Origin of the sequence: Vibrio sp. ZOR0018, assembly GCF_963865925.1 — a bacterium.
GTDB classification, from domain to species: Bacteria; Pseudomonadota; Gammaproteobacteria; order Enterobacterales; family Vibrionaceae; genus Vibrio; species Vibrio anguillarum.
In genome coordinates, this window is record NZ_CAWMCN010000086.1 from 57672 (window position 1) to 101812 (window position 44141).

Sequence of the window (44141 nt, forward strand, 5' to 3'; positions counted from 1 at the left end):
GCGCTGATGACAACTCAATCTTCGCTTTTTCTGCGGCTTCTTTTAGACGCTGCATCGCAAGTGGATCAGTTTTTAGGTTGATGCCTTGCTCTTTTTTAAACTCATCAACGAGATAGTTGATCATGCGGTTATCAAAGTCTTCACCACCAAGGTGTGTGTCACCGTTAGTTGCTAGAACTTCGAATGTTTTCTCGCCTTCAACTTCATCGATCTCGATGATTGAAATATCAAATGTACCACCACCAAGGTCGTATACCGCGATAACGCGATCGCCACCTTGTTTGTCCAAACCATAAGCAAGTGCAGCCGCTGTTGGTTCGTTGATGATACGTTTCACTTCAAGGCCTGCAATACGACCTGCATCTTTCGTTGCTTGACGTTGTGCATCGTTAAAGTATGCAGGAACCGTAATAACGGCACCAGTAACTGGCTCACCAAGAAAATCTTCAGCTGTTTTCTTCATTTTCTTCAGAACTTCAGCTGAAACTTGAGGAGCGGCCATTTTTTGGCCTCTTGCTTCAACCCAAGCATCGCCATTATCAGCCTTCACGATTTTGTAAGGCATGATTTCAATATCACGTTGAACTTCTTCGTCTTCAAAACGACGACCGATCAAACGCTTAATTGCAAATAGCGTATTGGTTGGGTTTGTTACCGCTTGACGTTTTGCAGGCTGACCTACTAGCGTCTCACCATCTGTATATGCAATTACCGATGCAGTTGTACGTTCACCTTCAGCGTTTTCAATAACGCGAGGTTTGTCGCCATCTAAAACAGCAACACAAGAGTTAGTAGTACCTAAGTCAATACCAATGATTTTACCCATCAGGCTATCTCCAAATAAATTCTATTTTTGTTTTATGCTACCCCCTATGTGGGGGAGGGAGAACAGGGTTTCAACCCTTACTCACAAACTAAACAAGGATGTTCGTTTCTCGTATGCCCAATAAATAAGGTCACTCAGCACCTTTTCAAGGGCAAAATTGAAAAAAGTTATGATATTTCGACTAAACAGCGTAAATAACGACTTTTTCAATCCCGAAATCACTTAATGAAGGTTTCTATCTCGACATTAATCGATTTCGACATAAAAAAGAGAGGCGACGTACACCTCTCTTTGGCACTGAATAAATTAACGCCAATAAAGCATTTGGCTTATTTCGCAACTCTTTACTTTGATACCATGACCATCGCAGGGCGAATCACTCGGCCATTCAACTCATAGCCCTTTTGCATCACAAACATCACAGTGTTAGGTTCATGATCTGGGCTCTCTTGAATTGACATTGCTTGGTGCAATTCTGGGTTGAATGTTTCGCCTTCAGGATTAATCTCTTTCAGGCCAAACTTTTCAACTACGCCAATGAAAGTTTTGTGCGTCAGTTCCACACCTTCCACCAGCGGTTTCACTACTTCGTTCTCAGCGTCAGCAGCTTGAATCGTGCGCTCTAGGTTGTCTAACACTGGCAACAACTCTTCAGCAAAACGGCTCAACGCATATTTACGCGCTTTATCGATCTCTTGCTCTGAACGGCGGCGCATATTTTCAACTTCCGCTTTCGCTCTTAGCACCGAGTCTTTTTGCTCTTGAATTTTTGCTTCGCTCGACAGTAGCGCCGCTTCTAATTGCGCAATTTGGGACTCTTTCTCATCGACTTCAACTTGTTCGTTCCAATCGATATCCGCGTCAGTACCAACGACTTCAGCTTCTTGACCCACTACTTCTTGCTGTAGTTCTTCTTCTTTGATTTTGTTTTCTTCGTTGTTCATGATATCTCCAGAATCCAACTATTTTGCGCTTAACCTCCACAGTTCAAAAAGTTAAGCACACAAAAATTCGCACAAAGGCATAACTTGCCCTTATTATGGGGATGAACAATCCTGATTCAAGCCTAATTAGTTTGGAAAATTTATGAAAAAACCATTTGAAGTGATCGCTATCATTGGAAAACCAAGAGATCAACAAGCCATTCAAACACATAAAGAGCTTTATCAATGGCTAACTTCAATGGGATATCCGGTCTTTATTGATGATCGTCTCAGCGAAATATTGGAAGGTGTACCTGCGGAACATTTCGCTAGCTTGCTTGAAATCGGCAAAAAAGCAGACCTTGCGGTTGTGGTTGGGGGCGATGGCAATATGCTCGGTGCCGCACGCGTATTATCACGCTTCGACATTTCCGTGATTGGGGTGAATCGTGGCAATTTAGGATTTTTGACCGATCTCAACCCAGAAGATTTTCAACCAAGGCTACTTGCAGTACTCAATGGCGAATATTTAGAAGAACAACGCTTCTTACTGGAAACAGAAATTCATCGCCACGGGCAAGTCAAAAGCCATAATGCAGCGCTTAATGAAGCCGTATTACACCCCGGAAAAATTGCACATATGATTGAATTTGAAGTCTATATAGATAATAGCTTCGCTTTTTCTCAACGCTCCGATGGCCTTATCGTTTCTACCCCAACGGGCTCTACCGCTTATTCACTTTCTGGCGGCGGGCCGATTTTATCCCCCAGTTTAAACGCCATTACACTGGTCCCCATGTTCCCGCATACCCTTTCAAGCCGCCCCCTAGTTGTGGATGGCAACCGCCAGATAAAACTGCTGGTTTCGCCTGATAATCGCGGAACACAGGAAGTTAGCTGCGATGGACAAGTATCCCTACCGGTTTCCCCCGGTGATGAAGTGCATATTTACCAAAGCCCAAATATTCTAAAGCTCATTCATCCTAAAGATTACAGCTACTATCACGTGTTAAGAAAGAAACTGGGTTGGTCGAGTAAATTGTTTTAAACCAACCTCTTCACCTTCTATTGACTGTCGACCTCGATTAATAATATCGAGATCTTTTTATCGGGAATCTTTAATATTTAATGGTTTTTTAAATTTCTATTTATTTTCCATTATAAATTTACTCATCCTATAGCTGATTATTTGTGAGCCATGATTTATTCCATATTCAAGTTAAGGACTTCGATCACAATTATTATTTCCATCAATTTACTTACTAATCAACTTGGTTAAGAATCGTTCCATCAGTCAACCAGCTATAACTCACCACGGATTTAGATATGAGTAAAAATCTAAAAATTCAAGATAAGTTATGGTCAAGCTCCCTAGCTTGGTACACGCACGACTATCAAATCTCAATTTTACCATCTTTTGCACACGCCTAGCCTGCTTGGTTGTTTCTGCATTCTTTCGAATCCATTAAACAATCAGCATCAACACTAAATCTATTTATATCGCTTTTCGATGCTTGCATTCATCTTTATTAATTTAAAGTTGTTGCTTGGTTATTCTCAAATAGATTTATTTCACTCGAATTTTATCGCTAATTATTTGGCGCGATATTTTGCACTCTAAATATATAAAGGGTGTTGACTAATATCGCCTGACGAAATTTAAATTATTCAAAGGTATTATCATGGAAAACTTTAAACACTTACCAGAACCCTTCCGCATTCGTGTTGTTGAACCAGTAAAACGTACAACACGTGAATATCGCGAAGAGGCCATCCTTAAAGCGGGTATGAACCCATTCCTTATCGATAGTGACGATGTATTTATTGACCTTCTCACTGACAGCGGCACAGGCTCTATTACTCAAAGAATGCAAGCAGCAATGCTAATGGGTGACGAAGCTTACAGTGGCAGCCGCAGCTACTATGCGCTGGCGAATGCGGTGAAAGATATCTTCGGTTATGAGTTAACTATCCCAACTCACCAAGGCCGTGGTGCAGAGCAAATCTATATTCCTGTTCTAATTAAAAAGCGTGAGCAAGAAAAAGGCCTCGATCGTTCAAAAATGGTGGCGCTGTCTAACTACTTCTTCGACACCACTCAAGGTCACACTCAGGTTAACTGCTGTGTGGCGAAAAACGTCTATACCGAAGATGCGTTCGATACGTCTGTCAATGCAGATTTCAAAGGTAACTTTGACATCGCGAAACTGGAAATGGCGATTGAAGAAGCAGGGCCTGCGAACGTGCCTTACATTGTCAGCACGATTACTTGTAACTCTGCCGGTGGTCAGCCTGTCTCTATCGCTAACTTAAAAGCGGTATACGAGATTGCTCAACGCTACGATATTCCTGTCATCATGGACTCTGCGCGTTTTGCTGAGAATGCTTACTTTATTCAGCAACGCGAACCGGGTTATCAAAATTGGACTATCGAAGAAATCACTCGTGAAACCTATAAATACGCAGATGGTTTAGCCATGTCTGCTAAGAAAGATGCAATGGTTCAAATGGGTGGTCTATTGTGTTTCAAAGATGAATCGATGATGGACACTTACACAGAGTGCCGCACGCTTTGTGTGATTCAAGAAGGTTTCCCTACTTATGGTGGTCTTGAAGGTGGTGCAATGGAGCGTCTTGCTGTCGGCCTATACGATGGCATGCGTCAAGACTGGCTAGAGTACCGTATCGGCCAGGTTCAGTACCTTGTTGATGGCCTAGAAGCTATTGGGGTTGTGTGTCAGCAGGCTGGCGGCCACGCAGCATTCGTTGATGCAGGTAAACTATTACCTCATATCCCTTCGCATCAATTCCCGGCTCATGCTTTGGCCTGTGAACTCTACAAAGTAGCCGGTATTCGCGCGGTGGAAATCGGTTCGTTACTATTAGGCCGTGATCCTGCAACGGGTAAACAACACCCTTGTCCTGCTGAGTTGTTACGCCTAACCATTCCTCGTGCTACTTACACTCAAACGCACATGGACTTTGTTATCGAAGCATTTGGGAAAGTAAAAGAGAATGCCCACAACGTGAAGGGACTCGATTTCACCTACGAGCCACAAGTACTACGCCACTTCACAGCCCGTCTAAAGGAAGTTGAATAATAACTAACTAAAGCGCGCCTAATTGGCGTGCTATTTCCTTCTAAATCGAGCAAAACAAAATCTATAAATTTAGCGTTTTTTTGTGAACTTCGTCAAACTATTTAATGAACATTTAATGATCAATTCAAAACTAATTAACCTCATCGAATGAAGTAAAATTCACTAGAAAGCCAGAGCTATCAAGCAACATAAATCACTTCCTGTCGCATGCACTAAACTCAGAGCAGTTTACAATACTCATAGTTTTCTGACAGGCATCTTTACTGTATAAAAAAACAGTTTATACTGTTCACTTATACAGTGTTATTTGATTATATAGGTACAGAAATGCTGGCTCATTTAAGTGTGAATAATTTTGCTATTGTTAAATCATTGCAGTTAGAGCTTTCCAAAGGAATGACTACCATTACTGGCGAAACCGGTGCGGGTAAATCCATTGCAATTGACGCGCTCAGTTTATGCCTTGGTGGCCGTGCGGAAGCAGGAATGGTCAGGCAGGGTGAAGAAAAAACCGAAGTCAGCGCCGCCTTTATTTTGGACAATAACCTCAACGCCACGCGCTGGTTGGAAGACAATGACTTGTTCGACCAAAAAGAGTGTATTTTACGCCGAATCATCACCAAAGATGGCCGCTCTCGTGCCTTCATCAATGGCAGCCCTGTGCCTCTTTCGCAACTCAAAGCTCTAGGTCAATTACTGATCAACATCCACGGTCAACACGCCCATCATCAACTGATGAAAAATGAGTATCAAATGAGCATGCTGGACCAATACGCAGGTCACGTGAATCTTGTCAAAGAGACACGCTTAGCCTACCAAATGTGGCGTCAAGCAGATAACCAGCTCAATCAACTCAAAGAAAATAGTCAACAAAACCAAGCTCAAGTTCAACTGCTGGAATATCAAATCAAAGAGCTCAATGAATTGGCGATTGGTGAAGAAGAGTTCACCGAACTCGAACAAGAGCACAGACGTTTAGCCAACAGTGGCGAGCTTGCTACCACTTGCCAGCAAGCCATTGAACTTATTTATGAGGGGCAAGAAGTCAATGCGCTAAGTTTGCTGCAGTCAGCCAACCACGCCTTGCTTGAACTGGCCGAGTTAGATGAAAAACTTGCCACCTTACCCAACATGGTGGCTGAAGCCATCATCCAACTCGAAGAAGCCAACAGTGAATTGCGAAACTATCTGGACAGTATCGATGTCGATCCTGAACGTATGGCTTATGTAGAAGAACGTTACTCTAAAGTGATGTCCATATCGCGCAAGCACTACATCGCTCCTGAAACGCTTTACCACCACCACCAAGATCTGCTCAAACAAATAGCGCAACTTGACTGCTCTGAAGATAAATTACAAGAACTGGAAAGTAACGTTGCCAAACAGTATCAGCAGTTTGCAACCTGTGCCGACAAACTGCATAAGTCTCGTAGCCGTTACGCGAAAGAGCTAGATAAATTAATCACCAATAGCATGCACGAACTGAGCATGGAAAAAGCCAAGTTCTGCATCGAAGTTAATCATGAAACAACGCATCCATCACCACTGGGTTTTGACACCGTAACTTTCTTAGTCTCAACCAACCCAGGTCAACCGCTGCAGCCTATCGCTAAAGTCGCGTCAGGCGGAGAGCTGTCACGGATATCTCTAGCAATCCAAGTGATCACCGCTCAAAAAGTAGACACTCCTAGCCTTATTTTTGATGAGGTCGATGTTGGTATCAGTGGCCCGACAGCAGCGGTAGTCGGAAAAATGTTAAGAACATTAGGTGAATCAACCCAAGTACTGTGTGTGACTCACTTACCACAAGTGGCAGGCTGCGGGCACCAACAACTGTTTGTCAGCAAGCAAGCCAAAGCAGGAAAGACAGAAACACAAATGAAACGATTAGATAGTGAACAACGCATCGCTGAACTTGCTCGTCTTTTAGGGGGTAGCCAAATCACCGAATCTACCCTTGCTAATGCGAAAGAACTGCTGATCGCCGCCTAAGCTGACATTTTTCTTTTTAGGTTTGCAACCAAACTCAAAATTTGCAGTCTCAACTAGCTCGTAGCTCAGTCTATTTTTTACTTCTGCTGCGAGCTTGTTTATTATCAGTCCAGTTTTACGACCTATTGGCAAAGAATTTTGAATATGCAGTTAAAAAAGTGGTTAATCGCAGTCCCTTTAGCAATGACAATGCTGACTGGATGCTCTTTATTAGAAAAACTCGTTTATCGTATTGATATTAACCAAGGCAACTACGTTGAACAACAAGCCGTCGATCAACTCAAGTTCGGTATGAGCAAAGAACAGGTTAGGTTTGTCATGGGGTCGCCGATGCTTATTGAAAACGGTTATCCCGATACTTGGTATTACATTTATCACCACACGGAAGGCCACAAAGAATCGATACAGAAAAACCTGATTGCGACATTTAATACCGCAGGTGCTTTGATGGAAATCAGTGGCGACTACCCTCCTAGCGAACGGTTTTTTGAAGGCGTAAACTGAACGAAAACACGTTCAAACAAATGATACCCAAAGTGCACCTCACAATGAGTGACACTAACGGACAGGGCTCATAATGAGCCCTTTATCTTGCACCCACGTTTACTGTTGCGCTTTTGCCTGCTCGGCTCTCTTGCGACGGATCTCTTTAGGATCGGCCAATAACGGACGATAAATTTCAATGCGATCACGGTCTCTGACCGTCGAATCTAGCTTAACGTTACGACTAAAAATCCCGACCTTATTTTTTGATAAATCAATCTCTGGGTAGAGCTCAAGCACACCGGACTGTTGAATTATCGTTTCGACGGTTGAGTTTTTGTCTACCACCAAATTCAGTACTCTTTGCTCATGAGGCAATGCATAGACAACCTCAACATGGATCATCTCAGATTCAATACTCATTACTGATACACCTGTTTCGCTCGTTTGGTAAATGCGTTAACCATATTACTAGTCAATTCATTGAATATCTTGCCAAAAGCCAATTCCACCATTTTGCTCGAAAATTCAAACTCCAGTTTAAGTTCAACCTTGCAGGCCTGTTCATCAAGTGCAGTAAAATACCAACCGCCTTTTAAAGCCTTAAAAGGACCATCGACCAAATTCATCAAAATAGCTTCACTGGCCACCAACACATTCGACGTTGTGAACGTCTTACTTATCCCTGCCTTTGAAACATCCACCGAAGCCACCATCGACAAATCGGAAGATTCAATAACGCGAGAACCAGAACAACCTGGCAAAAATTCAGGATAACGAGCAACGTCATTCACGAGATTAAACATTTGTTCTGCACTAAAAGACACTAAAGCAGAACGACTGACTTGCTTCATATTCTCTCCTCATCACCACCGAAAGAGTCTGGTGTGTAACAATTTTACTTTTATTCTTATCCTACGCAAATAAAAGGATTTCCTAAGCTCGAACCAAGCCGTATAATGCCGCCATTATGGTAAAGAAAAAATCAAACTCAAAAGCAGGTAGCAATACCATTGCTGTAAATAAAAAAGCTCGCCACGAATACTTTATCGAAGATGAAGTAGAAGCAGGCATGGAGCTCCAAGGCTGGGAAGTCAAATCTCTTCGTCAAGGCAAAGCTAATATCGCAGAAAGCTACGTTTTCATGCGAGACGGAGAAGCCTTTGTTTCCGGAATGACAATAACGCCACTGCAGCAAGCATCCACTCACGTGGTTGCCAACCCAACTCGCGTGCGCAAGCTGTTAATCAGCCGCCGTGAACTGGATAACCTTTATGGACGCATCAACCGTGAAGGCATGACACTTATCGCACTATCACTGTATTGGTCTCGCTCTTGGGTGAAAATCAAAATTGGTGTAGCGAAAGGTAAAAAACTGCATGACAAACGTGATGATTTAAAAGAAAAAGATTGGGCAAGAGAGAAAGCACGCGTAATGAAGAGCTCATTGCGTTAATCTTGACCACTTAGACGCAGAAAGCTAGACAGACAAAGGTTTTCTGGTAGTATGCGTCAACACACTTGGGGCTGATTCTGGATTCGACGGGAATTTTGCAGTCTGAGGTGCATGCCGTGGGGCGGTTTGCCACGTTAAAAGCCGCAAAAAAATAGTCGCAAACGACGAAAACTACGCACTAGCAGCTTAATAACCTGCCAAGAGCCTTTCTGCCCTAGCTTCCGCTCGTAAGACGGGGAACAACAGAGAGTCAAAACCAAACAAGCTCGTGCCGCGTCTCCCGCCTGAGAGACAAAGCATTAAAACTAATTCAGGATAGCCATTAGATAGCGTGTCGGTTCGCAGTTTGATGGTGAAATTAAAGATCGAATAAGCATGTAGTACCAATGATGAATGATTTTCGGACGCGGGTTCAAATCCCGCCAGCTCCACCAATCACTAGTAACGGGACGTCTCAGGACGTCCCGTTTTCTTTTCTAAACCCTTGTCCTATCTAGCCTTAAGTGGTTCAGGGCGTCTCATCGAGATTCACTTAATCTCAGTCATTTAGTAACATTCTGCGTAACACTAACCAATAACAACACAAATTGGTGTTACATCAGAAAGGAAATATTAAAATGGCTAAGCAAATCAAGCCCTTATCACCAACTCAAGTAACCAAAGCTAAGCCCTTAGAGAAAGAGTATTCGCTTGCCGATGGCAACGGTCTGTACTTACGTATAAAGCCGAATGGCGCAAAACTTTGGATTTTCAACTACATCCATCCAACTACTAAAAAACGTAAGAACATCAGTCTTGGTGCATTTCCTGACATCACTCTCGCGTCCGCGAGAGAAAAAACAAGAGAGATGCGCCAGCAAGTCGCTGAAGGCATTGATCCAAAAACCCACAGAGATAACCAACTCATCACCGCACAGATAGCTCAGTCATCAACTCTTAAATCTGTTGCCGAAGAATGGTTTGAAGTAAAAAAGCATGACGTTTCCGAAGACTATGCCAGCGATATCTGGCGCTCTCTGGAGCTACATATCTTTCCTAACCTCGGTAACATGCCGATAAGTGAATTAACTGCCCCAATAGTGATTCAAGTCTTACGGCCTGTGGAAGCAAAGGGCGCATTAGAGACAGTGAAACGAGTATGTCAGCGAATAAATGAAGTGATGAACTACGCGGTGAATTGCGGAAAGATTCAGTCCAACCCACTATTCGGGATAAAGCATGCATTTAAAAAGTCGAAAGCTGATCACATGAGTACTATCAGCCCAGACGAACTTCATACTCTTATGCAAGCGATGTCGTTAGCCAATATCAAGCTTGCCACCCGCTGCGCTTTTGAATTCCAACTCCACACCCTGACCCGTCCTGTTGAATGTGCCGCTGCTGAATGGAGTGAAATTGATTTCGAAAACAAACTTTGGGTCATTAGCAAAGATAAAATGAAAATGAAGCGCGACCACAAAATCCCTCTTTCAGACGCTTCGATTCAACTTTTAAACTTTATGAAGCCCATCTCCTACGGACAACGCTATGTCTTCCCCAGTTCAAAGTCAGTAGACCAGCACATGAACAGTCAGAGCGTCAACGCAGCTCTAAAACGTGCAGGAATGAAAGGAAAGCTAGTAAGTCACGGTATGCGTTCCATTGGCAGTACAGCGCTCAACGAACAGGGCTTCAACAAAGATGCTATTGAGCTGTGTTTAGCACACGTAGACAAGAACACGATTCGTGACATCTACAACAATGCTGAATATCTAGAAGAGCGACGAAAGATCATGGATTGGTGGAGCAATTTCATACTTGATGCTTCTAAAAACGCCAACACTATAGCAAAATCCGAAACTTAAGTGACAAGAGTCACACTTTTAATGAGATGTGGGTGATTTTGTATTGACGATGAGAATCATCCACATTATTTTAAATCGCGTCTAAATATTTAATTTTTACATAGGAAACAGACATTTAAAGTCCGCTCCGCGGCAACAGCCTTATGCTCGTTAAACTTCGGTTTAACTATTTTTTATTGTTTTAGCACTAACTTAATTTTCTGAGTCTTTTTTTAAGACTTCTTTATTTTATTACATACACAACACCTTCCCTTATATTGCGAGGGTTAGGCTGTTACCAACATAAAGGTTTCAGTCCTAGGTTACTATTGCTTTGCTGAAGTTAAATTTCAGTGGATCAGTGTAGGTATTAGAATATGAAGGCGGTGCTAGACATGAATTAACATAGGTTATCGTTATGTCTGTAAATACAACTCCTCTTCTAAAAATCGTACGTAAATCTGACGTTCTACAACGCGTACCCTTCTCAAGAGCGACTCTCCACCGCAAAATTAACGATGGAACATTCCCACCTTCAATTCCCCTTGGTGCAAACTCTGTTGGTTTCTTGTCTCATGAGGTCGATGCCATTATCGCAGCCATGGCACTAGGCAAAGATCTACAGCAAACTGTTTCTCATCTTGTTGAGCAAAGACAGTCTCTTTTCGACAACAGCCTCTATGCACTAGCCGCATAACTAAAAACTCTCACTAAGCACAAACAAATCAATTGTTTACTGCATGCTTTAGCATGCTGGTAAAAGTGCAGAATTTTTTAGTTATATATATTATCTAGAAATTTTGCACTTTTACGTTCAAGCAGGAATTAGAATAAATGAACGTCATCGCGCAATCTCAAGCTACAGAACATACTCTACTTCAAACCTCAAAAGCTAAATCGGTTTTCATTATGCTCGACCCGTGCCTTCAGCATCGCTCGAATGATCATCGAGTCGTTGCTCTACGCAACGACAGAAGCAATGCGATGGATGTCGTCCGATATTATCTAGATGCTGGCTATACGATTACATTAGTCGCCGATTCAAAGCTGTTCCCGACTCAAACGGCTAGATTAATGAAAAGCAACTACTGTGGAAGTCGTGTTCCAATGTTAGATAGCGCGACAGGGGTTTACTACAGTCTGGAGAACTTTAGAAGCACTGTGACTTATCTAACCCTTTGCAACTCTCTATCACCGTGCAAAGAGACATCGCAGTGGCTTTCCAGACAATTGATTCGTACTGTTCCGCTTACAAACAGCACAACCGAGGCATGTGTTAACACCTTTCTGTCAGATTTACAGGGCGTTCAGAGTATTGAGTTATTGAGAGCTGCACTTGATGAGCAACTCGAACAGAATCGCAATAGAGTGCGAAAATTCATGTCTCCAACTCTTCAAACTAAGACTATCACCGTTGATTCATTGCGCTCTCCTCTGTGCTCACAGCTTATCAACGACAGCAAAACTCTTGCAGTAAGAGCGGCAACAGGCACAGGGAAGACCAAGCATCTATTTGGTCCATTAGCGAAAGCGGCTCGTAGCAAAAGCAAGAAGATCGTTTACCTGTCTTATCTGACCGCCCTGGTCGAACAATACTGTAATGACAATCTCGCAGTCAGCTACAACCAAGATTTATGCGAGCTAGAACAGGCGGATGCAATGGGGGTTGTTGTAAACAGCATTTGGAAATCTCATATTCGCTCTGTGCTTAATCAGGCGGATATTCTTATCATTGATGAGTTCGAAAAAGTACTGACGACTGTCGTATGTTCTGAACCAAGTAAACAATTACCAAAACAACAAGTTTTTGAAAGCTTGTCAGAAGCCATTCGTAATGTCCCACAATTGATTGTGGGTGATGCTGATCTTTCAGATGTCAGCTTGAGTTACATCAAAGAGTTAAGAAGCGAAGTGACACTATTGGATTGTAAAGAAAATCCGTACTCTTCAATCAAAGCTGTGATCACAGATAAAAACCAATACCTCTCCAACGTTTATCTCAAAGAGCGGCTTACTAAGAATGATAAAGTGTTCCTGTTTGATTCTCTCGTCACACTTCGTCAGGTTACCCAATCACTAGGCTATAAAGATTCTAATAAGCTAGATAGTGAAGATGAAGCACTAAAAGACGGTATCTTAATTATTCACGCTCACAATAAAGACATGCCTGCTCAAAAAGCCTTTTTAGAGAATCCAAACGAAGAGATTAAGAAGTATAAAGCAATCATGGCATCTCCTTGCTTAAGTTCAGGCTTTTCAATTACTACGCACTTTACTAACAAGGTTATGGTTTTCTGCGATAAGACATTAACACCTTTAGAGCTGATTAATTTCGCACGTCGATTTCGTACAGCAAAACAAATTTGGTTTGCCGTTGATGCATACAAAGATTTCATTACGCCACATGCCAAAGAGACGACGTACAAACCAACAATCCATGTCCAGCCAACTGACAAGTTGAACATTGCATTCAACAACGTTAAAAAGCGCTTTTTCGCTCCTTTAGCCTTGAATTTACATTTAACGTTGGAAGAACTCGGTTTTATGACTACATCGGCCCCATCCTCTTTTACAGCACAACTGTTTGCTCAAAAGAGTGCTACTCTTGCAGCCAAAGCGTACAAAGAGTTAGAAGTGCAAGCGATTGTATCCTCACCTGATTTAACTCAAGAACAAGCTTCCTGGTTATGGGCTAAAGACAGAAGGACATCTTCTGATAGCGCTTCTTTAACTAAGTTTCAGATCAAACGGGATTACGGAGTGAAAAAGGTTACAGAAGATGACGTTAACTTCCACTTCAAGTTCTTAGCTAATCGAAGTGTGTTTGATTCATTCCCGTTCGTGAATCGCTCTAGTGACAAAGTGGAAATCGAAGACAAGCACCATTCTGCCGCGATGTTCATCTATGACAATATTTTGAGAAAGTATGGGTTTTCTGTCGATCGTGACGCTTTTTGGATTCACAAAGACGATGTTCTCCAGATTGTAAAAGCCTGCTATTTGAAGCAAGAGTTATTAAACTGGGCTTTTAAAGATCGCTTACACATTAGCAAGCCTCTTCATCAAGAGGCAAAGCCAAACAAGGCAACGTCATACCTGAAAAAACTCTTGAACTCATTGGGCTTCGAAGTTGGAACATTCCGCAGCAGTAGCAAAAAAGCAAAAGTAGAGTTGCATAAAAACGCTCGTAATTATGCTTACTTTAAGACAGCCCCATCCGAAACTACCAAGTCCGCAGCCTAACAGCCAACACCGCCCTGCTACCACGACACTAATAAGGTAGCAGGGAATATCCCCTATCAAATCATAACCTTACTACAGCGCTCAATTACTGAATCTAAAGCCTCTCAATCAACGCTTGTTGCGTTATAATGCCCACAATTTTGTTCTTCGCTCAAACCAAGATTCTGAGCGAGCCGTGAACGTTTAAGAGATTCTTATGACAACCAATACCGCAGTAGAAAAAATCAGCCTTGAAGAGCTAAAGACATGGCTTTGGGGCAGCGCAAACATCATGCGTGGCACCGTAGATAGCTCAGATTTCAAAAACTATATCTTTGGTCTCCTGTTCTTAAAACGTCTTTCAGACGTATTTGACGAGCGTGTAGAAGCCGTGATGGAAGAGGAAGGTTGCAGCGCTGAAGAAGCAATGGCGCTCATTCAGGAAGATAACCCAGAGCAATTCGTTCCTGTGTATGCACGTTGGAACAAGCTGATCGAAAGAACGGAAAATATTGGTGAGTACATCGATGAAGCCTTTGCTGAAATCGAACATCAAAACCCATCACTAGAAAAAGTGCTTACCGCCATTCAGTTCGGTGATAAAGAGAAGCTCAGCAATGAGCTACTGACTCGCCTACTTCGTCACTTTAACCAACATAAGCTGGGCAATAAAAACCTCTACAAAGCCGATCTACTTGGCGATGCATACGAGTATTTGATTGGCAAATTTGCTGACGATGCTGGTAAGAAAGGTGGCGAGTTCTACACCCCACACGAAGTGGTAGAGCTTATCGTTAAGCTGATTGACCCACAACCAGGCCATGAAATTTACGATTTGACCTGTGGGTGTGGCGGTATGTTGGTTGAGTCAGCTCGTCACATCAAAGAAAACTACGATAATGGCACCATCATGGGTAAGCCTAACTGTAAACTTTACGGTCAGGAGAAGAACCTAGGAACATGGGCAATTGCCAAACTCAACATGTTCTTGCACAACCTAGATGGCGACATTAAGCGTGGCGATACACTGGTAAATCCATTACATAAAGATGGCGAAGGCCTTCAAACGTTCGACCGTGTCATTGCCAACCCTCCATTTTCAATCAAAAACTGGTGGGAACCATTGGAATTGAATGGCGGCAAAATAGTTGGCGATAACGGCAAAGAAAGAAATGTTAAATACAGCACTGACCTTAAAGATCCTTATGGTCGATTTGGCCTTGGCGTTGCACCGAGGACGAAAGCAGATCTAGCCTTTGTTCAGCATATGGTTGCCTCAACGAAAGATGATGGTCGCATCGGCGTTGTCGTCCCTCACGGTGTACTTTTCCGTGAAGGTGATGAGGGTAAAATTCGTAAAGGTATGCTTATCGGCAACGATGAATTTAAAGGCGACTTGATCGAAGGTGTCGTTGGTTTGCCGCCTGCACTTTTCTTCAATACAGGTATTGCGGCTGCGGTATTAATCATTAATAAAGACAAACCTGCGGCACTGAAGAACAAGGTTATTTTCGTTGATGCTTCAGCCGAGTTTGGCGAAGGTAAAGCGATGAACTACCTTCGTGAAAGTGATATTAAACGTATCACGACCGAGTACAGCAAAGCGAAACAAACTTTAGTTGATGCAGGAGAGCAAACGGAAGATAAGCTTTCGGAGCTACTGGACACTGTCACTGTTGATAAGTACCTGCGTGTCGTTGATATCGCTGAAATCAAGCAAAATGACTTCAATCTCAATATCAGTCGTTATATTGATACTTCAGAAGATGAAGAGATCATATGTGTAAGTGAGAGCCTCAGACAACTGGAGAAAATCGATATCCAATTAGAACAATTGGATATAAAACTGAATTCAATGCTAGAGAGCCTTCCTGTTGAGGTTGCAAAATGACATTAACACAATGGAAATCTAAGTCACTAGGCTACATCTTAGAAAAAATTGTGGGCGGTGGCACTCCATCAAAAGCTAACCCCCAATATTGGGACGGAGATATTCCGTGGGCGAGTGTCAAAGACTTATCTTCAACAAAGCTTGATGATACCGCTGACAAAATATCCAAAAAGGGACTGAACAATAGTGCGAGCAACTTAATTCCTGCTGAGACTATCGTTATTCCAACTCGTATGGCTTTAGGTAAAGTAGCAATAACAACTCAGGCGATGGCAATAAACCAAGACCTGAAGGCTCTGTTTCCGAGCAAAGAAGTATGCAAAAGCTATCTTTTTCAGTGGCTGATCTTTCATGCAGAACAAATAGCTAGTTTGGGATCGGGGTCAACGGTTAAAGGAATTCGCCTTGAACAATTAAAAAAAATTCCTTTTAGCTACCCAACTCTTAAGGAAGAACAACAAAAAATAGCGGAAATCCTTTCAACAGTTGATAAAAAAATCGACCTTATCGACCAGAAAATTGCAGAAACCGAAAAGCTGAAAACAGGCTTAATGCAAAAGTTATTTTCAGAAGGTGTCGGTGTTCAGGACGAGAATGGGGAGTGGCACACACATACAGAATTTCATTCAATAAAAAACGTTACTCTACCCGTAGGTTGGAAGTTAGATAACTTAGGTACTCTTCTGGAAAAAATTGTAGGAGGAGGAACGCCCTCTAAGGCCAAGCCCGAATATTGGGGGGGAAGTATACCCTGGGCAAGTGTTAAGGATTTCAAAAAGCCTTGGCTATCATCTGATTGCATAATGGATACGATTACCAATGAAGGCTTAAAAAACAGCTCTGCGAATTTAATCGAACCTGATGTTGTTGTAATCCCAACGAGGATGGCATTAGGTAAAGTTGCAATGACAAAGGGTTCGATCGCAATAAATCAAGATTTGAAAGCGCTTTATCCAAAAAATATTATTGATAATTTATTTTTATTCTATTGGCTACAGCATCAAGCTTCTAAAATTGAAAGCCTTGGTTCAGGTTCTACCGTAGCAGGAATACGCTTAGAGATATTAAAGTCAATAGATTGCTTATACCCTGAATCCATATCAGAGCAAAAGCAAATTTCTCGTATACTCAAATGCACCGACTCAAAAATAGACTTATTAATCGAACAAAAAGTTGCGACCCAAAAACTCAAAAAAGGCTTGATGCAGAAGCTACTTACGGGCGAATGGCGAATTCCTGTTGAGGAAACTGAAGCCGCTTAGCGATTGCTTCATGATGCCTTCAAGCGAAGGCATCTAAAAAGCAAAAAAACGAAATTTAAATGAACAATAAAAAATGAATAACAATAAATAAAGGAATAAGGTATGTCAGGTCAGGATGAATCATCGAATCCAGAGCTAGTTGGGGTAGAACGCCCAGCGATTGAATGGTTAAAAATTCTTGGTTATCAGCATATTAAAGGTCGAGATGTAGAGCAAACACACAAGACCGAGCCTGTTATTCTAGAGTCGGTGTTAACTGACAAACTACACGCCCTTAACCCTTGGCTGGCCGAGGTTCCGAACGGTGCAAACAAAGCGATTAAACAGCTCAAAGACATATGGTTTGAACATAACAGCGACTTAATGCTGGCTAACCATGCGTTCTGGAAGCATGTTCTGTTTCAATCGAACCTGCAACAAAAAGACAAATATGGTCAACCTCGTAGCATCCGCTTCATTAACCAAACGGGTGCCGAGGGTAACTTATTCCATGTGGTTGATCAGTACGTTGGCAAAAATGCTAACGATGAACTTTTTAAACCCGATTTACTGTTATTCATTAATGGCTTACCCCTTGGTTTGATTGAGTGTAAAAACAGCTCAATTAAGCTCAGCAAAGGCATTGCACAAATTGATGGCTACCAAGGCACTTTTACTCAACACTTTGCCTTTAATATGGTTTGTGCTGCCATTAATCGTAGCCAAGCCAAGTATGGCGCTATCTATGCGTCAGAACAGTTCTATCTGACTTACAAATTTGATCCGAAAAAGCCTGACGAGAACATTGTTCTTACCGAATTAGAAAATCAATTAGGCAAGCCCCCTACAGAGCAAGACAAGCTACTGTGGGCATTATTCGAGCCTTCCCGCTTCGTGCGTTTAGTCTGTTTCTACCCTATGTATGAAATTGAAAAAGGCGTTATGATCAAGAAGCTGCCACGTTACCAACAGTGGCGTGCAGTAGAGAAGACGCTACTCCGTCTACAGGGTAAAGACCCACAGCTATTAGGCCAAGAACTTGGCGGCGTAGTTTGGCATACGCAAGGGAGTGGTAAATCACTGACGATGGCGCTACTTGCCCGTTTAATGCGAGCCGAAATTTCTGGTTTCAATAACCCAAGTATTTTGATTCTTACCGACCGCACTGATCTTGACCGTCAGATCCATAATACCTTTACTAATGTCGGCCTTGAATCGATTAAAGCAGATTCCGTCGCTGGGCTAGAAGCCATGCTCAGCAATGACTACGGCACCATTTTCACTTCGACCGTTCAAAAGTTTCAAGAAAGCGATGGTAAGCAGATACAGGCCGCAAAAGAGTCTGAAGATGAGGATTCCATTGCAAACTCTAAAAGTCGTGTCAGACGCGTTTTGAGAAAGGATGGTTCGGGCCAAGAACAGTGTTGGATATTAAAAGAGAACAATGTTCTTCACGGTCAAACCGATGCCAATGGCAACCCTAAAAAAGCCAAATGGGAACTCGTCAGCGAAGAGAAAGTTGATTTTCGAGTTCTGAGTACCAAGCCAAACTTCTTCGTGATGGTTGATGAAGCTCACCGCAGCCAGTATGGGTTCCTTGCTGCATTCATGCGTGCTTCTTTACCTAATGCGAAGTTCATAGCATTTACTGGCACCCCGCTTTTTAAAGACGATAAAGAAACCCTGGGTACATTCGGCGGTAAAGAATACATCGATACTTACCGCCTCGATGAGGCGGTTGCAGATGGCGCAACGCTGCCTATTAAATATCTTGAAGGTATGGCGCAATGGGGTAGCGACGGAAAGCTAAAACAAGCTTTTGAGGATAAATTTGGTAATGAGCCTTTAGCCCGTAAGAAAAAGCTAAAGCAAGAGTTACTCAAAAAACGTCGTGGTGCTATCGGTCGTATTGAGGAGAATGCTCGCCATCTCGTCGAACATTTTCTATCAAGTGTGAAGCCTCGCGGCTTTAAAGCCATGCTGGTATGTGACGGGCGTGATATGGCTGTTCGCTATAAAGACGTACTAAACCAAATCATGCAGGAACGTCAAAACAAAGGTCTGCCGACCTTTGAAAGCCGAGTGGTTATCTCTCTCGGTAGTATGACAGATAAGCGCACAGGTATTAGCGAACAACAAGCTCACTATGCATCAGGCTCAACCTCAAAACTTGAAACTATCGAAGAGCGTATCAAGCGGGAACTCCAACAAGGCCAAACACCGATAGCCGTACCGTCTGAAAAGATCCCAAGCTTGGTGAATGATGAATTTAAGCTACCTTATGGTGATGAATCCGCTAATACCAAAGAAGAAACCAAGTTTAACAACATTGGGTTAATCATCGTTTCTGACATGCTGTTAACTGGCTGGGATGCGCCTATTGTCAGCACTCTATATTTGGATAAACCGCTAAAAGAACATACTTTGCTTCAGGCTATTGCACGTGTAAATCGAACTCGAAAAGGCAAGAAAGCGGGTTATATTGTCGATTATTTCGGTGTGGTTGAGTACCTAGATGAAGCGCTGAAAGTTTATGGTGGTGACGTACAACCCGACCAAGTGTGGACGGACGTCGAAGCGGAGCTACCACGCCTTCAATCTGCTTTGACAAAAGTGTTAGACATTCTTCCGAAAAAGCACAATCCCGTAAAGCAACCTGAACCTTACAAAGAGGATGCCGATCTCTACCTAGACCCAGATACTCGCCTAGATATTGTTGAAGACTTCCTCGTTGCTCTCGCTGGATTCAATAGCCGCTTAGATATCGTGTTACCCGACGAACGCGCATCTAAATATCAGCCTTACTTCAAAGTGCTGAATGAGATAAAACTCCAACTGCGCAACAAAATGCCTGAGAGTGCAGATACGGTTCGCATCACCGCATCTGAATCTGAGCTGCTTAAAAACATGCTCGACGAGCATATAGAAGCAAGTGAAGTTAAGAGCTTGTTAGGCCGTGAAGTTTCAATACTGGATGCTGCGGATATGGATCTACTCCGCAAGCAAAAAAGTGCAGGGAGTGCAGCGTTGGTCATGAAGAACAAACTCAAGCACACCATTAAAACGGGGAAAGGTAAAGATCCCGCCTTCTTTGGCGACTTGGAAGAAGAGCTAGAGAAACTTATCCAAGATGAACGTGAAGGACGTATTGAACAAGCTCTATTCCTGGAACAGCTAGAGCTTTTTGCTCAGCGTGTACGTGATAAAGATGCCAAGCCATCTGAAATGGGCTTGGGTACAGCAACAGAGCGAGCCGTGTTCAACTATCTGGAAAAACAGGTAGAAGAAGCTGAAGCTCTAGCATGGACTAAAGGCATCTTTAGCCACCCTGATATCGCTGAAGTCATGTTGTCACCGATATGGAAAAAGCAGACTGATATTCATAATGAGATCAAAAAAACAATCAGGACTATTCTACGTGGTCTTGGCGGCTGGGATATGACAGTAGCACGTCAGCACTCTGCTGAAATTTTCAGTATTATGCTGAACAACTGATCCTTTCCTTCATCAATGACGAAAGAAACACATGCCAATTTTTCAATACGGTACAACTGAAATCGAGTGGGACTTTAAGCTCGACTCAAAACTCAGTCACCACTACGTTACGGTAGAAAGAGGGAAGACTGTTCTTCTCAGAGGCCCAAGTGCCTCTGAGGACGAGCAACGAGAGCTGATTCGGTATAGAGCAAGGTGGATCAAAGAGCGCCTAGCCGAAGTAAATCAACCGTTAAAAGAAGAAATCGTCACAGGTAGCCGAGCGCCCTACCGTGGTCGTTCTTTCTATTGTGAAGTGATCCCTGCGCCAGAGTTATCGACGGTAGAAGTGAAGTTTAACCAAAGCCGTTTTAAAGTTCTTTCTCCCGAAGGCCACTTCGTCAGCCGTGAGCGATTCAAACCAGCTTTAGAACGTTTCTACAAACAGAAAGCCTTAGAAAAAATTGCTTCTCGCTTAAGCTATTGGCAGCAGGAAACGGGCATGCAAGCCACAACTTTCCACATAAAAAAGTTTGATGCACGTTGGGCTAACTGTACTGAGAACAATGTTCTGGAGTTCCACCCTCGTTGCATGGAGTTTTCCAATAAGGTGATGGATTACATAATCCTTCATGAGCTATGCCATACCGTAGAAAAAAGCCATAGCAAAAACTTTTGGAAACTAGTCGCCAAGTATTGTCCTGACTGGAAAGAACTGCATGAAGAGGTAGAGCGTTCTGGGATGGGGATTTAACCCTAGCGTTCTCTCACAAGAAATAGAAAAGGATTTAAGTCCATGAGTCAAATGGAAAACACTGTAAAAGAAATCATAGATACTGCTTGGTTCGTAGGTGCGACTTACGGCGAGGATGATCAACTGAATAACTTTATTGAGAAAGGCATTTGGAAAAATGGTTATAGCGACAAATATCTAGAGCAAGTTAGGTCTATGAAAAAAGGCGAGAAAATCGTCATTAAATCAGCTTATACACGTAAATATGAACTTCCATTTGATAACCGCGGGCATATGGTTTCGGTAATGGCTATCAAAGCCGTAGGTACAATCACTAATAATTTGAACGATGGCCAAACAGTTCAAGTGGACTGGCTAGAAAAGTTTGATGAACCAAAACAATGGTATTTTTATACCAATAGAACGACTGTATGGCGTATCGACAATACAAGCTGGATGAATAAAGCTCTTCTCGACTTTACGTTCCACGGTATTCAACAAGATTACGGTAAGTTTGCCAATGCTCCATATTGGAAAGAAAGGTTTGGAGACACCCCTAAAAATGATATTCGATTCAAGTGGGCAACATTTTACGAATCGTTTGCAGATAAACTACTTACATATAAAAGCAATCGCCAAGCACTCACTGCTTTCATCATTGAACTAGCCAAAGAATATCAACTTTCTTACATTATCGGCAAAGACCTCGATGACATTTGCCCATTTACCGTAATGGGAATTTTCAATCGTGGTGTAACAGAGCAAAACCGTAAAGCGCTTGCTAGCGCCTTAGCCCAGTTTTTGTCCGTCGATGAACCTATCCCTGAGTCCTTTGAAGCGATTCCTATTCTCAATAACCAGAAATCATGGTTCTTTGCTTATGAAGAAAATAGAGGTAAGCAAGATATCGATAACCTATGGTCTATATTCGAATCCGCATTAACGTATGCCGACTCTCAGAATGAAGACACGCAAAGCTCTTTTTCAGCTCTATATAACCAAGTATCTAGCCAATTGGGCGTTGGTTGGAATTTAACTATGGGGCTGTTTTGGATCAGACCATGGGCTTACCCTACTTTAGATACACAGTCTCGGGACTATCTGACTTCGTTAGGTGTTACATTAAATAAAACTGGAGTTAAAGGTCGCTGTAGTGCCAAAGACTACCTTACTCTCATTAATAATTTGGAAATTCGCTTCGCAGAAGAAAAGTTTCCCGTTCACTCATACCCTGAGTTGTCACTAAAAGCCTGGCAGCAACCATCGAAGAAAAGCATTGAGAAAACGAACTATTCAGATAAACGAGATGGTTGGAAGTCTCTTATACTTGAACGCATTGAGCACCTATGTCGCTCAAATGAATCAGCAGTATTCACTAGAGAACAATTTCACACGGTATATTTAGAAGAACTAAAAAGTCTATTCCCCGACAATAATACACCAGACATGACTATCGACCGTCAAATGCAAATTTTACGAGATGAGTCGATTATTGGCTTCCTACAACGAGGTCAATATGAATGGTATGGATATGAAGATATTGTTGAGGATATTAGCTCTATCAATGAATCAACCGAGTATCTAGAGCCTTACAATGTCACAAACATTATCAAAGACGGGTGCTTTCTTTCGGAAGAAACAGTAACACACTTATTGCAAAGGCTTAGAGATAAGAAGAATCTGATTCTTCAGGGACCTCCTGGAACAGGAAAGACATGGTTAGCCAAGCGTTTAGCATATGCTTTAATCAATGAAAAAAAGGAGTCGAACCTTTGCGCTGTTCAGTTTCATCCCAATCTATCATATGAAGATTTTGTTAGAGGCTGGCGTCCCTCTGGAGACGGTAAACTCACATTGTGTGACGGGCCATTCCTCGAAACGGTTGAAGTAGCTCGTGAAAATCCAAACCAAAAATACGTCGTTGTAATCGAGGAAATAAACAGAGGCAATCCAGCACAAATTTTTGGCGAAATGCTGACCTTACTGGAAGCAGATAAACGAACGCCAACCGAAGGTTTATCCCTAAGCTATAAAAAGAATAATAACGAACGAGTCTATATACCTGAAAACCTGTACGTTATCGGCACAATGAATATTGCTGATCGCTCTTTGGCTCTTGTTGATTTAGCATTAAGACGTCGATTCGCATTTTTCACTTTAGAAACCACCCTCGATGATACGTGGATGAATTGGGTTTCAACTGCTAACAAAGTCCCTATTCCCTTTTTACTTACAGTAAAGCAAAAGCTCGATCATCTAAATACCGTCATTGAAACTGATCAAAGGCTGGGTAAACAGTTTAAAATAGGTCATAGCTATGTTACTCCGTCTTTTAGCAGTGAAATCTCAGACCCTGTTTCTTGGTTTTCTGATGTAGTCAACACAGAGATCTATCCCTTACTCGAAGAATATTGGTTTGATTCCATAGAGACTGCTGAAAATGCTCGATTGACTCTTTTAGAAGGGTTGCAATGAGTAATTGGGAACGAGAAAAAGTTGGCATAGTTCCAGTTAAAAACCTTTGGCTTTTAATGCTATATGCATCTGATTGTCGCTATTTAGCTGAGCATTTAGCTAGTTCAGAATCAACGCAGCATGATGTACTTGAACTCGTTGGTAAAGTATTTTGTGATCTTCTTGAGTCTAGGATGCGAAGAGAGCTATCCAAGTCTTTTATCAATCGAGAAGATGAGCTGAACCGTGTAAGGGGGAGAATAGATGTTCTTCAATCCGAAAGAAAAATGTCACTCTATCGAGGAAAAGTTTTCTGCCATTTCGAAGAAGTGTCAATCGATACTGACAGAAATCGCTACACTCTAACCGCTTTAAAAAAACTCCAAAAGCTAACAAAGAAAAGCGACCTTTTAGTTCGCTCAAGAGAAATAAGTCTGCAATTAAAACAGCAAGGCATTAGCGACATTCAGGTTGTCGGATACAGTCCTACAAGTGAAAGATTTGGTCGCCATGAAAATGAAGATAGAAAAATTATCCAGCTTGCTGAATTGATACATAGCATGATGTTAATTAGTGAGTCGATAGGATCTAAATTATTACCTAAGCCAGAGAAACAAGAACAGTGGGTCAGGAAACTTTTCGAGAAAGCTGTTGCAGGTTTTTATAAGCTAACACTTCCAAATCAAGGCTGGAAAGTTTCATCAAACAAGCAGCTGAAATGGCAAGTTGAACAAACCTCGGCTCTCATACCCTCACTACTTCCGATAATGGAACTGGATATTCAACTTGATAATAACCAGTTAAACCAGCGAATTATCATAGATACAAAATTCACGAACATCGTTACAAAAGGACGCTTTGACAATACAACATTTAACAGTAGATATATTTACCAACTTTATACGTACATCATGAGCCAGAAGAAAGAAGAGGATTTACTCTCGCTAAAGTCATCTGGAATGCTTTTACACCCATCTCTGGGTGACCATTATGATGAAGCAGTCACAATACAAGGCCATCAACTACGATTTTGCACTGTTGACTTAATGGGTAAACCAAATGAAATAACCAAACGTTTAGCAAGCCTAATACTTTAACTTTACAGATACGACTACAATGGAACAGTGAGTTTGTGAGAATCATAGTTCATTAATATCACTTGAAACTAATATGACTGAGCTTCTTTGTTCCAATGCCTCTTCACCGTTGGTAGTGAGAGGTTTGTAGCCATTGCGACTTTCGTCTGGCTAAGCCCTTGAGCTTTGTACTTCTGAACTTTAACTGTTGTTGCAATGGCTTCAGGCCGCCCTACTCTTTTGCCTTCAGCCCTTGCACGAGCTTGCCCTTCCAACGTCCGTTCCCGAATACGGTTTCGCTCAAACTCAGCAAATGCTGAGAACATTTGTAGCATCAATCGCCCCTCCGCTGAGCTTAGATCAGCGGTCGGCAGATCTAGAGATATTGGCGTTACACCTTTTTCTAACAGCATACTGATCGTATGCTGAACATCGATGTTATCTCTTCCCAGTCGATCTAGCTTTAATACAACTAGTTTGTCCCCTGGTTCAAGTTTATGCTCAATCAACATTTTGAACTCACGTCGTTCTGTCGCAGGCACACTCCCCGAAACCGTCTCATGAACAATTCGGTGCTCCTGAATATCGTAGCCAGCATTCCGAATTGCTAAAATCTGATTTGAAACTGTTTGCTCGCTAGTCGATACACGACAATAAGCGAATGTCCGTCCCATACTCTCCACAACACTCTCCTTTTTGGTATCACAACTAGTATCATCAATCAGTTAGGTATCATAAAAATCCAAACCCCACTTTATGACACCACAAACAGCTCACTCCCTTCTGGTGTCAGAAAACGGATGTTTGTTGATACTACAGGGGTGTTTATATCTCGCTAAAGTTGACTAGTTAAGTCAATAATTTTGGCAAACCACCTTTGCCTTAATAAAAATCGAGTAAATAAATTATTACATATAGATAAACATCATTACTCTAAAGTTATTTATATCTAATAAAAAACAAATTCAGTTTAAAAAACCTTGACATTAAAATCCAATTCTAATACAAGGTTGGCCTTTTAAAAAATGAAGTTTAAGATGAAACAAGCTTAAATTATTGAAAAAATTCTTCTGCCACTACTGGCACTTTCAACGCCAGCAATGGCACATTGATTGCCAATCTTGGCAAATTCTCTTGCCACCTGCTTTAATGATGGAATTTTTAAGGCTTTTATCACTTGCCTGAAACAAGCCCACTAGCTTTAACGTTGTGCAAAAAAAGAACAGCGTTAGAACACGTTGAATGTCTCATTTTTTCTTGACTTATAACGATTACAACCATACAAGCCAGGCACTCGACATTCTTTATCTTCTTTAATAAATTGTCTTTTTGAGCGACCTTGGGGAACACTGTTCTTTTCATCTAAATTAATAGAATTTGCTCGACGCAATGCTTCTTCATCGGAAATGTCGTTATAAACGACTTGAAATCTATTCGACTTAGTTTCACGTTCTTCTTTTGTAGATAGATAACTCATTTCACGATTACGTTTAGAATAAACCAAAACTTGAGACATATCGACAACCCTCTTAATATATATAGATAAATTCAATGACTATTATATTTATCAAGTAATATTCTCTTTGTAAAGGAACTTTAACCACTATTTTAGAAATCACATTAACATTTAATTATTAAATATAAATCGTTTGTTTTTTTAATTATTAAATTAGATAAATAGTAATTAACTTCACTTTTCACTAAAAATGAAAAAGATCCGATTATGGCTATTATTGTTACCATCCCCCTAACTAAAAATAATCATATTCACCATCATAATTTCTGAGTTAGGATCCTAACCGAGAATGAACATCGAATTCAGGCTACGATTAGTATTGCTGTTTCTCCTAGCCTCATCGCAACCACGTCAAACACTACAAATTCCAAGTTAGGATCCTAACCAAGAATGAACATCAGAGTCTGGCTACATTTAGTACAGCTATTTTCCCTAGCCTCATAGCAACCACGTCCATCACTACAAATTCCAAGTTAGGATCCTAACCAAGAATGAATATCGGAATCTGGCTGCGCTTAGTACAGCTATTTCCCCTAGTCTCAAAGTAACCATATTCATCCAAAAAATTCCGAGTTAGGATCCTAACTCGGAAAAACAAGTCAGGAATCACTAGGGTATCAGCGACTACCGATGCTTTAGCCTCAATCACAAGTGGACAAAAATATATGTCATACTTACTTTTTGTGACTACTTATGAGTATTGAAGTGAAAATCGAGACTGCATTAGAACGACTGCATAACTTTGACAGGCAAGGTATACACGTTTATCTGAAGAGTGATCTCAGAAGGTTATTTTTTGATGATTCACTTACTGCATTCCAGCAAAGCTTGCTACGTTTAGTCAAAGCGGGAGTACTAGAGAGGGTGTGCAATGGTGTTTATGTATTCTCATACAGCCGTCATAGAGGTGGTTATACTATTGAATATATTGCTAAATGCTTGCGACGGGGAGAGTACAATTACATCTCTCTAGAATCGGCACTCTCAGAATACAGTGTCATTTCACAAGTGATGATTGAGGTTTTATCCAGTTCGAGGAGAAAGGGAATGCTTGCCGACCTATCGCTCTATTTACTGACTTTGAGGTTCTTCTGGGCAAAGAATTGGAGATTACACTGCAAGAAGGCTATCTTGCATGATACCCACCACTCGTTGCTGCGGCGCATGCCGCTTACTTAGCACAGCTTTATGCTGTGCAGACTCGAAAAGGGGTTGCTCTTAATACTTCTCGTCTAGGCCAACTTGATAGTCACCGATGCTCTCTTCCAGTTTTATTTTGAGTGCTTAAGTTACTTCAACTAGCTTATCAGTGTTGGTAGAGATAGCGTGATCAAGCAATTCCAGAAGTCCATTTAGCGTAACCTCACTATCCTTTGATTCGGCTTGCTCGTTATCACTTCTTGTAGCCTTAGCCTCGTTCTTCATATCAGCCTCGCTCATAAAAATGCCTGCCGTAAGCACGGTTGTAGCACAATTACACTCTCGCCAGCCTCTTAGAAGTTCCCTCAGCAAAAAATCTTAATTTTTTACAATAAAAACGATTAATTTCAGATGGTTATAAACCACTAAGATTTAGACACTAAAAGTTAGTGTCTAAATCTTAGTGCCGAAAAATTAAACAACAAGTCCAATAATTACCTTGTACAGAAGTAACCTTCAAATAACTTGAGTAGAAGTGCTTAGCGTTTATCGAACCCTGTTAGATATCGAGGTAAAACCAAGACTAAATCAATTGCTCTTGGATTATTGATTCTGATAAAAAACCAAGTGCCCGATACCCTTTTTCTCGCTTATTGAACATCCTGAGCAGCATTGGAATTTTTGCATCAACATAGTCGATAACTTTCACCTCATCTTTTCCCTTGTAATCACGCTGTATTCGCCCTACATATTGGATTAAAGATCCTTTCCAAGATACTGGCAACGCCAATATCAAAGTATCTAGGCGTGGAAGGTCAAAGCCCTCTCCTACAAAACGTCCTGTAGCAACAACGACTTGTGTGCTATCTAGCTTTGACATAACCTCAGCTTGCTGCTTTTTCTTCATCGAACCCACTAATATTTGGTGTGTGATCCCCGCATCATTAAGCAAACCAGCAATGATATTGGCGTGCTCTCTACGTTCGGTTAATACGATCGGAACTCGGCCTTTAGCGACTTCGTTTTGAATTCCCTCGACAATAGCGGCATTCCGTACAGGGTGAAGCATTAACCAACGATAAATTTCAGAAATATGAGGTTTAGGTTCGTTCGAAGATAAATGTAAAGGCACTTCTAAGTTCAGCTCTCGGCGGTCTAATACCTGAGCAAACTGATTGTTTCGGTCTGACTTTATGGTATGTCTTACTCTACCAGCTTGCATAAATACTATCGGTTGATGCCCATCTCGCCTTTCAAGTGTTGCACTAACCCCAACGACATACTTGGCATGCGCTTCAGATAACACCTGTTCGTATTGAGGAGCAGAAAGGTGATGGCACTCATCCACAATGATTTGACCATATTCTTTCACCAACGAATGCACGCTATTGTCGCTTCTATTTATCAAACTTTGATAAGTCGCGATATCAACTTGTCCTGTGGGTTTCTTCTTGGTTCCTGTATACACGCCGATATCGATACCCTGGGTGAAAGTTTTTAAGCGCTCTTGCCATTGGTCAACAAGCTGCTTGTTATGCACCAAGATAAGGGTATTGACTCCTCGCCTTTGTATTAAACCAATTGCTGTTACCGTTTTGCCAAAGGCAGTAGGAGCATGAAGAACACCGATGTCATGCTGCATTAGCTCATCAATCGCTTTACTTTGCGATGAGCGCAAAGAGCCAACGAATGTCATGCCTACTAGCGCCTGACCAACAAAACGATTATCCGTTACTTGGAGAGCAATACCTAATTCTGAGCAAATAGCCTTTACGTCATCCCAACAGCCCCTTGGCAAGCACAAGTAACCACTGTCTAATTCCGCCAAACATATAAAACGTGCAATTCCGTTGGTAGATAAACGCAGCCCTTGGGCTTTGAAAAACTTAGGATTCGAAAAGGATGCCAATTTCTTAAACTGGGCGGTTAAAGGATTCGGAACTTGGTTTATCGGTAAGTACAATCTGTTAGCAAGAACGATGTCCAGCGTCTTAGGTTTGTCTGGGATGGAAACGCTAGTGTTCACTGTTCGTTCCCAGGGCTTAATTGATACAACATCCTCGGCATCATTTCGATGCTCCACTCTGCTTTCGAGAAGTAATTCTATTTTCTCAATAGATAGTCGTCCCATCGACGCTAGCACCTCCCATTGATCAGAGTATGGTGTAAACGACTGATCAACAAACACCGAGTTTCCGTTTGCACGAGCTTGTTTTTGTAATGGCAAAGCAATCAGATTCCCAATTCCCCCGATAGGTAACACGTCTTGGTTGGGGAATAGGCGGTCATAGGAATCAAATGACAAAGCGCCATGAATTTTCATTGCTTCATCAAGTAAATAGAACCCTAATTGTCGAGCCACTTTTGCATCAGTCGCTTGTGCAAAGAAAATCCATACATGTGCCCCCTGACCTGAACGAGATCGCTCTAATAAGCAGTCGATACCTTTTAGTTTGCACACTTCGACATACGCAAGAGAGGCTTCTTGCCAATCACTTTTGTCAAAATCAACCGCGAGTAGCCAACAGGTGTTGTTCGCTAGCATAGGATACAAACCAACTACTTCTTTGCCAGTAAGGTGAGCATATACAGCATCATCACCTAATGGCTTGAATGCTTGATTGGGGCACTCCAAACACTTTACTTTAGGTTTGCCACATACACCTTGATGCCACTCGTTTTCGCAAGCGATCGCATAACCACTTCTGCCTTGTTGATTCTGCCACCTATGTGCATAGCATTGAGTATTACCTTTAAAATAACTCTGATAGATAGACAGTTTTTGTTGAGGTGACATTTCACATGCAGGTGCCTTGTTAATCGCTTCCTGCGTCAATAGACGCTGCTTCTGCTGTTCAAGTTGAGCCAACTCCTTTTTCAGCTCATGAATCTTTTGTTCAATTAGCTCAAGCTCATCCATATCTAGCCCCGACTATTACATCACTTTCATGCAGTTAATAATCGATTGTATAAAAAACAATACGAAAACAAAGGCACAGTTCATAACCTATCTAACATATTTATAAAGCATTCTTGCCTAAAATCAGTACATACCGTCACTAAATTGAGAGTTATTCACGTTTTGATGATGCTTCAACATGTACCTTTCGGCTTAAGAACCCAAGATCAGACATTCGTGGATGTCGCAGATGTTGTGCGAGGGAAAAATTGCGGCTGTATATGCCCTTCTTGCCACACGCCACTGATTGCGAGACAAGGTGAAGAAAAGCAATGGCACTTTGCTCATGCAAGCCGCAAGGTTGAAGGAACTGATAAAGAGTGTGATTTTTCTTTTTTTGTTTCTGTTCGCATGATGGCGAGACAAGTGATAGAAACTGGTATATCTATTATTCTTCCTGAGTACAGGAGTTCCCTCACAAAACAAGCGAAGGGAAAGTGCTTCAAAGAAGATTTTTTGGTTGCTAAGTCATCCACCATCTTACTTGATAACGTCGATAAAGAAGCTTCATTTGAGAAATGTGTTGTAGACGTAATGGGCCAAGTCGGTGAGTTCACCTTTGTTATTTATTTCACCCACCCAAACCGTCCACTTCCAAGTGAATTGCTCACTCCACATAACAGGCAATGCGGTATACTCGAAATCAAACTGGATGATACACATCACCTATTTACACGTAATAAAGTCTCAGGGATTCGGCAACTAGATAGACTGAAAGATTACCTTCAACACGATGTCGAATCTAAATTATGGGTATTTCACCCACGCTATGCTCAATTGGCTAAAGAAGCGACTGAGCGATTATCCTTAAAAGCATCTCAGTACACTCCGCCCCCTACTCCGAGTCTTCATAATGACCAACACCGCCATCGCAACCACAGGAGTTTCAAGCTTCATCGTACCGACTCATGGCAACCAGCAACGAAAGCTATCCAGCCAGAACCTGTGCCAAGACGTTCAGCTCAGTTTGAGTGCATCATGTGTCAATCCCAGTGGCAAGTTACGCTACCTAGTAAACCAATCTGCCCTAAATGCCATAGCCACCTATACGCTAGCGAGATCTCATCAAGATAAAGGCACATAAACCGTTCATTTTTAATGGACAACAAAAAAAATGAACACCACCTAATACTATTCTTAACTTTTGATTCCCAAGACTTGAACTCGAAACAGAACGTAAGTTGCTATCTTTTCAAACTCATTCGTTATCTCTCCTTACAACTAACGAACACGATTCTTTGTTCAAATTTCAATTTTCACGCTAAGAAATATTCTGTGGATTTACCAATTTTTTCAGATTTTAGTATTCCTGCTGTAGCCATATCGTCAAGTTTTTGCTTCGCGCTGTTGTAGCTAATACCTAGTAAACTCTCGACTTCCCTAGCTGTTACCGTTGGCTTTTTACGGTAACGAGGCTCACCAGACACAAACCCGATGATCTTTCTCTCAACATCTTCTAAACCAGAATATCGTTCTTCTAATTCCTGCATTCGATGTGCCGCTCGTTCATAAACGGAAATAAACTCGTCAATGGCACGACTGATAACTTTTAGCTGATATTTAATGAAGTACGTTAGGTCTAAGTTATCGTGCTCCGTATCTAGATAGCTCACACCATATTGAATTGGAGATTTTTTAAGCAATGCTGATATCGCAATATAGCGGAAGCCTGTATAACCAGATTTAAACATATACCAGTAAAACAAAGCCCTAGCGACTCTCCCGTTACCATCTCGAAACGGGTGAACATAACCGATGACAAAGTGAAGTGTGATTGCTTGAATAACAGGATGAACACCGCTGCCATTAGCATTTAGCCAATTCACGACCCGAGTGAGTAATCTTTCAATGTCATCGTATTTAGGCGGCTGATGAACAACTTCCCCTTCAGCATCAACAACCGCAACATCATCCGTCGCTCTAAATAAGCCTGAGGTATATTTTTCTTGCTCTAGCGTTTTCGTTCCAGCGCTGTGTAAATTTCTGATTAACTCAATGCTGAACGGCTCATCCCTAAGCTCCCACGCAATTTGCATTAAGTCAAAATTTCCAAAAATCATTCGTTCATCGTCAGTACGAGGCTTCCTTTTTTTTCTAATCATTTCTTTCGCAAGGATTGTCGTCGTAGCCGCGCCCTCCAATTGACTACTCGATATCGCTTCATCATCCACAAGGTTATTCGCTAGATGCTCAAAATGCGCCCGTTCACCAATTTGTTCTAGGATACCCAGCATTGCACTATGCGTGGTATGTCGATCAATCTGTGATAACACGCGACCAAACTCGTGCAAGTTATTGAATCTGCAATGCTGTATATAGTCAGGGGAGTTTAATAGTGCTTGAATCACTTGTTCAGGTAAGCCAGGAGGCAATGGCTTGTCTTCTAATGGTGTTAGCTCAATCAAAGTTCTATCTCGGGACAAACGAGTTAGCCACCAACAATATTTGACATCCAAGCCAGACTTTACCCTACGCCTAAACTCGTTAAATGAATGGTAATCATCAGATAATGGGTTAATGTAATCTGTATAGTCGTTAGGATTAAGTCCTTGATTACCAATCTCAAACAAAACGTCACCAATCGTACTAAACGGACACTCTGGTGGTGATAAATACTTACCTGACATTATTTTCATCTCAAAATCCAACAATTATGAGATAAGATTAATTAAAGTTGCGTGATTTTGCTAGTTTTAATCACCCACGCCTGTGATGTTCATCTGTACTTTCGCTTGTACCTATCTTCCTAAAGAAAGCATGAGTCAAGTTAACTAGCATTCACATAGCTAATGAAGAAAAGCAACGATGGGCAGGTTTCGCGATTCAAAAATGAACTGCTTGCCAATTCTGCCTCTTCTCAAGATATACAATTCGAAACCGAGGCTTCGGCTTCTACAAACCCCTATTAGGTGGATAAATTGAAATTTTACGCGGTATCTGATTTGCACTTAGATTTACACGGCATCCATCGAAGCTTTTGGCATAACTTCGATAATGACGCTGTCTTGATTATCGCAGGTGATACTGCCAATGCGCTTAATGGCATTGCGTATGTAAAAAATGTTCTTTGCTCTTGCTTTAAAGCCGTTATCCTCGTTGCAGGAAATCACGAGTGGTACCGCAGTAAAAATAAATCTTACCGTTCTGGCTATCTGCGCAAACAAGATTCAATAAGCTCCACAGACAGTAGATACTCCCCAATAGAAAAGCTCAAGGTGCATAGTGATACAACTAAGAATTTGTTTTTTCTGGATAATGAATCAATCGATTTAGAAGGATGTACCATTTATGGTGGCACTCTTTGGTTTCCTATTCACACATACTCGTCTGCACTGATTGATGCGTACTCAGAACTGATGAATGATACAAAGTACATCAGCCATCAAATGATTGAAGAACAGCACAAAGCATTCATTAACAACTTTCCAGAGAAAGTTGATATAGCAATATCTCACCACCTTCCATGTAAAGAAGCTTTTGCTTTCGAGCAAAATGCCAGCAGCCATTATGCTCCGTATTATCATGCAGGGTTGATTAATGAGTTGATCTCAAGAGCTAGGTATTGGGTGGCAGGGCATCAACATGATGCTGTAGAGAAAGTCATCGCTGACGGTAGGACCACATTTATTTGTAACCCCAAGGGTTCTGTCCGCTTAACCAGTGGATTACTTACTAATAAAGCTTATTACCTATAAGAGCTAGCCAGAAACAAACTTCGGCATCTGAAAGCCCGCTAGGGCTTTCTCACTGTGATCATTGATCTTGTGAAGCAACCAAACAGAAATGATGCATAGATCCATCTCCTCCCCTCACAGCCCCAACACTATCATTCGCATAGAAACTACTCGAAAACACTTTTACGCGCATAAAAATATTAAAACTCTCTTTTTTTAGCGCCAAAAAATGTTACACCTTGCATTTAATTGCGCATTTTTGTGTAATACACACTCAACCAGATAAGCATTTTAACTGAGGTGGCTAGATGAAACGAACACTACTTGAAAACCTACTCACCTGGAAAGACAAGCCGACAAGGAAGCCTTTGCTGATTGACGGTGCTAGACAAACTGGTAAAACATTCTTATTACAGGAACTATTAGGAAGTACATTCGAAAATGTCATAAGAATCGATTTCCTAGAAAGCCCTGAGTTAATTGAAGCTTTTTCAGGATCTCTAAACCCTGATGACATCATCACCAACATTGAACTATTAACAGGAGAAATCTTCGAACCATCGACAGATCTTCTTATTTTAGATGAAATTGGTGAATGTCCAAGAGCGGTCACCTCTCTTAAATACTTTGCAGAAAAGGCTCCCAAAGCTTATGTTTCTGCTAGTGGTTCAAATATCGGATTGCTCACGTCCTTTCCCGTTGGAAAAGTTGAGCAACACAATTTAAGGCCACTGACTTTCAGGGAATTCTTGTGGGCATCTGGAGAAAAAGCACTGCAAAAAGCGTTTGACCAAAAGCTGAATTCTCCAGCAGCTCATACAAAATTAATCGAACTACTGACCGACTATTATTTTGTTGGCGGTATGCCTGAAGCCGTAAACTCATGGTTCGAAAACTCAGAACTCAGTATTATTGAACGCATTGAAGCCGTATCTGAAATTCATAGGAACTTAATTGAGGGCTACATGCGTGATTTCGGAAAGTACTCAGGAAAAGTGGACGCACAGCTAATCGAATCTGTATTTCGAAGCATTCCCGCTCAACTATCTTCGGTATTCGACGACTCAGTTAAACGGTTTAAATTCAAGGGAGTTCACGAACGCAAGTCTCGCTATGCTGAATATGAAAGTGCGATCACATGGCTTCACAAGTGTCGGCTTGCTTTAAAAAATCATCCTATTGAAGGACAGCCTCGTTCTCCTTTAGCTGCTTATCAGAAGGAAAATACGGTTAAACTGTTTCTCTTTGATGTCGGGCTATTGAACCATATGCTCGGCACTGGTTACCGTGAAATCAAACAGCAAGGCTATGAATACAAAGGATATGTCGCCGAAAACTATGTTCAACAGGAAATCGCTGCGCTAGGTATTGAACCAAGCTTCTCTTGGGGAGACGCAAGAGCAGAGATAGAGTTCATTATCGCTGATGACCTAGGTCGAATCATACCTGTTGAAGTAAAAAGCGGTAAGCGAACCCGTGCGAAGTCATTGCAATCCTACATCGAGAAGTGCAAGCCCCACAAGACAATCAAACTTACAGGTACTCAAGGCTCTCCAGCAACAGAGAAAGAGCACATCGTGATGCCGCTTTACTACACAGAATACTTACTTGATCACCTCAGAGATCTAGATAAAAGTTAAGTGAGTAAGAAAATACTCATTAACATCTAAGAATCAATATTATGAGTAATTTTTTACTCATAATATTAATGACTAATTCATAAGCTTTAGAGGATCTGATGAAGCGAGGCTGCTATGAATAAAAGTGCTCCAGAAAAAAGAGAGTCTGTAGAAGAGGTCATAGCTCGTTTAAGGGCCAATCGAGATGCACCTCACGAGATATCAGAGAGACATGTCGTTAATACATCGCCCAAAACTTCAATAAATCAGAGAGTCTCAAAAATCGCCCCCTCCACTCGTCCATCAGAACGCAAAACCGAGGCAAGCAAAACCATCAAACAACTCTTGCTTGGTAAACTTACGCAAGGTCAAGCGTTGAAATATTTACGTATTAATATACTGGGACTCAAACAGGATGTGTTCGCAAAACTCGTTGGTGTTTCAAGAAAAACACTCTCAGATATAGAGAATGATCGAGGCAGCTACAATACAGAGATTCTCAACAAGGTATTCAAACCATTTGGCTTAAAAGTCGGACTGCTCCCCTCTTCTCCCGATACGTTAAAATCGCTATTGATAGATGGTGAGGATGGGTAAAATGCTCAGTATCAGCGCTCTTGCTTTAGATTGAATTGCTATAACAAGCTAGTATTTTTAAATGATTTAGGAATACATGGACGCGGGTTCAGTTCCTTTTGAAGCAGGAAATTGATGATTTTGCCAGGTGGCTCTAAACAATCGCAACTCAATGACTATCGCTCAATAAATAGAAAGCGCGCCAATCTCAACTTAGGACGCCACCCTGATGTTTCTCTTGTACAAATGCGGAGGTCAGTTTACACACCCGCAGTTATGCATTCGTTTGTTGCTGATGGGTAGCGGCTGTAGTGAGTTTATCGGCGCGGAAAAGCTTGTAAGCCATAATGCCAATAACCAACGCTTTGATGATCATCATTTGTGGGTTACCGAAATAGGCAGCCATACCAACAAACCCCGATAAGAACATGAGCAAACGGAACCTTTTCAGGTCAGTCATATACAGTGCCAACAAAATTAACGCGAGATCGCCAAACTGCAAGGCTTCGGCAAGTGTGGGGTTATTGATAAAGCTGCTTACGGCCACATAAGCAATATAAAGAATACCGCTCGCCATCAAAGCCGCAGCAGAATTGATCACCATTTTGCTGGTGTTAGTAAAATCTTTCACATATCGATATGCGTTAATGGCACCAACCGACAGGTTAAGAATGACTTTAGGCCACCAACCCATCAAAATTGACCAAGCAATATCATTCGCAGCCGAAGCAAATGCAGCATAGCGAGTAAACTTCATCGAATTAAAGATGGTGAGTGATATATAGAATGCGACAGATGTCCATCCTAATACTTCGCGTAATATATCAAGCAAAATACGGTCTCTTTTTACATAGAATCATCATCCACAACAATGAAACTATCTGCTACTAATAAGGCCTGTAGTGGTTTATAAACCCACCACCTGGCCGTTTGGCGTAGGATAATATCACGGCATTCGGTATAAATCCTAGAAAAGACTCTTATCAATACACGCTTATTCTCGAAAATATGTTTCTCAATTTTGGAAACAAAACTGCAAACTCAACAAACGCATCACCACTCCCCTTTTGACACATTCAATCATCCCTGAATGAAAATTAACTGACGTACGCTAACTCATTCAGCGAGGAGAACGAACCGCAACCACTTTCGTCTCAATCAACTGGTAGCGAATCCCAGCTTGATCAAACGACTGGCGCAGCGCCGTTAAATTCCGGTGATAGGTCACTTGCCGACCAGATGCCGTCTTCACTTTCATTACCATATTACTCATACACTTATCCTCTACACTTAACCGATTGGTTGCATCAAACTATGCTATTTTGAATATTTATAACCAAACAACTTGGAGTTGCAGGTAGCAAGGAAATCGTTATTGTGCGAACTCTTTGAGTGCTGCCATCGCCTTTTCTGCCTTCTCTTTTTGCACAAAAATATGGTCATGATAATAGCCCGCAATCACATTAGCGCTGATGCCATACGAAGCTAGCTTAGTTGCAAAAGCGGCCGTTAAACCCACCGCCTCTAAACTTGAATGAACCGTCAGCGTAATTAAGCTGAATACCGATTCAAAATCGAGCTGCGCCGCAATGGCCTTTTGCTGCTCAACGACCAAGGTCAGCCCTTCACGCTCTTGAAATGTCGCCACGGGTTCTAAATGCAAATAATCGGCTAATGCCCCTTGCACAGTACAAAACACATAACTTCCGCCCACCAACTCGGGTGACATGGATTGCAGTAAAACCTCTAAATCAGTAATCGCTGTCATATTTTCTTTCTCATTCAAATTGAAGCCGAAGTGCAGAGTAAAGCCCTCTGTGGAATAAGTGAAATTAATAACATTAATGGTTAATTAGTCATTCTTATTGAATAGAACATCACTTGAGTTCTATGGCGATTTTAGGCTAGCTGTCTACGCACGAAAAACTTAAAACAACTCAGTTGATCACACTTGTACTGCAATCAATTGAGCCTTTGGTATTAGATAGTTAGAATAGCGTTCACTTTGAGGAGCGATTATGTCTATCGAGTTCTACAACCAAAATGCCCAACTGTTTTTTGCATCAACCAAAGAAGTAGATACCCATTCGCTGATGGAACACTTTACGCCCCATATTCCAAAAGGGGGCATCATCCTTGATGCTGGTTGTGGTTCTGGCAGAGATGCAAAAAGTTTCATTGAGCAGGGTTATAAAGTGGTGGCATTTGACGCCAGTGAAGAATTAGCAAGCTTAGCATCTCAACTGCTTCAAATTCCGGTCACCGTTTCAACCTTTGCTGATTTTCAAAGTGATCAATCTTTTGATGGTATTTGGGCTTGCGCATCGTTACTGCATGTTGGTGAGTTGGATCTTCCAGATACCTTTACTCATTTAGCTTCTCAGCTAAAACCATTAGCCCCTCTATATTGTTCTTTTAAATATGGGACAGGGGAAGTGGAACGTGATGGCCGTCGATTTACCAACGGTGATGAACAACGTTTAGCACAATGGATCGCTCATGCCCCATTGAATATGGCAAAAATCTGGATAACCAATGATTTAAGAGCGGATCGCCAAAACGAACAGTGGTTGAATGCTATTTTAATAAAAAGTGAAGAGCGATGAGCGCTCATAGAAACAAGGGTCTAGCCACTTTATATAGCGGTCCAAAATTAAGTGCGGGAGGGAAACAAGACCCGCTACTTCCTAAGTTAATCCAAGCCATTAACCACGCTAGTGAAATAGAGATCTCGGTTTCTTTCGTTCAACCTTCCGGATTGGATTTACTATTTGACCCTATTCTTGACGCTCTAAAAAGTGGAGCCTCACTCAAATTACTGACTTCGGACTATCTAGCAATAACCCACCCAGTCGCATTACGACGCCTTATGATATTGGCGGAACGTGGAGCGCAATGCCGTATTTTTACTTGTGAAAGTCAACATAGCTTTCATATGAAATCCTACATTTTTGTTAAAACAGAACAAGGGACCATCAGTGAAGGGTGTGCTTGGGTCGGTTCAAATAACATCAGTAAAACAGCATTACTACAAAGCTATGAGTGGGCTTTACGCCACGATTTTGAGCAACCAGCCACTTCACCCGCAGCGCAAGAATTTGAATATATTCGTGAGCAGTTTTCAGTTATTTTTTCTCATGAACAGAGTATGACTCTCTCCCATCACTGGATAGACGACTACTTACTGCGCTACAAAAAACTGTCAATGCAACGTTCATTAACACTGTTGGATGGAGCCGATGAAGCACCGGAGATACCTACCCCAAACTCAATGCAAGTGTTGGCTTTATCAGCGCTAGACCAGAGCCGTGAGCAAGGCTATGTACGTGGCTTGGTTGTCTTAGCGACTGGAATGGGAAAAACATGGTTAGCCGCTTTTGATGCTCAACAGATGCAAGCAAAACGCGTCTTGTTTGTTGCCCATCGAGAAGAGATTCTGACTCAAGCTGAAAGCACATTTAGTAAATTAATACCTAACGCTAAAACTGGCTTATACAACGGAGCTGAAAAAACAGAGAAAGCTGATTATCTTTTTGCTTCAGTCGCCACTTTAGGTAAAAAAGCGCAGTTAGCGCGCTTCAAAGCCGATGATTTTGACTATATTGTTGTCGATGAATTTCATCACGCGAGTGCACGTAGTTACCGAGATTTACTCGCTTATTTCCAACCAGCGTTTCTTTTAGGCTTAACCGCAACACCCGAGCGCTCTGATCAAGCCGATATATTATCGCTTTGCGACAACAATTTAGTGTTTGAGCGTAACTTGGTGCATGGCATTGATGAGAAAATTTTAGTGCCATTTCATTACTACGGTATTTACGATCAATTCGTCGATTATCAAGAAATCCCTTGGCGCAATGGTAAATTTGACCCCACAGCTTTGGACAGTGCATTTGCAACCAAGCAGCGTGCCGAACATATTTATCAACATTGGTTTGGCAGAAAACAACAGCGCACATTAGCTTTCTGTATTTCTAAACGTCATGCCGATTACATGGCGAAATACTTTTCCAAACAAGGCATTCGCGCTATCGCCGTCTATAGTGACTCTCGAATACGTCGAAACGACGCCCTAAAACAGTTGAATGAAGGAAGTATCGACATTCTTTTTTCTGTCGACCTGTTCAATGAAGGAACCGATCTACCAGCGATTGATACCATTTTGATGATTCGTCCCACCGAATCAAAAATACTCTTTTTACAGCAATTAGGCCGCGGTTTGCGCCAATCTCCGAGTACAGGTAAACAGCAATTAATGGTGTTAGATTTTATCGGTAATCACTCTTCATTTTTAAATCGGCCCGCAACCCTACTCAATGTGGGTTCACTGAAAGAAATAGTCAAAACGACCAACCAAACCACTTCGTTAGCGGCCGGTTGCTATGTCAACTTTGATCCACAACTGCTGCAATTTTGGCAAACCTTAGCAAAACAGATACGTTCAACGGCGGCTGAAGATTACCAAGATCTCAAGCATCAACTCGCACACCGACCAAGTGCCGCCGAATTTTTCCACCATGGCTATGATCTCAGCAAAGTACGCCGCTCGATGAAAAGTTGGTTTAGGTTCGTGGCAGACCAAGAAAGTGACTTAGCACTGACTCAACGACTGACGAAATATGACGAGTTTTTGCTCAAAGCAGTCGAAATCACAGCGATGAGCAAATGCTTTAAAGCCGTTTTACTTGAAGCACTATTAGAGCTTGATGGTTTGAGAAAGCCCCCAACATTGAATGAGCTAGCGATTCAAAGTCATAAAGTGTTATCACGTAGACCTGATTTGATGCGACGAGATCTCACCGAACAAGCCAAGCAATTTAGCGCCACAGGATCCGAATGGCTAAATTACTGGAATCGAAACCCAGTCAAAGCGTTTACAAGCCCAGACTCTTCTGGCCATGCATGGTTTAAGGTGGATAATCATCGCTTTGTACCCACTTTTGCTGTAGACAATGCCGATTTGCCACAGCTTCATGATTTTATTCAAGAACTTGTCGATTTGCGCTTTGCCGAATACATACAGCGAGTCAGTAAGCAAGAAGCACACTCAAACTCGAAGCCAATCCAAACTTCGGCAAAGATCCTTCCGTTGCCAAACCAAGCAGGCGAAAAAGGTACCTATTTGCCCCTCTACCCCGATCTAAAAATTGCTTGCGGTCATTTCAAGCAAGGTAGTCATGATACTCAAGAGCAATATTTAGTCGCCGCTGGTTACGGTAAGCTTGATCCAACAAGACATTTCATTGCCCCCGCTTCAGGTAACTCAATGAATGGAGGTAAAAAACCGATTCAAGATGGTGATTTACTACTACTTGAATGGGTCACACCAAAGAGCGCAGGTTCAATTTCTAATCTGGTCATGGCGATTGAAACTCAAGATGAAACGGGTGATAACCACTACTTGCTACGCGTAGTACGCAAAATAGGACCAAACAATTATCAGCTTGAGGCACAAAACGCTGACTACGCTCCTATGCTCGCAACCGATAGCATGCGTACTTTTGCTCGGCTCAAAGCCATCCTCCGTTAATATTGCATGCTTCCTGACGCTCGATTGGGGAAATAAACATAAAACCAAAATAACCACCAGTTATTTTGTGACAGGCAGCAAATAAAGAGACGATAAATTTGCGCTTAAAATAGCGATTCAAATCACCTTTTCAGCGCATTTACTCCCATAAATCTTCTTCACACATCACATAAAACCGCGCGAATGTTACTGGCCACGGTTTATTTCCATTTGGAAGTGGAAATAGGGCTTATCCACCCTTGCTCCCTTTTACGCTATTTTCTTCTCCAAGCTAAACATTTGGAGAATCCCACGGTGCAAAACTCTCAACCCATTAGCATGGATGATGCACAGATTATAGAGCTTGGCTTGTCGCTCACCGAACGAGCCATTGCCTTGCTTAATTCACACGCTATCTACCCCGATTCGCTACAGAAAAAAATGCTCGAAACACACATCAAAGCGATGGTTTGGCGCTCATTTAGCGGTGAATCGTTACCTGAACTCGATATGGAGATGTTTGATGAAATCTCTCCTATTTGTTTCACCTTGGCCGAGCAAGTGTGTCGTTGGATGGAGAACCTCGCTTATGAAGAAGCGCATCTGCTTTCGGTCCATTTTGAAGTAGCTAAAGAAAACGAATTAAACCCAACAGCAGGAGAAACAACATGTCAGTAATCAAAGTCGTTATTGGTGATCGCATGGGCAAAGGTCAGAAAGTAGGAGCCGGTGCTCAAGCGGCAGGCGCTGAAGTGACCGTTATTCCCGGCATGGCCGCAGACATGAAGTTAGGTGATGTCATGCAACAGCAGCAAGCCGATTTAGGGATCTCTTTTTGCGGCAGCGGCGGCGCAGGTGCTATCACAGCGCAAACAAAATATGGCTATCAATGCCGTTATGGAATGCGCTCTGTTGAGGAAGGGATAACCGCGATCAATGAAGGCTGTGTGGTTTTGGGTTTCGGCTTTATGGATAAAGAAGAGCTGGGCGAAAAACTGGTGAAGGCGTTTGTGGCTAAGCATGGCGTCAAAGCATGAAAGAGCAGTTAACCACTAAGGTAACCGTGAGTGGCAAGGGCGAAACAAAGCAGCAGGCTTTTGCCGCGGCTTTAAGCCAAGTACAACCCACGTTACTTAAGAATAACGCAAAAGTCCTCCTCCGGATTGAGCCGTTAGACGTCAACGTTTTGCAAGCAGAAGAGAAAGTAAAGCGAGAGAAATTCCTTTTCTTCTTTCTTGCAAGAGATCGACGCCAATACAGCGTCAAGCTAGAGGTTACGGTCAGCCTGACCCACATCGATGTGGAACAGGTCGATTTCAAACGTTAACAGGTCACTATAAGGATCCCTGACATGTTTCTTATCATTCTCTTTAAGTCCATCATCATTGGTGGCTTAGTCGGTATCGGCGTTGGAGTAGGCGCGGCAAGGATGTTCCATGCTCCAACTATCCAAGGTATGGGTGCATTTCGTACTCTGGGAGAGTTGAACTCGTGTGAAGGCGACCCTGCCTCTCACTTCTCTTTTGGGCTTGGATTCTTCTTTAATGCTTGGGCCTCAACGGTTGCGGCAGGGGCATTCACTCAAGATGTTGACCACCGCATCATCCCGAACTGGGGCGCGGCGGCGCTGATGATAAAAAACCGCGACCTTGCCACTACCTTGCATGATCCAAAACGAATGGGCATTGCTTGCGCCATTATCGGTGCGATTGTGGTTGCGTTTCTTAACTCAACGGCGGCGGCCGTTCCTGCGGCGCTGCAAGTCACGGCGGTAAAGGTATTAGTACCTGCGGCAAACTTACTGGTGAATACCGTCATGCCGGTTATTTTCTGGCTAGCGGCAATTGAAGCGGGTAAAAAATCGGGCTTTTGGGCCACTATCTTTGGTGGTTTAGCTCAGATGATTATGGGCAACGCCGTTCCTGGTTTGGTGCTGGGTATTTTGATTGGTAAAGGTGTTGAAGAGAGTGGTTGGAACAAAGTAACCCAGATCATGATGGCGGCAATTATTGCACTGTTTGCGTTAAGTGCTTTCTTCCGCGGGTTCGACATGAAATTTATCGAAGCTTTCCATATGCAAGTTCCTTTGTGGCTTGAAAATATCCATCTCATGATCAGTGGTAAATAAGGAGTTGACCATGGACGAAAAAATGAAAAACAACTTTTGGTATGCCGACTGGTCTTTCCCGATTTTCGTGGGATTGCTTTCAGCCGGGGTTTTTGCCGGAACGCACATGTACTACTTATACGGTGTCGGTGCTTTTAACGAAGTGGCGTTTGTTTCCATGCTGCGAGCAGGGATGGATACAGGCGCGTACGGTGCGGTGGCCGCTTTTGGTGCAAGCTTTCTGTTTGCTCGCATCATTGAAGGTTCGCTCGTGGGCATTTTGGATATCGGTGGCGCAGTGCAAACCGGTGTGGGTTTAGGGATTCCAGCTTTACTACTGGGTGCT

At 42.2% G+C, this 44141-nt stretch carries 36 protein-coding genes, 1 other RNA gene and 1 pseudogene (1 of these 38 only partly in view); 27 read left to right on the top strand and 11 right to left on the bottom strand.

Going from position 1 to position 44141, the window contains the following annotated elements:
- Positions 1-826 carry the beginning of a molecular chaperone DnaK gene (gene dnaK, locus AACR75_RS04790; RefSeq protein ID WP_013857431.1) on the bottom strand. The gene continues 1082 nt to the left of window position 1, outside the view, so the window shows 826 of its 1908 coding nt (coding positions 1-826); the start codon lies at positions 824-826; its stop codon lies beyond the left edge, outside the window.
- Between the two features lie 344 nt (positions 827-1170).
- Positions 1171-1770: a nucleotide exchange factor GrpE gene (grpE, locus tag AACR75_RS04795; protein WP_038148829.1), complete on the bottom strand. Its 600-nt coding sequence runs from the start codon at positions 1768-1770 to the stop codon at positions 1171-1173.
- Positions 1771-1912: 142 nt separating this feature from the next.
- Here grpE and nadK point away from each other — a divergent pair, with 142 nt between their 5' ends.
- From nadK to bamE, 4 genes are all read left to right on the top strand, one after another.
- Entirely contained in the window at positions 1913-2797 is an 885-nt protein-coding gene (gene nadK / locus AACR75_RS04800) for an NAD(+) kinase (RefSeq protein WP_013857433.1), read from the top strand.
- Positions 2798-3431: 634 nt separating this feature from the next.
- Complete coding sequence (tnaA, locus tag AACR75_RS04805; RefSeq protein ID WP_017043367.1) at positions 3432-4850, top strand: tryptophanase; 1419 nt, start codon at positions 3432-3434, stop codon at positions 4848-4850.
- A gap of 327 nt (positions 4851-5177) precedes the next feature.
- Positions 5178-6842 carry a DNA repair protein RecN gene (recN, locus tag AACR75_RS04810; RefSeq protein ID WP_047688943.1) on the top strand — a complete coding sequence of 555 codons (1665 nt, stop codon included), beginning with the start codon at positions 5178-5180 and terminating at the stop codon, positions 6840-6842.
- Between the two features lie 144 nt (positions 6843-6986).
- The gene (gene bamE, locus AACR75_RS04815) at positions 6987-7346 is read left to right on the top strand and encodes an outer membrane protein assembly factor BamE (RefSeq protein WP_026027472.1); all 360 of its coding nucleotides are present in this window, start codon (positions 6987-6989) and stop codon (positions 7344-7346) included.
- A 99-nt stretch (positions 7347-7445) separates the two neighbouring features.
- Here the strand turns inward: bamE and AACR75_RS04820 are convergent, their stop codons facing one another.
- Together AACR75_RS04820 and AACR75_RS04825 are read right to left on the bottom strand one after the other, a co-directional pair.
- Positions 7446-7748 carry an RnfH family protein gene (locus AACR75_RS04820; protein ID WP_010319507.1) on the bottom strand — a complete coding sequence of 101 codons (303 nt, stop codon included), beginning with the start codon at positions 7746-7748 and terminating at the stop codon, positions 7446-7448.
- The gene (locus AACR75_RS04825; protein WP_013857438.1) at positions 7748-8179 is read right to left on the bottom strand and encodes an SRPBCC family protein; all 432 of its coding nucleotides are present in this window, start codon (positions 8177-8179) and stop codon (positions 7748-7750) included. The genes AACR75_RS04820 and AACR75_RS04825 overlap by 1 nt, the downstream gene beginning before the upstream one ends.
- A gap of 116 nt (positions 8180-8295) precedes the next feature.
- Between AACR75_RS04825 and smpB the strand changes: the two genes are divergently transcribed.
- From smpB to AACR75_RS04880, 11 genes are all read left to right on the top strand, one after another.
- On the top strand, positions 8296-8781 hold the full coding sequence (smpB, locus tag AACR75_RS04830; protein ID WP_013857439.1) for an SsrA-binding protein SmpB: 486 nt from the start codon (positions 8296-8298) through the stop codon (positions 8779-8781).
- A 67-nt stretch (positions 8782-8848) separates the two neighbouring features.
- Positions 8849-9215, top strand: a transfer-messenger RNA (tmRNA) gene (ssrA, locus tag AACR75_RS04835).
- 183 nt (positions 9216-9398) lie between these two features.
- On the top strand, positions 9399-10625 hold the full coding sequence (locus tag AACR75_RS04840; protein ID WP_025604816.1) for an integrase domain-containing protein: 1227 nt from the start codon (positions 9399-9401) through the stop codon (positions 10623-10625).
- A gap of 397 nt (positions 10626-11022) precedes the next feature.
- Positions 11023-11301 carry a helix-turn-helix transcriptional regulator gene (locus AACR75_RS04845; protein WP_000115789.1) on the top strand — a complete coding sequence of 93 codons (279 nt, stop codon included), beginning with the start codon at positions 11023-11025 and terminating at the stop codon, positions 11299-11301.
- A gap of 137 nt (positions 11302-11438) precedes the next feature.
- Positions 11439-13847 (top strand): hypothetical protein, encoded by a 2409-nt coding sequence (locus AACR75_RS04850; protein ID WP_231564179.1) that lies wholly within the window; start codon positions 11439-11441, stop codon positions 13845-13847.
- Between the two features lie 196 nt (positions 13848-14043).
- A complete protein-coding gene (locus AACR75_RS04855; RefSeq protein ID WP_047688946.1) occupies positions 14044-15717 on the top strand; it encodes a type I restriction-modification system subunit M in 1674 nt (557 codons plus the stop codon).
- Complete coding sequence (locus AACR75_RS04860) at positions 15714-16979, top strand: restriction endonuclease subunit S (RefSeq protein ID WP_052190331.1); 1266 nt, start codon at positions 15714-15716, stop codon at positions 16977-16979. The genes AACR75_RS04855 and AACR75_RS04860 overlap by 4 nt, the downstream gene beginning before the upstream one ends.
- 102 nt (positions 16980-17081) lie before the next feature.
- A complete protein-coding gene (locus AACR75_RS04865) occupies positions 17082-20453 on the top strand; it encodes a type I restriction endonuclease subunit R (protein ID WP_047688948.1) in 3372 nt (1123 codons plus the stop codon).
- A gap of 31 nt (positions 20454-20484) precedes the next feature.
- Positions 20485-21186 carry a M48 family metallopeptidase gene (locus AACR75_RS04870; RefSeq protein ID WP_047688950.1) on the top strand — a complete coding sequence of 234 codons (702 nt, stop codon included), beginning with the start codon at positions 20485-20487 and terminating at the stop codon, positions 21184-21186.
- Positions 21187-21228: 42 nt separating this feature from the next.
- Positions 21229-23640, top strand: a complete 2412-nt coding sequence (locus AACR75_RS04875) for an AAA family ATPase (protein ID WP_231564180.1) — start codon at positions 21229-21231, stop codon at positions 23638-23640.
- Positions 23637-24716 (top strand): 5-methylcytosine restriction system specificity protein McrC, encoded by a 1080-nt coding sequence (locus AACR75_RS04880; protein ID WP_047688952.1) that lies wholly within the window; start codon positions 23637-23639, stop codon positions 24714-24716. Before AACR75_RS04875 ends, AACR75_RS04880 begins: the two co-directional genes overlap by 4 nt.
- A 68-nt stretch (positions 24717-24784) precedes the next feature.
- On the opposite strand, the gene AACR75_RS04885 is transcribed toward AACR75_RS04880, so the two are convergent.
- The 3 genes from AACR75_RS04885 to AACR75_RS04895 all read right to left on the bottom strand — a co-directional run bounded on the left by AACR75_RS04885 (position 24785) and on the right by AACR75_RS04895 (position 30271).
- Entirely contained in the window at positions 24785-25369 is a 585-nt protein-coding gene (locus tag AACR75_RS04885) for a recombinase family protein (RefSeq protein WP_047688987.1), read from the bottom strand.
- Between the two features lie 554 nt (positions 25370-25923).
- Positions 25924-26211 carry a hypothetical protein gene (locus AACR75_RS04890; RefSeq protein ID WP_047688955.1) on the bottom strand — a complete coding sequence of 96 codons (288 nt, stop codon included), beginning with the start codon at positions 26209-26211 and terminating at the stop codon, positions 25924-25926.
- Positions 26212-27934: 1723 nt separating this feature from the next.
- A complete protein-coding gene (locus AACR75_RS04895) occupies positions 27935-30271 on the bottom strand; it encodes a TOTE conflict system archaeo-eukaryotic primase domain-containing protein (RefSeq protein ID WP_047688956.1) in 2337 nt (778 codons plus the stop codon).
- Between the two features lie 165 nt (positions 30272-30436).
- Here AACR75_RS04895 and AACR75_RS04900 point away from each other — a divergent pair, with 165 nt between their 5' ends.
- Positions 30437-31384, top strand: a complete 948-nt coding sequence (locus AACR75_RS04900) for a competence protein CoiA family protein (RefSeq protein ID WP_047688957.1) — start codon at positions 30437-30439, stop codon at positions 31382-31384.
- A 182-nt stretch (positions 31385-31566) separates the two neighbouring features.
- On the opposite strand, the gene AACR75_RS04905 is transcribed toward AACR75_RS04900, so the two are convergent.
- Positions 31567-32937, bottom strand: a complete 1371-nt coding sequence (locus tag AACR75_RS04905; RefSeq protein ID WP_047688992.1) for a Fic family protein — start codon at positions 32935-32937, stop codon at positions 31567-31569.
- Between the two features lie 291 nt (positions 32938-33228).
- Here AACR75_RS04905 and AACR75_RS04910 point away from each other — a divergent pair, with 291 nt between their 5' ends.
- The 4 genes and pseudogenes from AACR75_RS04910 to AACR75_RS04925 all read left to right on the top strand — a co-directional run.
- The gene (locus tag AACR75_RS04910) at positions 33229-34005 is read left to right on the top strand and encodes a metallophosphoesterase (protein ID WP_047688962.1); all 777 of its coding nucleotides are present in this window, start codon (positions 33229-33231) and stop codon (positions 34003-34005) included.
- 287 nt (positions 34006-34292) lie between these two features.
- Positions 34293-35624: an ATP-binding protein gene (locus AACR75_RS04915; protein WP_047688965.1), complete on the top strand. Its 1332-nt coding sequence runs from the start codon at positions 34293-34295 to the stop codon at positions 35622-35624.
- Between the two features lie 114 nt (positions 35625-35738).
- Complete coding sequence (locus AACR75_RS04920) at positions 35739-36200, top strand: helix-turn-helix transcriptional regulator (RefSeq protein ID WP_047688967.1); 462 nt, start codon at positions 35739-35741, stop codon at positions 36198-36200.
- A 114-nt stretch (positions 36201-36314) separates the two neighbouring features.
- A pseudogene (locus tag AACR75_RS04925) lies at positions 36315-36437 on the top strand (integrase); the annotation flags it as partial.
- Positions 36438-36453: 16 nt separating this feature from the next.
- Here AACR75_RS04925 and AACR75_RS04930 read toward each other — a convergent pair.
- The 3 genes from AACR75_RS04930 to AACR75_RS04940 all read right to left on the bottom strand — a co-directional run bounded on the left by AACR75_RS04930 (position 36454) and on the right by AACR75_RS04940 (position 37947).
- On the bottom strand, positions 36454-37011 hold the full coding sequence (locus AACR75_RS04930; RefSeq protein WP_017045604.1) for a hypothetical protein: 558 nt from the start codon (positions 37009-37011) through the stop codon (positions 36454-36456).
- Between the two features lie 288 nt (positions 37012-37299).
- Positions 37300-37452, bottom strand: coding sequence for a hypothetical protein (locus AACR75_RS04935; protein ID WP_013857464.1), 153 nt, complete (start codon positions 37450-37452; stop codon positions 37300-37302).
- Positions 37453-37551: 99 nt separating this feature from the next.
- Positions 37552-37947 carry an ACT domain-containing protein gene (locus AACR75_RS04940; RefSeq protein ID WP_047688969.1) on the bottom strand — a complete coding sequence of 132 codons (396 nt, stop codon included), beginning with the start codon at positions 37945-37947 and terminating at the stop codon, positions 37552-37554.
- A gap of 250 nt (positions 37948-38197) precedes the next feature.
- Here AACR75_RS04940 and AACR75_RS04945 point away from each other — a divergent pair, with 250 nt between their 5' ends.
- The 7 genes from AACR75_RS04945 to AACR75_RS04975 all read left to right on the top strand — a co-directional run.
- On the top strand, positions 38198-38785 hold the full coding sequence (locus AACR75_RS04945; protein WP_047688972.1) for a class I SAM-dependent methyltransferase: 588 nt from the start codon (positions 38198-38200) through the stop codon (positions 38783-38785).
- A complete protein-coding gene (locus AACR75_RS04950) occupies positions 38782-41709 on the top strand; it encodes a DEAD/DEAH box helicase family protein (RefSeq protein WP_047688975.1) in 2928 nt (975 codons plus the stop codon). Before AACR75_RS04945 ends, AACR75_RS04950 begins: the two co-directional genes overlap by 4 nt.
- 294 nt (positions 41710-42003) lie before the next feature.
- Complete coding sequence (locus AACR75_RS04955; protein WP_228209387.1) at positions 42004-42366, top strand: transcriptional regulator; 363 nt, start codon at positions 42004-42006, stop codon at positions 42364-42366.
- Positions 42357-42725 carry an SFCGS family glycine-rich protein gene (locus AACR75_RS04960; RefSeq protein ID WP_019281179.1) on the top strand — a complete coding sequence of 123 codons (369 nt, stop codon included), beginning with the start codon at positions 42357-42359 and terminating at the stop codon, positions 42723-42725. Before AACR75_RS04955 ends, AACR75_RS04960 begins: the two co-directional genes overlap by 10 nt.
- On the top strand, positions 42722-43015 hold the full coding sequence (locus AACR75_RS04965) for a DUF4312 family protein (RefSeq protein ID WP_010320376.1): 294 nt from the start codon (positions 42722-42724) through the stop codon (positions 43013-43015). The genes AACR75_RS04960 and AACR75_RS04965 overlap by 4 nt, the downstream gene beginning before the upstream one ends.
- Positions 43016-43039: 24 nt before the next feature.
- Entirely contained in the window at positions 43040-43816 is a 777-nt protein-coding gene (locus tag AACR75_RS04970) for a DUF4311 domain-containing protein (RefSeq protein ID WP_017045612.1), read from the top strand.
- Between the two features lie 10 nt (positions 43817-43826).
- Positions 43827-44141: DUF4310 family protein (locus AACR75_RS04975; protein ID WP_047688977.1), on the top strand; the 315-nt coding region annotated here is incomplete at its 3' end.

Coding starts and splice junctions, on each gene's coding strand:
- grpE (WP_038148829.1), bottom strand. CDS start 1,770: ATGAACAACGAAGAAAACAAAATCAAAGAAGAAGAACTACAGCAAGAA.
- nadK (WP_013857433.1), top strand. CDS start 1,913: ATGAAAAAACCATTTGAAGTGATCGCTATCATTGGAAAACCAAGAGAT.
- tnaA (WP_017043367.1), top strand. CDS start 3,432: ATGGAAAACTTTAAACACTTACCAGAACCCTTCCGCATTCGTGTTGTT.
- recN (WP_047688943.1), top strand. CDS start 5,178: ATGCTGGCTCATTTAAGTGTGAATAATTTTGCTATTGTTAAATCATTG.
- bamE (WP_026027472.1), top strand. CDS start 6,987: ATGCAGTTAAAAAAGTGGTTAATCGCAGTCCCTTTAGCAATGACAATG.
- AACR75_RS04820 (WP_010319507.1), bottom strand. CDS start 7,748: ATGAGTATTGAATCTGAGATGATCCATGTTGAGGTTGTCTATGCATTG.
- AACR75_RS04825 (WP_013857438.1), bottom strand. CDS start 8,179: ATGAAGCAAGTCAGTCGTTCTGCTTTAGTGTCTTTTAGTGCAGAACAA.
- smpB (WP_013857439.1), top strand. CDS start 8,296: ATGGTAAAGAAAAAATCAAACTCAAAAGCAGGTAGCAATACCATTGCT.
- AACR75_RS04840 (WP_025604816.1), top strand. CDS start 9,399: ATGGCTAAGCAAATCAAGCCCTTATCACCAACTCAAGTAACCAAAGCT.
- AACR75_RS04845 (WP_000115789.1), top strand. CDS start 11,023: ATGTCTGTAAATACAACTCCTCTTCTAAAAATCGTACGTAAATCTGAC.
- AACR75_RS04850 (WP_231564179.1), top strand. CDS start 11,439: ATGAACGTCATCGCGCAATCTCAAGCTACAGAACATACTCTACTTCAA.
- AACR75_RS04855 (WP_047688946.1), top strand. CDS start 14,044: ATGACAACCAATACCGCAGTAGAAAAAATCAGCCTTGAAGAGCTAAAG.
- AACR75_RS04860 (WP_052190331.1), top strand. CDS start 15,714: ATGACATTAACACAATGGAAATCTAAGTCACTAGGCTACATCTTAGAA.
- AACR75_RS04865 (WP_047688948.1), top strand. CDS start 17,082: ATGTCAGGTCAGGATGAATCATCGAATCCAGAGCTAGTTGGGGTAGAA.
- AACR75_RS04870 (WP_047688950.1), top strand. CDS start 20,485: ATGCCAATTTTTCAATACGGTACAACTGAAATCGAGTGGGACTTTAAG.
- AACR75_RS04875 (WP_231564180.1), top strand. CDS start 21,229: ATGAGTCAAATGGAAAACACTGTAAAAGAAATCATAGATACTGCTTGG.
- AACR75_RS04880 (WP_047688952.1), top strand. CDS start 23,637: ATGAGTAATTGGGAACGAGAAAAAGTTGGCATAGTTCCAGTTAAAAAC.
- AACR75_RS04885 (WP_047688987.1), bottom strand. CDS start 25,369: ATGGGACGGACATTCGCTTATTGTCGTGTATCGACTAGCGAGCAAACA.
- AACR75_RS04890 (WP_047688955.1), bottom strand. CDS start 26,211: ATGTCTCAAGTTTTGGTTTATTCTAAACGTAATCGTGAAATGAGTTAT.
- AACR75_RS04895 (WP_047688956.1), bottom strand. CDS start 30,271: ATGGATGAGCTTGAGCTAATTGAACAAAAGATTCATGAGCTGAAAAAG.
- AACR75_RS04900 (WP_047688957.1), top strand. CDS start 30,437: ATGATGCTTCAACATGTACCTTTCGGCTTAAGAACCCAAGATCAGACA.
- AACR75_RS04905 (WP_047688992.1), bottom strand. CDS start 32,937: ATGTCAGGTAAGTATTTATCACCACCAGAGTGTCCGTTTAGTACGATT.
- AACR75_RS04915 (WP_047688965.1), top strand. CDS start 34,293: ATGAAACGAACACTACTTGAAAACCTACTCACCTGGAAAGACAAGCCG.
- AACR75_RS04920 (WP_047688967.1), top strand. CDS start 35,739: ATGAATAAAAGTGCTCCAGAAAAAAGAGAGTCTGTAGAAGAGGTCATA.
- AACR75_RS04935 (WP_013857464.1), bottom strand. CDS start 37,452: ATGAGTAATATGGTAATGAAAGTGAAGACGGCATCTGGTCGGCAAGTG.
- AACR75_RS04940 (WP_047688969.1), bottom strand. CDS start 37,947: ATGACAGCGATTACTGATTTAGAGGTTTTACTGCAATCCATGTCACCC.
- AACR75_RS04945 (WP_047688972.1), top strand. CDS start 38,198: ATGTCTATCGAGTTCTACAACCAAAATGCCCAACTGTTTTTTGCATCA.
- AACR75_RS04950 (WP_047688975.1), top strand. CDS start 38,782: ATGAGCGCTCATAGAAACAAGGGTCTAGCCACTTTATATAGCGGTCCA.
- AACR75_RS04960 (WP_019281179.1), top strand. CDS start 42,357: ATGTCAGTAATCAAAGTCGTTATTGGTGATCGCATGGGCAAAGGTCAG.
- AACR75_RS04965 (WP_010320376.1), top strand. CDS start 42,722: ATGAAAGAGCAGTTAACCACTAAGGTAACCGTGAGTGGCAAGGGCGAA.
- AACR75_RS04970 (WP_017045612.1), top strand. CDS start 43,040: ATGTTTCTTATCATTCTCTTTAAGTCCATCATCATTGGTGGCTTAGTC.